Source organism: Endozoicomonas sp. G2_2, from assembly GCF_017744135.1.
GTDB lineage: Bacteria > Pseudomonadota > Gammaproteobacteria > Nevskiales > Salinisphaeraceae > Salinisphaera.
Genome location: NZ_JAGHQU010000002.1, coordinates 345234 through 402904, shown reverse-complemented (window position 1 = coordinate 402904; position 57671 = coordinate 345234). Strand labels below are relative to the sequence as shown.

At 63.7% G+C, this 57671-nt stretch carries 49 protein-coding genes, 3 tRNA genes and 1 pseudogene (2 of these 53 cut by a window edge); 35 read left to right on the top strand and 18 right to left on the bottom strand.

Annotated features, from left to right (window positions below; genetic code table 11):
• The 3 genes from plsX to clpA form a co-directional block, all read left to right on the top strand.
• On the top strand, positions 1-687 hold the 3' portion of the coding sequence (gene plsX / locus J7355_RS04045; protein WP_209060119.1) for a phosphate acyltransferase PlsX. Its footprint begins 324 nt before the window's first position; 687 of the gene's 1011 nt are visible here — the last part of the coding sequence; its start codon lies off the left edge, out of view; it ends in the stop codon at positions 685-687.
• A 172-nt stretch (positions 688-859) separates the two neighbouring features.
• Entirely contained in the window at positions 860-1192 is a 333-nt protein-coding gene (gene clpS / locus J7355_RS04040; protein WP_209060117.1) for an ATP-dependent Clp protease adapter ClpS, read from the top strand.
• A 58-nt stretch (positions 1193-1250) separates the two neighbouring features.
• The gene (gene clpA / locus J7355_RS04035; RefSeq protein ID WP_209060115.1) at positions 1251-3509 is read left to right on the top strand and encodes an ATP-dependent Clp protease ATP-binding subunit ClpA; all 2259 of its coding nucleotides are present in this window, start codon (positions 1251-1253) and stop codon (positions 3507-3509) included.
• Positions 3510-3581: 72 nt separating this feature from the next.
• Here the strand turns inward: clpA and pilB are convergent, their stop codons facing one another.
• Positions 3582-5309 (bottom strand): type IV-A pilus assembly ATPase PilB, encoded by a 1728-nt coding sequence (pilB, locus tag J7355_RS04030; protein ID WP_209060114.1) that lies wholly within the window; start codon positions 5307-5309, stop codon positions 3582-3584.
• A gap of 179 nt (positions 5310-5488) precedes the next feature.
• On the opposite strand from pilB, the gene J7355_RS04025 reads away from it, so the two are divergent.
• Complete coding sequence (locus J7355_RS04025) at positions 5489-5932, top strand: hemerythrin domain-containing protein (protein ID WP_209060113.1); 444 nt, start codon at positions 5489-5491, stop codon at positions 5930-5932.
• A gap of 165 nt (positions 5933-6097) precedes the next feature.
• Here J7355_RS04025 and J7355_RS04020 read toward each other — a convergent pair.
• Positions 6098-6174, bottom strand: a tRNA-Pro gene (locus J7355_RS04020).
• A gap of 2 nt (positions 6175-6176) precedes the next feature.
• Positions 6177-7145, bottom strand: coding sequence for a polyprenyl synthetase family protein (locus J7355_RS04015; protein ID WP_209060110.1), 969 nt, complete (start codon positions 7143-7145; stop codon positions 6177-6179).
• Positions 7146-7308: 163 nt separating this feature from the next.
• On the opposite strand from J7355_RS04015, the gene rplU reads away from it, so the two are divergent.
• The 4 genes from rplU (at position 7309) to proB (ending at position 10255) form a co-directional block, all read left to right on the top strand.
• A complete protein-coding gene (rplU, locus tag J7355_RS04010) occupies positions 7309-7623 on the top strand; it encodes a 50S ribosomal protein L21 (RefSeq protein ID WP_209060109.1) in 315 nt (104 codons plus the stop codon).
• A gap of 52 nt (positions 7624-7675) precedes the next feature.
• Complete coding sequence (gene rpmA / locus J7355_RS04005) at positions 7676-7936, top strand: 50S ribosomal protein L27 (protein WP_209060107.1); 261 nt, start codon at positions 7676-7678, stop codon at positions 7934-7936.
• A 113-nt stretch (positions 7937-8049) separates the two neighbouring features.
• Entirely contained in the window at positions 8050-9132 is a 1083-nt protein-coding gene (gene cgtA / locus J7355_RS04000) for an Obg family GTPase CgtA (RefSeq protein WP_209060106.1), read from the top strand.
• Entirely contained in the window at positions 9116-10255 is a 1140-nt protein-coding gene (gene proB / locus J7355_RS03995) for a glutamate 5-kinase (protein ID WP_209060105.1), read from the top strand. Before cgtA ends, proB begins: the two co-directional genes overlap by 17 nt.
• A gap of 91 nt (positions 10256-10346) precedes the next feature.
• On the opposite strand, the gene rpsT is transcribed toward proB, so the two are convergent.
• A complete protein-coding gene (gene rpsT, locus J7355_RS03990; protein ID WP_209060104.1) occupies positions 10347-10616 on the bottom strand; it encodes a 30S ribosomal protein S20 in 270 nt (89 codons plus the stop codon).
• A 276-nt stretch (positions 10617-10892) separates the two neighbouring features.
• Between rpsT and murJ the strand changes: the two genes are divergently transcribed.
• From murJ to J7355_RS03970, 4 genes are all read left to right on the top strand, one after another.
• Positions 10893-12461 carry a murein biosynthesis integral membrane protein MurJ gene (gene murJ, locus J7355_RS03985; RefSeq protein ID WP_209060103.1) on the top strand — a complete coding sequence of 523 codons (1569 nt, stop codon included), beginning with the start codon at positions 10893-10895 and terminating at the stop codon, positions 12459-12461.
• Complete coding sequence (locus J7355_RS03980; protein WP_209060102.1) at positions 12461-13399, top strand: bifunctional riboflavin kinase/FAD synthetase; 939 nt, start codon at positions 12461-12463, stop codon at positions 13397-13399. The genes murJ and J7355_RS03980 overlap by 1 nt, the downstream gene beginning before the upstream one ends.
• On the top strand, positions 13396-13905 hold the full coding sequence (gene lspA, locus J7355_RS03975) for a signal peptidase II (RefSeq protein ID WP_209060101.1): 510 nt from the start codon (positions 13396-13398) through the stop codon (positions 13903-13905). The genes J7355_RS03980 and lspA overlap by 4 nt, the downstream gene beginning before the upstream one ends.
• Positions 13906-13977: 72 nt before the next feature.
• Entirely contained in the window at positions 13978-15129 is a 1152-nt protein-coding gene (locus tag J7355_RS03970) for an FAD-dependent oxidoreductase (RefSeq protein ID WP_209060099.1), read from the top strand.
• Here J7355_RS03970 and J7355_RS17645 read toward each other — a convergent pair.
• The 8 genes from J7355_RS17645 to J7355_RS03930 form a co-directional block, all read right to left on the bottom strand.
• Complete coding sequence (locus J7355_RS17645; RefSeq protein WP_280637554.1) at positions 15077-15472, bottom strand: type IV pilin protein; 396 nt, start codon at positions 15470-15472, stop codon at positions 15077-15079. The two genes, J7355_RS03970 and J7355_RS17645, sit on opposite strands and share 53 nt — an antisense overlap.
• Before the next feature lie 2 nt (positions 15473-15474).
• On the bottom strand, positions 15475-19386 hold the full coding sequence (locus J7355_RS03960) for a PilC/PilY family type IV pilus protein (protein ID WP_209060097.1): 3912 nt from the start codon (positions 19384-19386) through the stop codon (positions 15475-15477).
• Positions 19386-19997, bottom strand: a complete 612-nt coding sequence (locus tag J7355_RS03955; RefSeq protein ID WP_209060096.1) for a PilX N-terminal domain-containing pilus assembly protein — start codon at positions 19995-19997, stop codon at positions 19386-19388. The genes J7355_RS03960 and J7355_RS03955 overlap by 1 nt, the downstream gene beginning before the upstream one ends.
• Entirely contained in the window at positions 19994-20779 is a 786-nt protein-coding gene (locus J7355_RS03950; RefSeq protein WP_209060094.1) for a PilW family protein, read from the bottom strand. Before J7355_RS03950 ends, J7355_RS03955 begins: the two co-directional genes overlap by 4 nt.
• Positions 20776-21339: a type IV pilus modification protein PilV gene (gene pilV, locus J7355_RS03945; protein ID WP_209060092.1), complete on the bottom strand. Its 564-nt coding sequence runs from the start codon at positions 21337-21339 to the stop codon at positions 20776-20778. The genes J7355_RS03950 and pilV overlap by 4 nt, the downstream gene beginning before the upstream one ends.
• Positions 21326-21904 carry a GspH/FimT family pseudopilin gene (locus J7355_RS03940; RefSeq protein WP_209060090.1) on the bottom strand — a complete coding sequence of 193 codons (579 nt, stop codon included), beginning with the start codon at positions 21902-21904 and terminating at the stop codon, positions 21326-21328. The genes pilV and J7355_RS03940 overlap by 14 nt, the downstream gene beginning before the upstream one ends.
• A gap of 101 nt (positions 21905-22005) precedes the next feature.
• Positions 22006-22081, bottom strand: a tRNA-Thr gene (locus tag J7355_RS03935).
• Between the two features lie 219 nt (positions 22082-22300).
• Positions 22301-24085: an amidase family protein gene (locus J7355_RS03930; protein ID WP_209060088.1), complete on the bottom strand. Its 1785-nt coding sequence runs from the start codon at positions 24083-24085 to the stop codon at positions 22301-22303.
• A gap of 220 nt (positions 24086-24305) precedes the next feature.
• On the opposite strand from J7355_RS03930, the gene J7355_RS03925 reads away from it, so the two are divergent.
• From J7355_RS03925 to J7355_RS03915, 3 genes are all read left to right on the top strand, one after another.
• A tRNA-Ser gene (locus J7355_RS03925) sits at positions 24306-24395 on the top strand.
• 84 nt (positions 24396-24479) lie between these two features.
• The gene (locus tag J7355_RS03920; RefSeq protein ID WP_209060086.1) at positions 24480-25499 is read left to right on the top strand and encodes a class I fructose-bisphosphate aldolase; all 1020 of its coding nucleotides are present in this window, start codon (positions 24480-24482) and stop codon (positions 25497-25499) included.
• Positions 25500-25594: 95 nt separating this feature from the next.
• Positions 25595-27421: a patatin-like phospholipase family protein gene (locus J7355_RS03915; protein WP_209060085.1), complete on the top strand. Its 1827-nt coding sequence runs from the start codon at positions 25595-25597 to the stop codon at positions 27419-27421.
• A 30-nt stretch (positions 27422-27451) separates the two neighbouring features.
• On the opposite strand, the gene dapE is transcribed toward J7355_RS03915, so the two are convergent.
• From dapE to map, 6 genes are all read right to left on the bottom strand, one after another.
• Complete coding sequence (dapE, locus tag J7355_RS03910) at positions 27452-28588, bottom strand: succinyl-diaminopimelate desuccinylase (protein ID WP_209060177.1); 1137 nt, start codon at positions 28586-28588, stop codon at positions 27452-27454.
• Between the two features lies 1 nt (position 28589).
• The gene (locus J7355_RS03905; protein ID WP_209060083.1) at positions 28590-28940 is read right to left on the bottom strand and encodes a Spx/MgsR family RNA polymerase-binding regulatory protein; all 351 of its coding nucleotides are present in this window, start codon (positions 28938-28940) and stop codon (positions 28590-28592) included.
• An 11-nt stretch (positions 28941-28951) separates the two neighbouring features.
• A complete protein-coding gene (gene dapD / locus J7355_RS03900) occupies positions 28952-29773 on the bottom strand; it encodes a 2,3,4,5-tetrahydropyridine-2,6-dicarboxylate N-succinyltransferase (protein WP_209060081.1) in 822 nt (273 codons plus the stop codon).
• A gap of 178 nt (positions 29774-29951) precedes the next feature.
• Entirely contained in the window at positions 29952-31157 is a 1206-nt protein-coding gene (dapC, locus tag J7355_RS03895; protein ID WP_209060079.1) for a succinyldiaminopimelate transaminase, read from the bottom strand.
• Entirely contained in the window at positions 31154-33826 is a 2673-nt protein-coding gene (gene glnD / locus J7355_RS03890) for a [protein-PII] uridylyltransferase (RefSeq protein WP_209060077.1), read from the bottom strand. Before glnD ends, dapC begins: the two co-directional genes overlap by 4 nt.
• On the bottom strand, positions 33827-34591 hold the full coding sequence (gene map / locus J7355_RS03885; protein WP_209060076.1) for a type I methionyl aminopeptidase: 765 nt from the start codon (positions 34589-34591) through the stop codon (positions 33827-33829).
• Between the two features lie 259 nt (positions 34592-34850).
• On the opposite strand from map, the pseudogene rpsB reads away from it, so the two are divergent.
• The 20 genes and pseudogenes from rpsB to eno all read left to right on the top strand — a co-directional run.
• Positions 34851-35591: pseudogene (gene rpsB / locus J7355_RS03880) on the top strand (30S ribosomal protein S2); the annotation flags it as partial.
• Positions 35592-35831: 240 nt separating this feature from the next.
• Entirely contained in the window at positions 35832-36716 is an 885-nt protein-coding gene (tsf, locus tag J7355_RS03875) for a translation elongation factor Ts (RefSeq protein ID WP_209060176.1), read from the top strand.
• A gap of 127 nt (positions 36717-36843) precedes the next feature.
• Positions 36844-37590: a UMP kinase gene (pyrH, locus tag J7355_RS03870; RefSeq protein WP_209060074.1), complete on the top strand. Its 747-nt coding sequence runs from the start codon at positions 36844-36846 to the stop codon at positions 37588-37590.
• The gene (gene frr / locus J7355_RS03865) at positions 37587-38144 is read left to right on the top strand and encodes a ribosome recycling factor (protein WP_209060073.1); all 558 of its coding nucleotides are present in this window, start codon (positions 37587-37589) and stop codon (positions 38142-38144) included. The genes pyrH and frr overlap by 4 nt, the downstream gene beginning before the upstream one ends.
• A gap of 35 nt (positions 38145-38179) precedes the next feature.
• The gene (gene uppS / locus J7355_RS03860; protein ID WP_209060072.1) at positions 38180-38902 is read left to right on the top strand and encodes a polyprenyl diphosphate synthase; all 723 of its coding nucleotides are present in this window, start codon (positions 38180-38182) and stop codon (positions 38900-38902) included.
• A gap of 5 nt (positions 38903-38907) precedes the next feature.
• On the top strand, positions 38908-39738 hold the full coding sequence (locus J7355_RS03855) for a phosphatidate cytidylyltransferase (protein ID WP_209060071.1): 831 nt from the start codon (positions 38908-38910) through the stop codon (positions 39736-39738).
• A 150-nt stretch (positions 39739-39888) separates the two neighbouring features.
• Positions 39889-41250 (top strand): RIP metalloprotease RseP, encoded by a 1362-nt coding sequence (gene rseP / locus J7355_RS03850; protein WP_209060069.1) that lies wholly within the window; start codon positions 39889-39891, stop codon positions 41248-41250.
• Between the two features lie 13 nt (positions 41251-41263).
• Entirely contained in the window at positions 41264-43642 is a 2379-nt protein-coding gene (gene bamA / locus J7355_RS03845) for an outer membrane protein assembly factor BamA (protein WP_209060067.1), read from the top strand.
• Between the two features lie 37 nt (positions 43643-43679).
• Positions 43680-44234 carry an OmpH family outer membrane protein gene (locus J7355_RS03840; protein WP_209060065.1) on the top strand — a complete coding sequence of 185 codons (555 nt, stop codon included), beginning with the start codon at positions 43680-43682 and terminating at the stop codon, positions 44232-44234.
• A gap of 4 nt (positions 44235-44238) precedes the next feature.
• Entirely contained in the window at positions 44239-45285 is a 1047-nt protein-coding gene (gene lpxD / locus J7355_RS03835) for a UDP-3-O-(3-hydroxymyristoyl)glucosamine N-acyltransferase (protein WP_209060063.1), read from the top strand.
• A complete protein-coding gene (fabZ, locus tag J7355_RS03830) occupies positions 45286-45756 on the top strand; it encodes a 3-hydroxyacyl-ACP dehydratase FabZ (RefSeq protein ID WP_209060062.1) in 471 nt (156 codons plus the stop codon).
• Complete coding sequence (lpxA, locus tag J7355_RS03825; protein WP_209060060.1) at positions 45746-46519, top strand: acyl-ACP--UDP-N-acetylglucosamine O-acyltransferase; 774 nt, start codon at positions 45746-45748, stop codon at positions 46517-46519. The genes fabZ and lpxA overlap by 11 nt, the downstream gene beginning before the upstream one ends.
• A 17-nt stretch (positions 46520-46536) precedes the next feature.
• A complete protein-coding gene (gene lpxB / locus J7355_RS03820) occupies positions 46537-47697 on the top strand; it encodes a lipid-A-disaccharide synthase (protein ID WP_209060058.1) in 1161 nt (386 codons plus the stop codon).
• Positions 47694-48326 carry a ribonuclease HII gene (rnhB, locus tag J7355_RS03815; RefSeq protein WP_209060057.1) on the top strand — a complete coding sequence of 211 codons (633 nt, stop codon included), beginning with the start codon at positions 47694-47696 and terminating at the stop codon, positions 48324-48326. Before lpxB ends, rnhB begins: the two co-directional genes overlap by 4 nt.
• 184 nt (positions 48327-48510) lie before the next feature.
• A complete protein-coding gene (gene dnaE, locus J7355_RS03810; protein ID WP_209060056.1) occupies positions 48511-52011 on the top strand; it encodes a DNA polymerase III subunit alpha in 3501 nt (1166 codons plus the stop codon).
• Positions 52012-52041: 30 nt separating this feature from the next.
• Positions 52042-53013, top strand: a complete 972-nt coding sequence (locus tag J7355_RS03805; RefSeq protein ID WP_209060055.1) for an acetyl-CoA carboxylase carboxyltransferase subunit alpha — start codon at positions 52042-52044, stop codon at positions 53011-53013.
• Entirely contained in the window at positions 53010-54332 is a 1323-nt protein-coding gene (gene tilS / locus J7355_RS03800) for a tRNA lysidine(34) synthetase TilS (RefSeq protein WP_209060054.1), read from the top strand. The genes J7355_RS03805 and tilS overlap by 4 nt, the downstream gene beginning before the upstream one ends.
• Before the next feature lie 36 nt (positions 54333-54368).
• Entirely contained in the window at positions 54369-56030 is a 1662-nt protein-coding gene (locus J7355_RS03795; protein ID WP_247739739.1) for a CTP synthase, read from the top strand.
• Entirely contained in the window at positions 56027-56869 is an 843-nt protein-coding gene (gene kdsA, locus J7355_RS03790; protein WP_209060053.1) for a 3-deoxy-8-phosphooctulonate synthase, read from the top strand. The genes J7355_RS03795 and kdsA overlap by 4 nt, the downstream gene beginning before the upstream one ends.
• Before the next feature lie 25 nt (positions 56870-56894).
• On the top strand, positions 56895-57671 hold the 5' portion of the coding sequence (eno, locus tag J7355_RS03785) for a phosphopyruvate hydratase (RefSeq protein ID WP_209060052.1). It continues 507 nt past the right edge of the window; only the first 777 of its 1284 coding nucleotides appear in the window; the start codon lies at positions 56895-56897; the stop codon falls past the right edge of the window.

Below are 57671 nucleotides of genomic sequence, written 5' to 3'. Positions count from 1 at the left end.
GCGCTGATGGCCACGGCGCGATTCGTGCTCAAGACGCTGGCGGGCATCGACAGACCGGCGATCGTGTCGCCGATCCCCTCGCGACGTGGCCATACGCTCATGCTTGACCTCGGCGCGAACGCCGAGTCGACCCCGGAGCAGCTGTTTCAGTTCGCGGTGATGGGCGCGGTCGTCGCCGAAGCCGTCCACGGTGTGGAGAGTCCGCGCGTCGGGCTGCTGAATATCGGCGCGGAAGAGATGAAGGGCAATGTCCAGATCCAGCAGGCGGGCAGGCTCATCGGCGACAGCGAACTCAATTACATCGGGTTCGTCGAGGGTGACGATATCTACATTGGCGATGTCGACGTCGTGGTCTGTGACGGGTTTGTCGGCAACGTCGCGCTAAAGACGAGTGAAGGACTCGGCAAGCTCATCGCCCAGTTCCTGCGGGAAGAATTCTCGCGCAACGCGCTGACACGCACCGCGGCGTTTTTCGCGATGCCGGTACTGCGGGCGTTCCGCCGCCGGGTGGATCCGCGCCAGTACAACGGGGCGACCTTCATCGGGTTGCAGGGCACCGTGATCAAGTCGCACGGCGATGCCGATGCCGTTGCGTTCGCCAGCGCGATCGATGTCGCGCGCATGGAGGTCGAGCAGCAGGTGCCGGAGCGTATTCGCACGCTGCTCGCTCACAGCCTCGGCGAATAGCCGCCGAAGGGCGCATCTCGCAGCCTTTCCTCGTGTCGCCCGACGGTGGCGCAACCGATTGCTCCCAATCGATTGATTTGGCGCCCCCGTATCCTTATATCCTGCGTATAGAAAACGGGGTGCGATCGTGGTTTGGCCGATTCTGCGGCCACCGCAATCCAAGGTAGGCGTCATGAGTCAGTCCGACAAACCGAAACCGACCGTGGAGGACGAGGGCGAAGCCGTCGTCGAAACCAGTCGTCCGAAGACCAAGCAGCCACCGCTGTACAAGGTGATCATGCATAACGACGACTTCACGCCGATGGAGTTCGTGGTGGAAGTGCTGATGACCTACTTCTCCCTGAACCGCGAGCAATCGGTACAAGTCATGCTTACTGTTCATACGCGGGGCAAGGCGGTCGCGGGCACCTTTACCGCCCAGATCGCGGAGACGAAAGTGGCCATGGTCAACGATCACGCGCGCGCCCATCAGCACCCGCTGTTGTGTACTATGGAAAAAGCCTGATTCCGACCGATAAAGGGATCATCAGGCCTCAATCGAACGTCAAGTTCGGGGACGCAAAATGCTGAGCCAGGAACTTCAAACCGCCCTCGATGCCGCCTTCATGGTGGCGCGGCGGCAGCATCACGAGATGCTCACCGTCGAGCACTTGCTTATGTCACTGCTGGACAACCCTGCGGTGGTCGAGGTGCTCGAATCGGTCAATGCCGATATTCCCCGTCTCGAACGCGAGCTCAAAAGCTATATCGATACGCATGTGCCGGTCGTCCCGGCAGGCGAAGACCACGAGGTTCAGCCCACGCTGGGGTTTCAGCGCGTGCTGCAGCGCGCGGTCTATCACGTGCAGTCGTCGGGCAAGAAGGAGGTCACCGCGGTCAACGTGCTGATCGCCATCTTCTCCGAACAGGAGTCCCACGCCGTGTACTTGCTCGGCGAACAGGATGTGACGCGCCTGGATGTGGTCAATTTCGTGTCGCACGGCGTGTCGAAGTCGGAATCCGACAGTCCGGAAGTCGGTCCGACGACCGAAAAGACCAGCGAAGAAGGCGAGTCGAGCAAGTCGCCGCTCGAACAGTACGCGACCAATCTCAACCGCAAGGCCGCCGAGGGCGACGTGGATCCGCTCATCGGGCGCGATCACGAGATCGAGCGGGTCATTCAGACGCTCTGCCGGCGCCGCAAGAACAACCCGCTGCTCGTGGGCGAGGCGGGGGTCGGCAAGACGGCGATCGCCGAAGGCCTGGCGCGCATGATCGTCGACAGTGAAGTCCCCGACGTGCTCAGCCATAGCGTGATCTATGCGCTCGATCTCGGGGCGCTGATCGCCGGTACGAAATATCGCGGCGATTTCGAAAAGCGCCTCAAGGGCGTGCTCGCCGAGCTCGGCAAGCAGGACGGCGCTGTACTGTTTATCGACGAGATTCACACCATCATTGGCGCCGGCGCGGCCTCGGGCGGCGTGATGGACGCCTCGAACCTGCTCAAGCCCAAGCTGGCCTCCGGCGAGCTGCGGTGCATGGGTGCGACGACCTATCAGGAATTCCGCGGCGTGTTCGAGAAGGATCGTGCACTGGCGCGGCGGTTCCAAAAGATCGACGTACCCGAGCCGAGCGTCGCCGATACCGTGCAGATCCTGCGCGGGCTAAAGGACCGCTTCGAGAGCCATCACCAGGTCCGCTACACTCAGCCGGCACTCGAAGCCGCGGCAGAACTGTCGGCACGTCACATCAACGATCGCCACCTGCCGGACAAGGCCATCGACGTGATCGACGAGGCCGGCGCACGCCTGCGCCTGCGTCCTTCCGGAAAGCGCCGCAAGACGGTCCAGGTTCGTGATATCGAGGACATGGTCTCGCGTATCGCGCGGATTCCGTCCAAGACCGTTTCGCGTGACGACCGCGATGTGCTCAAGACGCTCGAGCGCGATCTCAAGCTGGTCATCTTCGGTCAGGACGAGGCCGTCACGTCACTCGCGAGCGCGATCAAGATGTCGCGTTCCGGGCTGGATAATCGCGACAAGCCAATCGGCTCCTTCCTGTTCGCCGGCCCGACCGGTGTTGGCAAAACCGAGGTTACGCGTCAACTGGCGTTGCATCTCGGGGTCGAGCTGATCCGTTTCGATATGTCCGAGTACATGGAGCGGCATACCGTCTCGCGTCTGATCGGTGCGCCGCCCGGCTATGTCGGTTACGACCAGGGCGGGCTGCTCACCGAGGCGGTGACCAAACAGCCGCATTCGGTGGTGCTGCTCGACGAGATCGAGAAGGCGCATCCGGATATCTTCAATCTGCTGCTGCAGGTCATGGACCACGGCAAGCTCACCGACAACAACGGTCGCGAAGCCGATTTCCGCAATGTGATCCTGGTGATGACGACCAACGCCGGGGCGGAAGCCATGGCCAGCCGTGGTATCGGTTTCAATCCGAGCGACAGCAGTTCCGATGGCATGGAGGCCATCCGGCGCGGCTTCACGCCTGAATTCCGCAACCGTCTGGATTCGATCATCCAGTTCGAGCCGTTGCAGGGCGAGGTCATCGAGCGCGTCGTCGACAAGTTCGTGCTCCAGCTCGAGGCCCAGCTCGAAGCCCGTGGCGTCGAGCTTGTGGTCGAGTCGGAAGCCCGCGCGTGGCTTGCCGAGCGTGGCTACGATGTGAAGATGGGTGCGCGGCCGATGGCCCGCGTGATCCAGGACCACATCAAGAAGCCGCTCGCCGAAGAGCTGCTGTTCGGCCGCCTGGCCAACGGCGGGCAAGTGGTGGTGCGCGTCAGCGACAACGAAATCGAGCTCGACGTTTCGCCGCGCGAAACCGCGGAAGCCTGACGCAGGCCGCGACAAGCAGCTTGAAATACGGGCCCGGCGACTGTTCGCCGGGCCTTTTTCATGGGCGGTGCGTTAGTCGACGGTGACGCGATTGACCTCGGCGAGGCTGAGTACGCCGGCGCGCATCTTTTCCAACCCGGCCTCGCGCAGGTCGATCACGCCTTCGCTTTCGGCCTGTTTTTCAATGTCCGCGGCATTGCCGCCTTCCATGATGATCTGGCCGATGGCGTCGGTCACCGGCATGACCTGGTAGATGCCGACGCGGCCCTTGTAGCCGTTGGTGCAGTTGTCGCAGCCGTCGGCATTGGCTTCGAACAACTCCAGGCTATCCAGCTCGTCCTCGCGAAAGCCTTCCGCGATCAGCTCTTCGCGCGGAATCTGCGCCGGCTGCTTGCAGTTCGAGCAGAGCCGGCGTGCCAGACGCTGCGCAATGATCAAGGAGATCGAGGCCGCGATGTTATAGGCCGGCACCCCCATGTTCACCAGGCGTGTCAGCGTCTGAGGCGCGTCGTTCGTGTGCAGGGTCGACAGCACCATATGGCCTGTCTGCGCGGCCTTGATGGCGATTTCCGCGGTTTCCAGATCACGAATCTCGCCGACCATGATGACGTCCGGGTCCTGGCGCAGAAACGCGCGCAGACAGCTCGCGAACGTTAGGCCAACCTTCGGATGCACGTTGACCTGGTTGATGCCGGGGAGGTTGATTTCCGCGGGATCCTCCGCCGTGGAAATATTGCGGTCGCTGGTGTTGAGCATGTTGAGCGCGGTGTAGAGCGAAACCGTCTTACCGCTGCCGGTGGGCCCGGTGACCAGCACCATGCCGTAGGGGCGATGAATGGTCTGCTCGAACAGTTCGCGCTGATCCGGCTCGTAGCCCAACGCCTCGATACCCAGCTGCGCGCTGGTGGGGTCGAGAATACGCAGCACGATCTTCTCGCCGTGCAGGGTGGGGCAGGTCGAGACACGAAAATCGATGGCCCGATTCTTGTTCAAATTGAGCTTGATGCGCCCGTCCTGCGGCACGCGTCTTTCCGCCAGATCGAGGCGCGCCATCACCTTCAGTCGCGCGGACAGGCGCATCCCCAGCGCGGCCGGCGGGGAGGCGACCTCGCGCAGCACGCCGTCCTGGCGCAGGCGGATCCGGTATTTCTTTTCGTAGGGCTCGAAATGGATATCCGACGCGCCCTTGTTGATGGCGTCCAGCATGACCTTATTGACGAAGCGCACGACTGGCGCATCGTCGGAGTCGATACGGCTGCCGTCAGCGGCGTCGGCTTCGCCCGGCGCATCGACGGTGAGATTGTCGAGGGATACGTCGTCGAGCCCGGCCATGGCGCTGTCGATGGCGCTGAAGGCACCGTCGATCGCCTTGGCCAGCTTGTCCTGTTCGACCAGAATCGGCTCGATGTTCAGGCCAGTGCTGAACTTGAACTCGTCGAGTGCCTGCAGATTGGTCGGATCGGCGACCGCCACGAAGAGGTTGCGCCCGCGCTGGTACAGCGGCAGCACGCCGTGCTTGCGGATGAGCGCCTCGGATACGAGTTTGACCGGCGCCTGGGTCAGATCGACCGCACGCAAGTCCAGCAGCGGCATCGAGAATTCTTCGCACGCGGCCTTCGCCAGAACCGCGGCGGAGAGCACGCCGCGCGCCACGACCCGCGCAACGAACGATTCGTCCTCGCGATGGGCCTCGGCCTGGATCTCGAGTGCCTTGTCGGCCTCGATAAGACCATCCTCGACCAATTGCCGAGCGAGGCCGCCCAGTGCAGGCGTCGCGACCTTCTGTTTATTCGTGGCCATGTCGGGTTCCCGTGGCTGTTGCGCAAAGCAGCATCAGTCGCTGCGCGCCGTGCGTAACTCGCTTACCACTCTTGTATCGACCGAATCGGTGATTACGCGATGTTACGGATTCTATGGCGTTTGGGCTAAAGGTACCATCGATTACGTCGAAACCCCCGCAATATCAGAGGGAAACCACCATGAAGACGATCTTCGAGGCATTGCGCGAAAGCCACGACAAGCAGCGGCGCCTGCTTGACGGGTTGACCGATACGCATGGCGACAGCAGCAAGCGGGAAGGCCTGTTCGCTGCGCTGAAAGCGGAATTGGTGCATCACGCCAACGCCGAAGAGCGGCATTTCTATGTGCCGCTCATGGAATACGATCGAACCCAGGAAAAGGCACGTCATAGCGTGGCCGAGCATCACGAGATCGACGAGCTCATCGAAACACTAGAGGAAACCGACTACAGCTCGCCGAGTTGGCTCACGTCGGCAAAGAAACTGCAGCACCTGGTCACTCATCATCTCGATGAAGAAGAGCAGGAGGTGTTCCAGGTTGCCGGCAAGGTGCTCACGGACTCTGAAAAAACCGACCTGGCCGACAGCTACGACGCCATGATGGCGGAGCAGGCGGGCAGCTGATTCGCCTCGGGCGAGTCGGTTTGAGCCGGGCCGGGCGCCCGGCTTTTTCGTGCGTGACTGCTGCGACAGAGCGCCACGTCCACAATCCGCGCGCGAGACAACGAGCGCCTCGTTAGGTGCGTGTCGGCGGGACTATTTAATAGGTCGGGAATAAAGACGACTAGATGGTCGGGGTAGCAGGATTTGAACCTACGACCTCCACCTCCCGAAGATGGCGCTCTACCAAGCTGAGCTATACCCCGATCTAGTGTCGGCGCTGGGCCGAGAACTCGGCCAGCTCGACGAGCCCTGCCTTGGCGGCAGAGTCGTCGAAAGCGTCGAGTGCGGCGATGGCCTTTTGGGCCTCCTCCTCGGCGCGGCGGCAAGTGTATTCCATCGCCTGGGTGGATTCAATCGCTTTTAGGATCGAATCGAGTGCATCGAGGTCCGCTTCGCGTACCGCGGTGCGAATGGCCGCGGCCTCATCGCCTTCAAGACAGGCCAAGGCACGGATCAGCGGCAGGGTGGCCTTGCCTTCCGAGAGGTCGTCACCGAGGTTCTTGCCATAGTTGCCGTCGCCGCGGCCGTAGTCCAGCGCGTCGTCGATGACCTGGAACGCGATGCCCAGATGCCGTCCATAGTCGGCCATGGCCTGCTGCTGGCGCGCATCGCAGCCGCCCAGTTGGGCCGCCAGCCGACAGCCGGCGGAAAACAGGCTCGCCGTCTTTCGATCCACGACCTCCAGATAATCCGCTTCGGCAAGGTCTGGATCATGCGCGTGCATCAGCTGCAGCACTTCACCTTCGGCGATGCGGTTGGTGGCATCGGCGAGTACCCGCATGACATCGAAGGAGTCCAGCTCGACCATCATCTGAAACGCGCGCGAATAGAGAAAATCTCCGGTCAGAACGCTCGCGTCGTTGCCCCATACGGTATTGGCCGTCTGCTGGCCGCGACGCATGGTGGACTCGTCGACGACATCGTCATGGAGCAGAGTCGCGGTATGAATGAACTCGATAATTGCCGCGAGCAGATGATGCTGGGCGCTGGCGCCCCCGCTGGCCTGGGCGGCGAGCAGCACCAAAGCCGGCCGCAAGCGTTTGCCGCCACTACTTATTATGTATTCGCCCAGGGTGTTGATGAGTATGACATCGGAATTCAGGCGCGCGCGGATGAGCGCGTCGACTGCACGCATGTCGTCATCGACCGGCTTCAGTAGCGGCTGGATACTCATGAGGTGTGGACCGGGAAAACAGCGGCAAACTTAGGCGCGTGGACTATTGCTGTCAAGAATGCGGATCATGCCATTCGATCGTTGACCGCAGATGCCGCGCAACGTATCATTCGCGCTCTTTAAACGGGCACGAGCCCTTGTTTTCACGCGATGTGGAGTGGTCATGCACGCGGTTATACGCACCGGCGGTAAGCAGTACAGAGTGGCAGAAGGCGATATTCTGCGCGTCGAGAAGCTGGATGTGGAAGCCGGCAGCACTATCGATCTCGATGATGTGCTTCTGATCTCGGACGGCGACAATGTTCAGGTCGGCACCCCCGTGCTGGAAGGCAAGGCGGTCTCCGCTGAAGTCATGACGCACGCTCGCGCCGACAAGATTCAGGTGATCAAGTTCAAGCGGCGCAAGAAGTATCGTCGCAACTACGGTCATCGCCAGCACTACACCCAGCTCAAGATCAAGTCGATCCCGGGCGCCTGAAGCGCCGACGACTCGATAGCACGGCTGAAATTCAGGTTAGAGGAAAGCACTCATGGCACATAAAAAGGCAGGCGGCAGTACTCGCAACGGTCGCGATTCCGAATCGAAACGCCTTGGCGTCAAGAAGTTCGGCGGCCAGAAGGTGAAAGCCGGCAACATCATCGTGCGCCAGCGTGGCAACACCTTCCATGCAGGCAGTAACGTCGGCACCGGGCGCGACTACACGCTCTATGCCAGCGCCGATGGCGTGGTGAGCTTTGCGGTGAAGGGCCCGCGCAATCGCAAGTACGTGTCGATCGACGCGGTCGAATAGCGAGTCGCGCGCATGCCGCGAAAAAGGCCTCGCCGAGCGCGGGGCTTTTTTTTGTCTGTAACAATAGCGCGAAGCAATCGCTGGCTCGGCGCGGCGGCTGAGAAGGAAAGGGCATGAAATTCGTTGATGAAGCCAATCTTCGGGTCGAGGCGGGTGACGGCGGTCACGGGAGCCTGAGTTTCCGGCGGGAAAAATACGTGCCGCATGGCGGCCCCGACGGCGGTGACGGCGGTGACGGCGGCTCGGTCTATCTGCTTGCGGATCACAATCTCAATACCTTGTACGACTACCGCGTCAGCCGTGTCTTCAAGGCCGAGCGCGGCGGCAACGGCGCCGGCAAGAATCGCACGGGTTCGAAAGGCGAGGACCGCTATCTCCCCGTGCCGATCGGCACGCTCTGCTACGCGCGTGAGACCGGCGAGCTGATCGGCGACCTCACGCACGAAGGCGATACACTGCGCGTGGCGCAGGGTGGTTTTCACGGGCTCGGCAACGCGCGATTCAAGTCGAGCACGAATCAGGCGCCGCGCAAGACCACCGACGGCACGCCAGGCGAGATTCGCGAGCTGCGCCTCGAGCTCAAGCTGCTGGCCGACGTCGGCCTGGTCGGCATGCCAAACGCCGGCAAGTCCACGTTGCTGGCCGGCGTGTCCGGCGCCCGTCCGCGGATCGCGGACTACCCGTTCACCACGCTCAACCCGCAGGTCGGCGTGGTCAGCGTCGGCGCGCTACGCAGTTTCACGCTCGTCGATCTGCCGGGCCTCATCGAGGGCGCGGCCGAGGGTGTGGGGCTGGGTCACCGCTTCCTGCGCCATATCCAGCGCACGCGCCTGCTGTTTCACGTGGTCGATCTGCTGGATTTCGACAGCGGTGACGTGGTGGAAAACGTGCGCATGATTGCCGACGAGCTGGTGCGTTTCAGCCCACAACTCGGCGAACGGCCGCGCTGGCTGGTGTTGAACAAGACCGAGCTGCTCGACGCCGAAGAGGTTGCATCGCTGCGCGACCAGATCGTCAACGCACTGGAATGGACCGGACCGGTGTATACGGTATCGGCCATCAAACCCGATACGCTCAAGCCGCTGCTGAGCGACGCGATGGACCACCTCGACGCCGCGCGCGAGCGCGAACAGGCCGAAGGCAAAAACGCGCAGGCGCCAGTGTTTGAAGACGAGGACGATGATTTCGACGCGTGAGGATCTGCCCCGCGCACGCCGCTGGGTGGTCAAGATCGGCAGTGCGCTGCTCACCGCGGACGGGCGCGGACTCGATCGCGACCGTCTTGCCGGCTGGGCCGGCCAGATAGCGGCACTGCATGCGGCCGGCTGTCAGGTCGTGCTCGTATCGTCGGGTGCCGTGGCTGAAGGGCTCGTGCGTCTGGGCTGGCGGGAGCGGCCGGCGAGTCTGAGCGCGGTACAGGCCGCCGCCTCGGTCGGCCAGGCAGGGCTTGTCGAAGCCTATAGTCGCTGCTTCGAATTGCACGGCCTGCGCACGGCACAGGTGCTGCTCACCCACGACGACGTGTCGGACCGGCGCCGTTACCTGAATGCGCGCAGCACGCTGATGACCCTGCTGGACATGAACGTCATTCCCATCGTGAACGAAAACGATGCGATCGCCACCGACGAGATACGCGTGGGCGACAATGACACCATGGCCGCACTCACGGTGAATCTGCTCGACGCCGACGGCCTCATCATCCTCACCGATCAGGCCGGGGTCTACGACGCCGATCCGCGTCGGGTGCCGGGTGCCCGGCGCATCGAGCAGTGCGAAGCGCGCGACCCGGATCTGCTCTCGGCCGCGGCGGGTACCGGCGGTGCACTCGGGCGTGGCGGCATGCGTACCAAGGTGCTCGCGGCGCGCCAGGCCGCAGATTCGGGCGCGGCGACGGTTATTGCCGACGGGCTGGCGCCGGACGTCCTCGCGCGGATTACGCAGGGTGAGTCGATCGGTACGCTGCTGACCGCCGGGCAGGGCGCGCGCCGCGCCGCACGCAAGAACTGGATCGCAGGCCAACGCAGGGTTCGTGGCGCGGTACGTATCGACGCCGGCGCGGTGCGCGTGTTGCGTACCGCGGGACGTAGTCTGCTGCCGATCGGTATTACCGGTGTCGAGGGAGATTTTCGTCGCGGCGATCTGGTCGCCTGCCTGAGCCCTGACGGAGACGAGATCGCACAGGGCCTGGCGAACTACGATGCGCGCGAGATCCGGCAGCTGGTGGGGGAGCCGAGTGAGCGTATCGAGACCGTTCTGGGTTATGGCGGCGAGCCGGAGTTCATTCACCGGAACAATCTGGTGGTTTCCCGCGGCGGGTGACTGCGCCCGCCGTCAAACGCTGCAGACACAAAAAAGCCCGCAAGAAGCGGGCTTTTTCGTTTGCCGGCGAAGCCGGCTGAGACTCAATGGATCAGGCGCTGGCGAGCGACTTGATCTGCGCATTCAGGCGCGACTTGTGGCGTGCGGCCTTGTTGCGGTGAATCTGGCCCTTGCCGGCCATCCGGTCGATGACGGGCACAGCGGCGTCAAAAGCCGCGCGGGCGTCGGCTTCGCTGCCGGCCGCGATCGCTTTCTGCACTTTCTTGATGTGCGTGCGCACGAGCGAGCGCTGCGCGATATTGCGTTCACGACGGGTAACGGCCTGTGAGGCGCGCTTGCGGGCTTGCGGAGAGTTCGCCACTGAGCGGCTCCTGAAATTCGATGAATGAAAAGGTCTGCAGGCGCGCGATTATTGTGATTTGTACGGCGTTTGTCAACTCTGCGGACATGTAAAAACGCCGGTGCGCTGCGTAATCGGCTTAATTCAGGACGCGGCAGTTGTCCGGGGTCATTCGCCGCGCTGCCGGGCGAGCCATTGGGTGGTGCAGAACGTATGCTACGCCCGCGGCCGCGGCTTTCGGGCGATGCCGCAATCCGGCTATAGTGCGCCGCATTTCGCGCGTTTCACGGGGTATGCATGGCGGCATCGCTGGCGAGATCAACGAGCACGGTCGGCGTGATGACGTTGCTGTCGCGCGTGCTCGGGTTCCTGCGCGACGTGATTCTCGCCGTGATTTTCGGTGCCGGCGCCGGCATGGACGCCTTTCTCGTTGCGTTCAAAATCCCGAACTTCATGCGGCGCCTGTTTGCGGAAGGCGCGTTCGCGCAATCGTTCGTGCCGGTGCTCTCGGCGACCAAGAGTCGCGACAGCGAAAACGATGTCAAGCATCTGATCGATGTCGTGGCCGGCACCCTGGGCATCATTCTGATCGGCATTACCGTCGTCGGCGTGCTCGCCGCGCCTTTGCTGATCTATCTGTTCGCCCCGGGGTTCGCTAATCAGCCGGATCAGTTCGAGCTCGCGGTCGACCTATTGCGGCTTACGTTTCCCTATCTGCTGTTCATCTCGTTGACCGCGTTTGCCGGCGGCATACTCAACACTTATGGCCGCTTCAGCGTACCGGCCTTTACGCCGGTGCTGCTGAACGTATGCATGATCGGTGCGGCGTTGCTGCTCGCCCCGTATTTTCCGCGTCCGGAAATGGCGCTTGCGGTCGGTGTATTGATCGCCGGGCTCGTCCAGCTCGGTTTTCAGTTGCCGTTTCTCGTACAGCTGGATCGTTTGCCGCGACCGCGCTGGGGCTGGTCGGAACCCCAGGTCCGGCGGATTCTGGCGCTCATGCTGCCGATTCTGTTCGGGTCGTCCGTGGCGCAGCTCAACCTGTTGCTGGATACGATCATCGCGTCGCTGCTCGCCGCCGGGAGCGTGAGCTGGTTGTACTACGCAGATCGGTTGATGGAATTTCCGCTGGGGGTGTTCTCGATCGCCATCGCGACGGTCATTCTGCCCAGTCTGTCGGCCCGGCATGCGAGCAAATCGGCGCGCGAATTTTCGGAGACGCTGGACTGGGCGCTGCGCCTGCTCGCCGTGATCGGTCTGCCCGCCATGGTGGGCTTGTTCGTGATGGCCGGCCCACTGGTGACCACGCTCTTCAACTACCGCTCTTTCGACGGCCACGATGCGCTGATGAGCCAGTATGCGCTCATGGCTTATGCTCTGGGTTTCATGGGATTTTCCTTGGTCAAGGTGCTCGTCACCGGTTTCTTCTCGCGCGAAGACTCGCGCACGCCCGTGCGTTGCGGCGTGATCTCGCTGGTCTGCGCGATGGCGATGAATCTCACCTTCGTCGGCCTGTTTACATGGATGGACTGGCCGGCGCCCCATACCGGGCTGGCGCTGGCAACGTCCCTCGGGGCGTTCGTGAATGCGGGCTTTCTCTATCGCTACCTGCGGCGTGACGGCGTCTACAGCCCCGGCGCGGCCTGGCGTCGTCTGATCCCGCAGGTCGTGGTGGCTTGTGCGGTTATGGGCGTGGTCCTGTGGTTCGGCGCGGCGCAGCTGGATATCTGGATCGCGCGGGGCGCGCTGGCGCGTGTTCAGTGGTTGATGACCTGGCTTGTGGTGGGCGTGGTCGTCTATTTTGCCGTGCTCGCGGCTTTGGGCGTGCGTCCGCGACAGTTCCTCAGTCACGAGACGGTCAAGTAATGCGTATCGTGCGTCGCGTTGAGCACATGGCGCCGCTGTCTGGCGGCTGTGCGTTGACCATCGGCAATTTCGACGGCCTGCATCGTGGCCATCAGGCGATCATCGCCCAGCTTCGCGAGCGCGCGGGGGAACTGGGGCTGCCCTGCGCCCTGATGAGCTTCGAGCCGATGCCGCTGGAGTTTTTCAACCCGCAGGCGGCGCCTGCGCGGTTGTCGTCCCGACGCGAGAAGATGCGCGCTGCGCGCGCGCTCGGCATCGACATCTTCGTCTGGGCACGCTTCGATGCGCGCTTTGCGTCATTGTCGCCCGAGGCGTTCCTCACGCAGCTGATCGAAGCGCGATTGAATGCCCGATATGTGCTGGTCGGCGAGGACTTTCGTTTCGGCAAGGCACGCGCCGGGGATATCGACACACTGCGTGAATTCGCCGCGTCACGGGGGATCGAAGTCGCGCCGCTGCCCGACGTCCATGTCGACGGGCAGCGGGTGAGTTCCACCCGCGTGCGACAAGCGCTCGAGACCGGTAAGCCGGAGGTGGCCGCGCGCTTGCTCGGTCAGTCCTATCGGGTGAGCGGGCGCGTCGTCACGGGGGAGCGCCTGGGCCGGACGCTGGGTTTTCCCACCGCCAATATTCGCCTCGCCCGAAAGCCGGCGCCGCGGTATGGCGTCTACGCGGTGTGGGCATATCTCGCCGATGGCCAGCGACGCGCGGCCGCTGCGAGTTTTGGCGTGCGCCCCACGGTGAATGGTCGAGAGCCGCTGCTCGAGGTCTTCATTCTCGATTACGACGGCGATTTATACGGCCAGCGCATTGACGTATCCTTCGAAGTGTTCCTCCGCGCGGAGGAGCGCTATGACTCGCTCGAAGCGCTAACCGACCAGATGCACCGCGATGTCGATGCGGTACGTCGACACCTGCAAGAGCCATCCGCCTCATGACCTCATCTTCCGACAAGAGCGCCGCCCACGACGAGCGCGGCTTTCAACTGCAGAACGCGCACTGGCTCTGGTTATCGGCGATCGTCATCGCGGCGGACCAGATCACCAAGCAACTGGTGGTCAACCAGCTGGAACTGTTCGACCGAATCCATCTGTTCGACTGGCTGAACCTCACGCTCATGCACAATACGGGCGCGGCGTTCAGTATCTTCGCCGGCGCCACACCGTGGTTCTTCGTGGCATTGAGCGTACTGGTGTCGATCGGGATTCTGGTCTGGATGCGCAGACATCCCCACGGTGAACGGCTGGTGGCTTCCTCGCTGGCGCTGATACTGGGTGGCGCGCTCGGCAATGCGATCGATCGCGCGACCCGCGGATACGTTATCGACTTCGTCGATTTCCATATCCATGGCTGGCACTATCCGGCCTTCAACGTGGCCGATAGCGCGATCGTGCTCGGCGCGATCCTGCTGGGCCTGGACATGCTTCGGCCGCGCCGCGGCTGAACGGCGCAAAGCACGCGGTTTGCCGGCCGCCGGACCAGCCTCGAACCGTTTCCGCCACGTTCGCGGGCGATCGTGAGTTCGAACCGCGACGTTGTTATCGCCGGGGGCGGGCTCGTCGGTCTCGCCACGGCCTGGTATCTGGTGGAGGCGGGCTACGGTGTGACGCTGCTCGACGCCGGCCACGTCGGCCGTGAAGCGTCGTGGGCAGGCGGGGGCATCCTGTTCCCGATCTATCCCTGGAAATACTCGCCTGCGGTGCAGGCGCTGGCCCAGCGTGGCCGGGCCCTGTATCCGGCGTTCACGGCCGACGTCGATGCCTGTTCCGGACTGGACAGCGAAAATAGACAAACCGGCCTATGCGTGCTTGATACCTCCGAAATGGCGCCAGGAAACGCCTGGGCAGACGATCACGGCGAGCCGACCCGGATGCTGACCGGCAGGGCGTTGCGGGAGCGATTCCCGGGCGTAACGGCCGAACAGGGTCTGTGGTTCCCGCGGGCTGCTCAGGTTCGCAACCCGCGGTTATGCCAGTCTCTGTACCGAGCGCTAGGGCGTCGAGGCGCGCGAATTATCACTCAATGCGCGGTCACGGGCATACGGACCGAGAAGGGCGTCTTCGCCGGGTTCGAGACTGCGCGCGGGACAGTGCCGGCGTCACGGGGCGTGGTTTCCGCCGGCGCCTGGAGTAGCCGGTTGTTAGGCAGCCTCGCGCCACAGGCCGTGTTTCCCGTACGGGGTCAGATGCTGCTGTTGCGCGGCGAGCCGGGGCGGCTTTCGAGCGTGCTATTGCAGGGCGGGCGATACGTCATCCCGAGAGCGGACGGTCGCATATTGGTCGGTAGCACACTCGAGTTCGACGGCTATGACAAGCATACCGACGTTGAAACGGCCCGGTCGCTTCATGCGAGCGCAGCGACCATGTGCGCGGGCCTGGCACAGCTGCCGGTTGAAAGACACTGGAGCGGGCTACGTCCGGCGACGCACGACGAGCAGCCGCTGATCGGCCAGGTGCCCGGTGTGCCGGGGCTTTTTATCAACAGCGGTCAGTATCTCAACGGCGTACTCTGCGCGCCATCGAGCGCCGAGCTGCTGCGTGACCTGATCGTCCGGGAACGACCCGTTGCGGCCAGGGCGTTCGACCCTGCGCGCATACTGCAAACAACGCCTGTCACTACCAGCAGTCAGCCTGATCCGCGGTTTTTTTGCCCGTGTTGTCTAATTTGAAGGTTCCGCACGGGTCATTCGCCTGATCGCCCAGCGGTGCTGCTTCCAACTCGAAGCCCGGCGGGTCGTCTTCCGTTGTCGCACTGATTTCGTAGAAGCCCTCGTCGGTCGTCGTGCGCAGACCGAGCTCGTTTTCAAGATCGCTCGTATAGCGGTAGCTCGACGTATAGAAGCGCTCCTGACGATTCGCGGCCTGCAGCAGCAGACTCTTGGCGTCTGCCCGTCGCGCTTCGCGTACGTAGTTCACGTAACTGGGGTAGGCGATGGCCGCGAGAATACCCACGATCGCCACCGCGATCATGAGTTCGATCAGCGTGAAGCCGCCGTGTCTGGACATGTTCATGGTTAGCGCCTGATTTCCCGCCAGGTCCGTCGGCCATCCTCGCGGCCACCGGAGTAGAGATCGATCTGTTCACGCGAGTTGTCGGAATTGCCGAGTACGACGGTATCGCCGAGCTGGGACGTGTCATTCAGATAGAGCGCGGCACCCGGTGCGCCGCCCTTGACCGCCACGCCGGACGCAACGGCGACGCTACCATCCGGCAGCGTGATGGTGTCGCCCGGTGCGGTGTACTGACGATCTCCGTTGAGGTCGAAAGCCGCAAAACGTGTGCGGCCGCCCGTGCTCGCCTGGACGGTCATGAAAAACCCGGAGCCCTCGGTCGTGCAGGCCTGTACATCAGGCACGGTCGTGCTGAAGCTGACCGTCTCGCCCTGGAGCGCGGGGTTGCTCACGATCAGCTCACCGGTACCGGCCGGCAGGTCGAGCACCCAGCCGCGCCTGCCACGGTCGTTCGAGCTGTCGCTCTGTTGATAGACGACCGGATTGTCGGTGACGAAACGATAAGTCGCATCGCCGCTGTCAACGGTCTGTGAGAGCACGTCCTGGCGAGCCAGGTCCGATCGCGTGAGGTTGCCGGTGCGCGACGGATCCCACTCATTGCCGGGCGCAAAGTTGAACGTCCCGACATCCCAGACGCCGTAGACGCTGTTTCTTACGTCGGTGTTGAGAACCGCGTCACCGTTCTCGAGATACTTGCCCGTTCCGAAATAGACCATAACGCCGAAATCATTACCGAAGGCGTGCAGGCCGACCTGCGGCTGGGTCGTGATCGGCTGTACGTTGCCGTTGCGATCCCGGGCCGTGAACAGCTTGCGCACGCTCCAGTCCGACGGATTCTTCGATGTGAGATCGAAGCGCCAGACGTTGCCGTAGAGATCGCCCGCGTATGCGTAATCGGTGATGAAGTCACGATCGACATCGACCGGAAACGGCTCGCTCAATCCGTTCTTGTAGCCATTGCCCGGTGGGGTTTCCCCGGTTTCGATCGGCCCGTTGGTCATCAGCTGCCCGGACTGGATATCGAGCAGGAAAAGCGAGGGCGTGCCGCTATCGCTGTTGTAGCCGTTGCCGGCCATCGCGGCCCATTTGCCGTTGTGCAGCCGCACGATCGACGGTTGGCCGAAGGTACGGCCGAGTTTCGGATGCGAGTATTCCCAGAGCATCAGATTCGATGGCTGGTTCTCGGCGCTGGAAAAGCGCGACGGATTGGTGATATCGAGCGCATACAACGAGCGCCCACCATTACCAAGCCCGCCTACGAGCACCGTATGCCAGGCGTTGTTGAACACGACATCACCTGCGACGGGCGTGCCGTCCACATAGTATTCGTGGCGGTAGTCGGTTTCGGTGAGCTCGTCCAGTTTCTCGAATACGCCGCCGGGTATGAACGCGAATTGTTCCGTGCCGTCGTTCGCGGCAAAGCCATGCAGCATGCCGTCGTTGGCGCCGACATAGACCATCGGTCGCCGCGATGCGTTGGCCTGTGCGAACGCACGTGAATTACCGGCTTCACTATACGGCGCGGCGTTGTTCTCCGGAAAGCCGGCAGCCTGCGCGCCGAGGTGCAGGTCGCGCCACACCTTCGGGTAGCGCAGACGATCCGGGGCGCCGACATAAAGCGGTGAGGAGTGCACGATATCGCCCAGTACGGTCTGGCCCCGGCTGCGCAGATAGCCGCCGTTGGAGTTTTCCAGACTGCGGTTGCCCCGAATGTAATTGATCTGATCGGCGGTAAGCGGGTCGCCCAGCAACGCGGTCAGGCCGCCGAGTAGACTTTGAAGAATGTTTGGCCGAAACGCATGGGGCGTGTAGCTGATATCGCTTCCGCTGCCACTTGGCACGGAGGCGACGATACGTCGATTGTTGGCGATCGATGCGTTGCTGTCCGAGCCGTCGACCAGCTTCTCGGCCGCCGACCACGACGGCGTCGTGCTGATTCGGCCGTTGTTCACGGTGTAGGCCGAGAGATCGCCTTCCCAGCTGCCGCCGGTAAAACTTGCCTGGAAGATGATCGTGTCGGAGGACACGCTGCGAGAATTCGCAGAAACGGCGCTCTCCGAACCCGACGCGTTGAGTATCTCTTCGAGCGCCGTGGAGAAGGCGCTCGCGATTTCCTGCGGCGTGTTCGCATTGAGCAGCGTGCCCCGGCTGTTGATCGTCGCATGCCAGAGATCGTCGATCTCCGTGATGCCGAACGAGCGATCGTTAAGGTCGAGCAAGGACCAGTCCGGCGGGTTGCGGTAGGGATCGTTATTCTGGGCGGCGTACTGACTCGTATTGCCGAAGATCAGGCCACGCTGTCCGAGCGTAACGCCGAACGTGACCATGTGCAGATCGTCTTCGCAATCCAGCCAGGGATCCGGCGGATCGTCGTCACAGCCCAGCGGCGTGGGGACACGGTTGCGCTCGATATCGCGCCGGTTCTCGTTCGGCAACTTGCCGAGATTTTCGTAATACTTCATCGCCACGTCGGCGATCGTGTTGGAATAATTGTCGCCGAAGGGCTCGCCGAATGTTCGCCGGGCCCGGCTGCCTTGGTCGGCGTTGCCGATGCCGTTCACGGAGTCCGTGTTGTAACCGTCGGTGAACAGCAACGCGAAATTTTGCTGACAGGATGACGTGATGATGTTTGGATTGGTTTCGAGCTGCTCGCCCAGAAATTTCAGCGCCTGGCGGTTCGGCGTGCCGCGTGCTACCGAAAAGTCGATGCCGAAGATCTGATCGTAGAATGTCTGTCGCTGATTGTCGTCGTCCAGATCGCGCATGGTCAGCGCCGTCGGGTTGTTGATCGTGCAGCTGCCCACACGCGCGCCGTTGATCTCGTCGAACGCCGCGGCGATACCGCCGCGCGTGGCCAGATGGCGCTTGCGATAGTAGGTGAACCAGTTGGCGAAGTTCTGTATCGCGGTGTTGTACTTCGCGACAGTGGTGAAGTTATCCCGCTTTATCTCGTAACCGTAGAGCGCTTCGCCGTTCGGGCCGCGTCCGGGAATCCGGTTGGCCGAGGGGCTCCAGCCGAAACTGGCGGGCAGGTCCGTACTCTGTCTGAGATAGAAAGTGGCAGGATAGTACGAGATACCTATATCGCGTTCTTGATTTATATCATAATCATTATCGGCTTGGTAAAATCCGGCCGGCAAGTTGGGTTCTTGAACAGTTTGAAAGAAATACAAGAATCGATCACAGCTTCGGTTTCTAATTTCGCTCGCTGATGGGCTATAGCTTGAAAACAAGCGGCGACATATATAATTTTCTCCGCCTGGCACTCCATTCGGATGATAGTAGCGGGTGCCTTCTGGGATAGTCATCCCAGGGCGAAAAGTGAAGGTTTCCCCGTTTGCGGTCGACTCGCGTTGGGCGGTGAGATCGAGCGTCGCGGACCGGACCTGCGGGTCGTAATACGCGTTCGACGGCGTGGCGTCGGACTCGCCGATCCACGGATCGTAGGTCACGGCAGGATTGAAGTAGGCGCTGTTGAAATCCGAGGAGCGCGCGAAGCCAAGGCCGGGCACAGGCGGTACTGCGCCGTAATTCGAATAGATGCGTCGATCCCGGCTGTTGCAGTTGGTTCCGTTGGTGCTGCAGTTGTTGTAGCCGTTGGGGAATAAATAGGCATACGACAGGTTGCCGCTTTGTGCGTAATTGCCGTTCTGCCAGGCCGATCGACTGGAATCGATCCAGTGCAGCAGCCCGCTTTCGGTGGGGAACAAGGTCTCGAAGTCCATGGAACCCGAGTTATCGACCGCCACCATGATGTTCGGCTTGACGTTGCCACCGGAAAACAGCGGGCGGTCCGACAGGTTGAGATCCCTCGCGGATGCCGGCGCGAACGCGCTCGCGAGAAAGAGCGCGGCAGCGAACGCAACCAACCCACGCTTTCTGGAGCCCATGGCGGCATGCGATGGCGTGTTCATCAGTAATTCTTCTCGTAGATGCTTTGTGTGACCGCGATCGCGGCCGGGTTCTGACCGTGGGCCCGCGCGGTGATCCGGTAGTACACGCCGCCGTCGCCCACGGCCGCACGGTCCGGGTCGAGATCGGCGCCGTTGAACTGGTACTGCATGGCTTCGACAAAGAACTTGACCGGTCTGTCACCGACGTCGAAGCCGGAGTCCGTGTCGATCGCAACGGCAGAGTTGCCCCAAATCGTTTCGGCCAGAAAGGCATCGGCAGCAGGTCTGGCGCCACCGTCGCTCGAGGGGAGCATGCTGTTTTCGATACATACACGAAGCGCGCTGCCAGTTCCCGCGCCGTCGCCGCCCCCTGTGGGCGCGCAATCGTAGAAAGCGGGGAGCGTATCGAAGGCGGGGGAGCGCAGAATGGTTTCCCCTTCGCGCAGTGCGGCATCCGCAGCCTGCCGGGCGCGCGACTTTTCACGCTGGTTCGATGCCATGCGCTCCTGCAGCGTCGAGGAATTCATCGCCGACAGCGTGAGCATGGTGATGATCACCAGAAAGATCAGGCTCGTCACGAGCACGAACCCGCGCGACCGCGCATGCGAAAAATGAGGGGGATAACGGTTCATTGCAGTGTATTCCTCAGCGCGATGGTCTGGTCGAGGAACAGGCGGCCGGCCCGGTCGGCGGGCATGTCGCCGGTGTCGGAGCCGTCGCTGAAGACATAGTCGGGTTGCTGGGCGACCGGTAGCAGGTTTTCCTCGTCGAGCGTGCGTAACAGCAACTGGATGCGCACGCTCACGACCTGCGCGGCCTGGGCCGCCGTAAGATCACTCACGTAGCGATCCGCGCTGTTGTCGTCGTCGGTATCGAGGCCGTATCGCACCTCGAAACGGTCGACGCCTTCGACCAACTGTGCCGTACTCGGATTCTTGTCATCAGTAACGTAGCGACACATCAGCGTGCGAGATTGTTCTACGAAGAGTGATACGTAAGTTGTTTCCGGACTTCCTGGTGATCCTATTGACGCCCCCCTGCAATTATGAACGCTCCCCTCTCCTTGGAAACGGATATACAACGTATCGCTTTGCCCTTGGGTATTACTCTGGCTGCTAACGACCGCACCCGGTCGGAAGTCCGCGCCGAGCGTGTCGTTCGCCCTAAATACTTGTTCCAGGTCGCCGGTCAGATCCGTACGGAAACCGGCATGCGCGACGACGTTTTCGAGCATGAAACTCGCCAGCCGCGCGTTCTCCTGCAGATGGCCGCGGCCACGCTGGGCATCGAACGCTTCGCGGTTGGCGAGCAGGATCTGAAGTACGCCGGCCAGCAGCAGCAGCCCGACGACCATGGCGACCATCAGTTCCACGAGGCTGAAGCCGCGCTCGCGGCGATAATCGGGCGTATTCACGGTCGCACCACGGTGATGAAGCATTGATTAAATTCGAGCTCCTCGCGGTCACAGTTGTGAAGTGAATCCGTACCGTTTGATGCGCCATTGGCGGCCGGCGCCTCCCGTTCGTTCCACGCGATCGTGATGGCATAGGCGCGGCAGGGATCGGCTGACGTCTCGCCCGGCGTTTCGCAAGCGACGTATCCCTGGGCGCGGAACATCTGATGCAGGGACTGGCCCCACTCCCATGCATCGCGTTCGGCCATGTCTTCGGGGGAGCAGCCGCTGCCACAATCACCGGGCACCGACGATCCCTCCGGGTCGTAGGGCGACACGATATCCTCGTAATGCCCGTCGCCGGCGCCGGCCGGGTTGGCGCGGATGCGGTCGGCGATATCGTCGGCGCCGATGCTCGCGAGGCTACGGGCTTCCGAATTCTGGGTATTCACCAGCGACACGGTCTGCAGGCCGAGCAGGCCGAGTAGACCGATCGAGATCACGACCAGGGCCACCAGGGCTTCCAGCAGCGTGAAACCGTGCTCAAGCATCGCACCCTCGTCCGAATCAAGTCGCGTCACAATCATTCTCCCGGGCCGTCTTCACTCGTCCGGTGACAGCGATCGTTATCTTGATTTGCCCGTTAGTGCTGTCAGGTCGGGCGCAGAAGGTTCGTGCCGAATTGTGGGCAAAGCCGTTGGCGTCGAAAACAATCGATTCGCCAATGCGGGACAGGGATGTAAGCGTGAACCCCTCGGTGTCGAGCTGCTGTGTCCGCAGGCGCTGACCCGAGTTCGGCGTGACGTTGCTCTGCGTGGGATCGTTCGGGGTGTAGACGATCCAGCCTTGGGTCCAGTCGCCGCTCTGTGTGCACCGGGTGCCGTCACTGCTGGCGCAGATGTATACATCCTGACCGCGGGTCGCGGCCTCGCTGCGGGCGTAATGAAGATCACCGACCAGGTCGTTAACGCGCGCGGTTACGCTGTTGCGCTCGACGACGCTGCGATAGGACGGTATGGCGATGCCGATCAGGATCGCGGCCACTGCCATCGTCACGATCAGCTCCAGCAGCGAGAAGCCGGTCTGGCGCCCAAGCCCGTTAGCAGAACTGAATGACGTGTAGCCCATACCGTGAAGTATCGGCATGTTCTGTCGTTCTGCCAGCCACGTACCGATTAGCGAGCCGTGCGGGCCGACGAGCGGTGCAGCGACAGATAATGCGGACGAGAATGCAGGCTGTGGGGGGATGGTGCCGGGGAGAGGAATCGAACCTCCGACCTACTAATTACGAATCAGTTGCTCTACCGACTGAGCTACCCCGGCCCGTCGGCAAGGCGCGGATTATATGAGCATCTACAGAAGAGGACAAGGAGCAGCGACCGAAAGGGCGACCCTCAGCAGGGACAAATTGTGTCGTTGGAGGGTCCGCATTGCCAAGCTGAGGTTGCCGATCCGGCTGTTCTAGCTATCGCAGGCTGCAGATCGACATCGTGAAAGCGGCCGGCAACTCGGGCCGGCCGCTTTTATCTCGGGCGATGCCGGTCAATCGTCGTTCGCGGCCAGCTCGGGCGTGAACGTCGGCGCCGCACGCGGATGGAACGTCTCCTGGTAGCTATAGGCGAGACGGATGAGCGTGGGCTCATCGAATTCGCGCGCGAGCATTTCCATGCCGACCGGCAGAGCCGGCTCGGCGTCCGTGTCGTCGTCGCCCTCCGGCACAACCATTCCCGCGGGCATCGACAGGGCCGGGAAGCCGGAGAAGGGGCTCAGGCGGTTGTTGCTGCCGGTGCTCGGTGAACTGCCAAGATCCGGGGCGAGGCTGAGCACCGAGGGATAGAGTAAAACGTCGTAGGGCGCACCCAGCGCATTCGCACTCATGTCGTCGCCGTCGCGATTGTCAAGGATGCGCATCAGACCGTTGCGCACGATGTCAGGGCGTTCTTCGATATTGCGTTCGTACTGGGTGCGATAGCCGACGGCCTCCTCGCTCATGTCGTCGGTGTTCTCGATGGCCATGCCGATCGCGCCGTAGAAAGCGAACGTGCCGGTGTTGCGTTCCTCGTATTCAGCGCTCGCGGCCACCGCGTCGAAGCTGCGCAGGTGGCCGTCCAGGTTCGATGGCCAGCTCATCAGGTACGCGGTGAGGTCGCGACGGAACTCGAAGCGGGAATTGCTCGCGAAGTCCGTCAGATCGTCGATCGATACATTGCGCTCGGCCAGATCCGCTTCGGTGAGAATATCCACCGTCGCGCCCGCGGATCGCATGTCGTCGATCGCCTGCATGAGCTGGGCCTGAACCTGTGCGTTCTCGCCGGTGCCGTCGCCGAACAGCGGCATGATCGCGGCGATGCGTGCGCCGTCGAGGCCGTTGCCGTCGAGATAATCGGTATAGGTGGCCGGCACGTTTGTGATCGCGGCATAGGATTCGGCGTTTGCTATTGGCGCCGCGTCGTAGGCAAACGCTTCGCGCTGATTCGCGTACGGCCCGTCGTCAAAGCCGACCATGGCGTCCAGCATGAGCGCGCAGTCTTCGACGGTGCGGCACATCGGGCCGCCCGTGTCCTGGGAGGCGGCCAGCGGCACGATGCCGTCCTGGCTGACCAGGCGCAGGCTCGGACGGATGCCGACAAGCCCTTCGAGGCTCGAAGGCACACGAATCGAGCCGCCGGTGTCGCTGCCCGTGCCCGTCATCGCAAAGCTAGCAGCGATGGCCGCACCCGTACCTGACGAGGAACCGCCCGGGCCCTTGGTGGGGTCGTAGGCGTTCTTTACCTGGCCTTCGACCGAGCTGCTGCCCCGAAAGCCGAACGCGAACTCATCCAGGTTCGCCTTGCCCAGAATAATGCCGCCGGCCTGTACGATACCGGCCACGGAGAAGGCATCGTCGGTCGGGCGGTTGTACTGCAACGCCGTGCCGCCGGCGGTGGTGGTGACTTCGGCCGTGTCGAAGTTGTCCTTGAGCAGTACCGGAACACAGTGCAGAGGGCCGCTCGGGCCACTGACGGCGTAGTTCATGTCGAGGGTGCGGGCACGGTCGAGTGCACGCGGATTGACGTTGATGACGCTTTTCAATGCAGGTCCGGTGTCGTCATACGCCTCGATGCGCTCGATATAGCCCTGAACCAGCGCTTCGCAGGTGAGCGTGCCGGCCTGCATGGCCGCCTGTGCCTGGGCGATCGTACCCTCTACGAACGCAAACATCGCGGGTTCGCTCGGCGTGGACGGCGCACCGTTGTCCGTTACGACGTCGTCGCCATCCGAGTCGCTGTCGCAACCGGCGAGTAGTGCCGCGAGCAGCACAAGTGGCAGAAATAGCCTCGATTTCATGATGTCCCCAATTTGAGAATAGAAACCCGGCCCGGCCAGGGGTGGGTGTGGAAGGGCGAACAGCGCCGGCCTGCGCCAGGGCAGTGCACGTCGTGCCGGCACTGCACGCCCGGTCACGAGAAAGCAAAAGCGGTGCCAATGCATGCGGCATGCAGAAACCGGGCAGGGCTTGCGCGGCAAGGCCCGGGTCTTCGACAATGCGCTCGCTCGAACGCACTGCGGAGAGGTGGCAGAGCGGTTGAATGCACCGGTCTTGAAAACCGGCAGGGGTTCACGCCCCTCGTGGGTTCGAATCCCACCCTCTCCGCCACTATTCGGCGTCGCACGAACGTGGTTCTCCATCGCTCGCCATTACGGTAAAATCCCGCGAAATTGGCCCATGAAGGACTCGCGCATGCACGAACAAGCACTCATCGATACCGCCAAGGCACTCGTCAGCGACGGCAAGGGCATCCTTGCTGCGGACGAATCGACGGGGACCATCAAGAAGCGTCTCGACAGCATCGACGTCGAGTCGACCGAGCAGACCCGCCAGGCTTATCGCAACCTGCTGTTCACGACCCAAGGCGCGGAAGATTTCATCAGCGGCGTGATTCTTTTCGAGGAGACGCTGTTTCAGAAGGCCGATGACGGTACGCCCTTCTCGAAGCTGCTCGCCGACAAGGGCGTGATTCCCGGAATCAAGGTCGACAAGGGCGCGAAGCCGTTGGCCGGCAGCTCGGAAGAGAAGGTCACCGAAGGGCTCGACGGGCTGCGCGAGCGTCTCGCCGACTACGCACAGGCGGGCGCACGCTTTGCCAAGTGGCGCGGCGTGATCGACATCACCGACGAGCGCCCGACCGACTACTGCGTCCACGTCAACGCCCATGCGCTCGCGCGTTATGCCGCGCTGTGCCAGGAGGCCGGCATCGTGCCGATCGTCGAGCCGGAAGTCTTGATGGACGGCGCGAACTCGATCGAGCGCTGTGAAGAGGTCACGGACCGCGTGCTCGATGCCGTGTTCACCGAACTGAAGAAGCAGAATGTCATGCTCGAAGGCATGCTCCTCAAGCCGAACATGGTGATCTCGGGCAAGCAGTGCCCGCAGCAGGCCGGCGTCGAGCAGGTTGCAGAAGCCACGCTGCGTTGTCTCAATCGCCGCGTGCCGTCGGCCGTGCCGGGCATCGTGTTCCTGTCCGGCGGCCAGAGCGACGAACTGGCCACCGCACATCTCGACGCGATGAACCGCATGGGCCCGCAGCCGTGGAAACTGTCGTTCTCCTACGGGCGCGCCTTGCAGGCCCCGGCGCTGGATGCGTGGCGCGGCAAGCCTGAGAATGTCGAGGCCGCCCAGCAGGCGTACCTCAAGCGGGCCCGCAACAACGGTGCGGCCGCACGCGGTGAGTACAGCGCCGACATGGAGAAAGCGGCCTGAACGACACCGCAACGTTCATCGCTCAGGAAAAAGCCCGGTTCGCCCGGGCTTTTTCATGTGCGGGCATTATGTCGAGCGCGCCGTAGAATGGTGTCATGGATATAGTCGCTGCCCTGAAGTCGAGCACACTCTTTCGCGAGCTCGACCGACGCGCGCTGCGTGCGATCGCGGCGAACGCCGAGTGGATCGAGCGGGGCGGTGGTCAGTATCTCTTTCGGGTTGGCGAGGAGAGCGACGCGCTTTATCTGGTGGCATCCGGACGCATACGCGTGGTGCGCCCCGAGGCGGATCGAACGCCGCTGTTGATCGGCGAGATCGGTGCCGGCGACACGGTCGGTGAAATCACCATCATCACCGCCGAACCCCATTCCTCTGATGCCTATGCGCTGCGCGACACCGCGTTGATCCGCATATCGCGCGAGGTGTTCGAAACACTCGTCGTGCGCCATCCGACCGCCATGCTTCGGGTGACGCGAATGATCGTCGACCGTCTGCGTGCGGCGCGCCCGGCACCGCATCGCGAAAGCGTGCGCAGTGCGCGCACATACGCCGTTGTACCGGCGCATCCGGGCATCGACGTGAGGGCGTTCGCGCAGAGCCTGTCCCGCGAATTCGGTGTCGCGGGCGCCACGCTGCGGCTGGACGCGCAACGCGTCGAGCAGGCGATGGGGGCGGACGCGGCGGCGGTCGATTTCGGCATCGGTGAACGCAACCGGGCACTGGCGGGCTGGCTCACGCAGCTCGAGGATCGCTACCGCTATATCGTCTATGAGGCCAACCCCGAGCCGGATGCCTGGACACGTCGCTGCCTGCGCCAGGCGGACCGGATACTGCTGATCGCGCAAGGCGATCAGCGCCCGTTCGCGTCACGCAATCTCGCCTGGATCCGGGAACAGGGGCTGCGCGCCCCGCAGGAGATGGTCGTACTCGCCCCCGAAAGCGGCGGCTATTCCGCACGTGCCTGGCGTGATTGCGCAGGTGCGGTAGCGCATCACCGGGTCGATATGGGGCTGCCCCAGCCACAAATGGCCCGGTTGGCCCGCATGGCATCGGGCCGCGCCGTATGTCTGGTGCTGGGCGGCGGTGGCGCGCGCGGCTTCGCGCATATCGGCCTGATCCGCGCGATGCAGGAAAAAGGCATTCCCATCGACGCTGTCGGCGGCACGAGCATGGGCGCCATGGTGGCTGCGATGGTGGCAATGGGCCTCGACGCCCAGCAGATGCTGGCACGCATGCGCGAGACGTTCGTGACCGGCAAGTTTCTCAACGACTATTCGCTGTCCCGCATCTCGCTGATCAGCGCAGAGAAGTTCCGGCGGCAGCTTAAGGTGGTGTTCGGCGAACGGCATATCGAAGACCTCGCGCTGCCGTTCTATTGCCTGAGTACCAATCTCACCCGTGGCATTCCGGTGGTGCACGATCAAGGGGAACTGGCGACCTGGGTTGGTGCGAGCATGGCCGTGCCGGGCATCGCGCCGCCGATGGTGCATCGCGGCGAGCTGCTTGTCGACGGCGGGTTGCTCAATGCGATCCCGTTCGACGTGATGGCGGAAATGGGGCGCGGTCAGATCATCGTGTCCGATGTCAGTCGCGAGCCCAACCTGCGGGTCGAAATGGCCGACGACGCCGAAACCACGTCATTGCTGTCGCTCGGTTCGAGCGCGCGGCATCTGAACATGTTCAAGATTCTGTTTCATACCGCGACCCTCACCAGCGAACGCGAAAGCCGCGATATCGGTGCGCGTGCCGATCTGGTGCTTCAGATGCCGGTTGGCGATGTCAGCATGTTCGACTGGGATGAACTCGACGATATCGTCTATCGCGCGTATCACCATGCAGACCAAAAGCTCGACGAATGGCAGTCGAACCGTATCGACGCGTTCAAGGCACGCGTGGTGGCGAATCGGGTCAACCGGGGTTAGTCCATCGCCTGTGACGCGTGGCGTGCTTGATCAGCCAAGCAGTGCCGCCGCGATGTCTTCATAGATCGCCGACAGTCGGGCCACATCGCCCGCCTGGATCCGTTCGTCGGCCTGATGGATGGTGTCGTTGAGCGGGCCGAGCTCGATGACTTCAGCGCCGGTCGGCGCAATGAAACGGCCGTCCGAAGTGCCGCCGGCGGTCGAGAGCGTGGTGTCGATACCGGTACGCGCCTGAATGGCCTGCCGGGTGGCCTCGATCAGCGGGCCGCTGCGGGTGATGAAGGGGGCGCCCGACAGCCGCCACTCGATCTCGCCCGGTACGATGTCGAAGGCCTCGCAACGGCGCTCGACGTGGGCGCGGATCGTTTCTTCGCTCTGCGCGGGATTGAACCGCCAGTTGAAGCGCGCCTCGGCAACACCCGGGATCACGTTTTCGGCACCGGTTCCGGCCTCGATGTTGGAGACCTGAAACGAGGTCGGTGGGAAGAACTCGTCGCCGTCGTCCCAGTGATGAGCTGTGAGATCGGAGAGCAGGGCGACCAGGCGATGCAGCGCGTTGTCGGCCTTGTGCGGGTAGGCGACGTGGCCCTGGCGCCCCTGTACGCGCGCGTAGCCGTTGAGACTGCCGCGCCGGCCGTTCTTGACCGTATCGCCCAGTTGCGCACTGCTGGAGGGTTCGCCGACCAGGCAATAGTCGATCGCGATATTGCGTGCCGCGAGCCAGTCCATGACGGCGCGTGTGCCGTCGACCGCCGGGCCTTCTTCGTCGCTGGTCAGCAGGAACGCAAGCCGCCCGGCGTGATCCGGGTGCGCCGCGCGAAACCGCTCCGCCGCGCAGACCATGGCCGCCACGCTCGACTTCATGTCCGAGGCGCCGCGGCCATTGAGCCAGCCGTCATCGTCGACATGCGCGCTGAAGGGGGGATGCGTCCAGTCCCGTACAGGCCCCGGTGGCACGACATCCGTATGCCCGGCGAAACACAGCAACGGACCGCTTTCACCGGCCACCGCCCAGAGATTGTCGACCTCGCCGAAGCGCAGGTGCTCGACGGCAAACCCGGCCGCTTCGAGGCGGGCGCCGATCAACGCCTGGCAGCCGGCATCGGCTGGCGTGACCGATTCACGCGTAATGAGTGCCCGTGCCAATGCGAGCGCGTCGTCGCCCATGTCAGTCGGCGCCGGCAAGCGCGGCCTCGTAGCGATTGGCGGAGAAGCCGGCGAGCGTTTGTGTCGGCGTTTCGAGAATCGGACGCTTGATCAGCGTGGGATGCGCGACGAGTACCGGCACCGGCTCGCGTTCCGTGCGTGTGCGCTCCTGTTCGTCGAAATCACGCCATGTCTTGCTGCGCTTGTTGATCAGTGCCGCGTCACCGAGCGCATCCCGCCATTTTTCGAGGCGCTCGGGTGTCACGCCGTGCTCGCGCAGATCGACCCAGTCATGCGCGATGCCGGCAGTGCTCAGCCATTGGCGCGCCTTGCGGCAGCTGTCGCAGTTGGGGATGCCGTAGAGCGTGATCATGACGTGTCCGTTCAGGCGCTGCGCAGCAGCTCGTTGATGCCGACCTTGGACCGCGTGCTCTCGTCGACCTTCTTGACGATGATCGCGGCGGTAATGCTGTAGCGTCCGTTGTCGCGCGGCAGGCTGCCGGCGACGACGACCGAACCGGCCGGCACTTCGCCGTGCAGGATCTGATCGGTTTCGCGGTCGTAGATCGGGGTCGAGGCGCCAATGAACACGCCCATGGAGATCACCGAGCCGCGGCCCACGCGCACGCCTTCCACGATCTCGGAGCGCGCGCCGATGAAGCAGTTGTCTTCAACGATCGTCGGCGCCGCCTGCAGCGGCTCGAGTACGCCGCCCAGTCCGGCACCACCGGACAGATGCACGTTCTCGCCGACCTGGGCACAGGAGCCGACAGTGGCCCAGGTGTCGATCATGGTGCCGCTGCCGACATAGGCGCCGATATTCACATAGCTCGGCATGATCACGGCATTCGGCGCGATATGCGCACCGCGGCGGACCATGGCCGGCGGCACGATACGTGCGCCCTGGCGCTTGAAATCATCCGCGTCGAAATGGGCATACTTGGCCGGCACCTTGTCGAAATAGCGGGTATGCGCGCCGTCGATGGGCTCGTTGTCGCGCAGCCGGAACGACAGCAGCACGGCCTTCTTGAGCCATTCGTTGACGACCCAGCCATCGCTTGTCGGCTCGGCGACCCGTGCCTCGCCGGAATCGAGCAGGTCGAGCGCACTCTGAACCGCGTCACGCACGCTCTCGTCGGCGCTGTCCGGGGAAATGTCGGCGCGGTTTTCGAATGCGTCTTCGATGATCTGCTGCGTGTCAGCCATGACTGTGCTCCCTTGCGAACCGTGGTTCGCGCGTGAATCCGGATGTGTTTTCGGCCGCGGAGTTTAACCCAGGGCCTGTCGTTATTTCATGCCGCGCCGCGCGGCGACGAGGCGCCACTTCGGAAACAGCCGCCGACAACGCCCCGCGTTTGGGTGCCGAGGGGTGCGGCAATCGCGCCTATGCGGCGACCGTCGCGCAGACACGGGCGAGGCGTTGCACGGCTTCCACACAATCATGGGTCTGGGCAACCAGCGACAGACGCAGGCGATTTTCGCCCGGGTTGACGCCGCCCACCGCGCGGGCGAGATAACGTCCCGGCACCACCTTCAGATTTTCGTCGCGTAACGCCGCCACGGTCAGGGACTCGTCGCTGGCGTCGAATCGCGGCCAGAGATAGAACGAGCCCTGGGGGCGGGTGACTTCGCACAGCGACTCGATCAGCGGCATCACTGCATCGTACTTCTCGCGATAGCGCGCGCGATTTTCCCGCACATGATCCTCGTCGCGCCAGGCCGCGATGCTCGCTGCCTGCACATGATTGCCCAGCGTTGCGCCGTGATAGGTGCGATAGCGTAGAAACTCTTGCAGCACACGGCCGTCGCCGGCGACAAACCCCGAGCGCAAGCCCGGCAGGTTCGACCGCTTGGACAGGCTGTGAAAAACGATACAGCGCTCGAAGTCGGCGCGCCCCTGAGTGTGCGCGACATCCAGGAGACCCGGCGGCGGGGCGGATTCGTCGGCATAGATTTCGCTGTAGCACTCGTCGGATGCGATCACGAAGTCGTGCTTATCCGCGAGCGCGAGCGCGCGCTGCAGGTAATCGCGGTCGGCGACTGCGCCGGTGGGGTTGCCGGGCGAGCATAGATACAACAACTGGACGCGATCCCAGTCATGCGGCGCGAGGGCGTCCAGATCTGCCAGAAAACCGGTTTCCGGCTGGCAGGGCAGATACAGCGGCTCGGCGCCTGCGAGCAGTGCAGCGCCTTCGTAGATCTGGTAACCGGGATTGGGCATGGCCACGGCAGCCCCCGGCTTGTGCGAATCCACTACCGCCTGAGCGAACGAGAACAATGCTTCTCGTGTACCCGCCGCCGGCAGGATATGTCTTTTATCGTCAATCGCCTGGCGATCGATGTTGAAGCGAAGGGTGAGCCATTCGGCGATCGCGGCGCGCAGCGCTTCGCTGCCTTTCGTGGGCGGGTAGTGGGCAACGCCGCCAAGTTCGGCAGCCAGCGCTTCACAGGCCACTCGGGCTGGCGGATGCTGGGGTTCGCCGATCGCCAGGGAGATCGGATCGCGATCGGGGTTGGCGCGAATCTCGCGCAGCAGCGTCGCCAGCCGCTCGAAAGGATAAGGCTGGAGCGCGTCGAGTCGTGGATTCATGGGCCGTTCTTGTCGAGTTCCGTGGTCAACGCTTCACGTATGCGTGAGCGCATGTCGCGGTCGCGAATGGGTTCGTGCTCGCGGTCGGTGATGAAGAACACGTCCTCGGCCCGTTCGCCGATGGTCGCGATCTTTGCGGTCTCCAGCAGAATGCCGAATCGATAGAACATGTCACCGATAATGGACAGCAGGCCTGGCCGATCGGCGGTCACGACTTCCATGACCGTGCAGGCCCGCTCGGTGGCTTCGCTGAAATAGATCTGCGTGGGCACATTGAAGTAGCGACTGCGCCGCGAGGCCCGACGGGTGACGTCGATGCTCTCGACCGCGGGGTCTGCGATCGCCGCCCGTACCGTGTCTTCGATCTCGCGCCGGCGGAATGCATCCGTGATCGGCTGGCCGCCGCTTTCGCAGATCACGTAGGTGTCGAGCGTGTAGTCGTCGCTCGTGGTGTTGATACGGGCGTCGAGAATCGACAGGCCGAGCTGCGCGAGCACGCCGGTGGCCACGCCGAACAGATAGTTGCGGTCCCGGCTGTAGACGAACAGCGTGCTGCCCTGGTCCGTGATCTCTGCGAGCGTGACCAGCGGGCCGTCTCCGTCGTGGGTGACGATCGCGCGGGTCTGACGCGCGATCTCTTCCGGGCTGTGACGCAGGAAGTAGTCCGGCTCGAAACGCGCCCAGACCACCTTGAACAGCGGCGTGTTCACGCGCGTTCGCGTGAGCATGGCCGCCGCGGCACTGCGCGTCTCGGCAATCAGCTCGGCCTCGTTGAGCGGGTCGTCGAGGCCGCGCTCGAGCGCTCGACGCGTGCTGGTGTACAGGTCCACCAGCAGGCTTTCCTTCCACGAATTCCACAAATTCGGGTTGGTGGCGCGGATATCGCAGACCGTGAGCAAGAACAATCGATCCAGACGCTCGCGACTGCCGACTTCACGTGCGAACTCATTAACCACCTGTACGTCGTTGATATCACGGCGTTGCGCGGTCATCGACATCAGCAGGTGCTGGCGAACCAGCCAGCACACGAGGTCGGTGTCGTCCGACGAGATGCCGTGATCCCGGCAGAACTCCAGTGCGTCCTTCGCCCCGAGCTCTGAATGATCGCCACCACGGCCCTTGGCGATATCGTGCATCAATCCGGCGATATAGAGAATCTGCGGCTTGTTGAGCGACTGCATGAGCTCGCTCGCAAAGGGCAGTTCGTGCCGGAACCGAGGGAGCACCAGGCGTCGCAGATTGCGAATCACGAACAGCGTGTGTTCGTCGACCGTGAGCGTATGGAACAGGTCGTACTGCATGCGCCCGATGATCTTGCGGAAATTCGGTAGATAACGGCCGAGAATTCCGTACCGGTTCATGCGCCGCAGCGCTCGGGTGACGCCGCTGCGCTGGCGCAGAATCTCGGTAAAAAGTCGGCGGCAATGGATTGATGAACGGAAGTTCTTGTCGATCAGGTGTCGATCGCGACGCATGAGGCGCAGCGTATGCGCGCGAATGCCGGTCAGGCGTGGGCGCGTCTGCATGAGATAGAAGATCTCGAGCAGCGCGCTCGGTGTGTTCACGAACACATCGTCGCCCGTGACCTCGATGAAGCCGTGACGCGACTGAAAGCGCTCATTGATGGCGCGCGGTCGTTCGCTTTCCCCGTAGTGGAGAATGGCTTCCGAGAACAGTTGAAGCAGAATGTCGTTAAGAGCCGTCAATGCCTTGATATTGCGATAATATCGCTGCATGAACTGCTCAACCGCCAGGCTGTTCTGCTCGTCTTCGTAGCCGAGCATCTGGGCAACCTGGATCTGGTGATCGAACAGCAGCCGGTCTTCGGCGCGATCAGTCAGGGTATGCAGGGCAAAACGCACCCGCCATAGAAATGCCTGGCCGCGCTTGAGCTCGGTGAACTCGCGATCGCTGAGAAACCCGTAGTCGACGAGGCCGTCCAGCGTGTGGGCGGCGAACTGGCGCTTGGCGACCCAGGCGATGGTCTGGATATCGCGCAGTCCGCCCGGCGACTCCTTCGTGTTCGGCTCGAGCTTGTAGGCCGTCTCGTCATAACGGGCATGGCGTGCCTGCTGCTCATCGACCTTCGCCTTGAAGAATGCCGCGGACGACCAGATGTGCTCGACAGAGGTCGCGGCGCGCATGGCCGCAAACAGCGCCGCATCGCCGGCGAGCGCGCGCGACTCCATCAGATTGGTCATGATCGTGATGTCATCGCTGGCCAGTTGCGCGCACTCGGCCGGCGAACGCACGCTGTGACCGACTTCGAGCCCAATATCCCATAGATGGGTCAGAAAGCGCTCGAGCGCCGGGCCGACGGCATCGAGCGTGCCATCGCGGTAGAGAATCAGCAGGTCGATATCGGAATGCGGCAACAGTTCGCCGCGGCCGTAGCCGCCGACGGCCACCAGGCAGGCGTCGTTCGTGTCGACGAGCCCGTCCCAGGCATTGATCAGGATGGCGTCGACCAGCGCGCTGCGAGCGCCCACCAGGGCATCGACGTGGGCACCGTCGCGAAAGCTTTCCTCGATGCGCGCGCGCCCCTCGTTGAGCTTGTCGCGTGCCGCCTGTATCGATGACGGGTCGATACCGGCGACACTGTCGAGGAACGCGCGCCAGTCGCGTGGGCCGGTTCGGCTGCGCGGCCGGTCGGCAGGGCGACTAGCCACTCAGGAGGCCAGCTGGCTGGGCGTGAGGATCTCGGCGCCATCCTCGGTAACGAGAATGGTGTGTTCCCACTGCGCCGACAGCGAATGATCCTTGGTGACCACGGTCCAGCCATCCGGCAGCACCTTCACATGGCGCTTGCCCGCGTTGACCATCGGCTCGATCGTGAATGTCATTCCGGCTTCCAGACGCAGCCCGGTGCCGGCCTTGCCGTAGTGAAGAACCTGCGGCTCCTCATGAAAGCCCAGCCCGATACCATGGCCGCAATACTCGCGTACCACGGAGGCGCGACGCGACTCGACGAATGCCTGGATGGCGGCGCCGATATCACCCAGCGTTGCCCCGGGGCGCACGACGTCGATGCCCTTGTAGAGCGCGGCTTCCGCGATGTCCGACAGACGACGGGCCTTGATCGAGGGTTCACCCGCGAAATACATGCGAGAGCTGTCGCCGTGATAGCCGTCCTTGATGAGCGTGATGTCGATATTGACCGCGTCGCCTTTCTTGAGCGCCTTCTCTCCGGGGATGCCGTGGCAGACCACATGATTCACCGAGGTGCAGATCGACTTGGGAAAACCGTGGTAATTGAGCGGCGCCGGTGTCGTGCCGAGCTCGTCGACCATGAAGTCGTGGCAGCGGGTGTTGAGTTCGTCGGTGGTCACGCCGGGCGTTACATAGGGCGTGATCATGTCCAGGACCTGCGCGGCGAGCCGTCCGGCCTCGCGCATCTTGTCCTGTTCTTCGGGCGTCTTGATGGTCACGCTCATGCGTCGTTCGTCCTTGCGAGTCCGGGAAAATGTCGGTTTGAAAATCGGCCGGTGCTGGCCTGGCGAGGGCCGCTATGGTATAAACCGCTCGCGTTCGCGGCAATGCGCCGCGATCAACGCGACGTAAACGGTCGATTTTCGACCGAATTCGATATCGAAAATCCGCACGTGTATCGACACATGAAACGGGGTGCCAGCCTGCGGGACGCAGGCCGGTTGTTTCATGGGATGCGCGTAAGCCACAACCCGGAGACAATCCATGAGTCAGATCAGCATGCGCCAGTTGCTCGAGGCGGGGGTTCATTTCGGCCACCGCACCCGTTACTGGAATCCCAAGATGGCCCCTTATATCTTCGGCCATCGCAACAAGATTCATATCATCAACCTCGAAGAGACCCTGCCGCTCTTCAAGGATGCCTACAACTATATCAGTCGCCTGTCCGCCAACGGCGGCAACATCATGTTTGTGGGCACCAAGCGCGCGGCGCGCGAGGCGGTGGGCAAGCAGGCCCGTCGTGCCGGCATGCCGTTCGTGAACCACCGTTGGCTGGGCGGCATGCTCACCAACTTCAAGACGGTCAAGAACTCCATCCAGCGTCTGCACGATCTCGAGCAGATGATCGAGGACGGCTCCATCCGCAAGCTCAACAAGCGCGAAGCTCTCGATCTGTATCGCGAGCGCGACAAGCTCGAGCGCGGTATCGGCGGTATCAAGGAAATGACCAGCCTGCCCGACGCGCTGTTCGTGATCGACGTCGGCTTCGAGAAGATCGCTGTCGACGAAGCGCGCAAGCTGGGCATTCCGGTCGTGGCCGTGGTCGACACCAACTGCTCGCCGGACAACATCGACGTGGTCATTCCGGGCAATGACGACGCGATTCGTGCGATCCGCATCTACACCGAGATGGTCGCCGACGCCGTGCTTGCCGGTCGTGGCAGCAAGGGCGAATTCACCGGCCAGGACGACGAGATGATCGAGCTCCAGGAGCAGGGCGCTTCCCACGAGCCCGGAAAGCCGGCTCAGAACGAAGCCGCGAGCGAAGCGACCCAGAATTCCGTGATCCAGGAATCGCAGGGCGAGTCCGAGCCGACCGCGACCGCGTCGCTGGGCGATGTGGCCGCCGTGCCGTCGGAGAACCCGGAAGACGCCGACGCGAAGCCGTCGGACAAGTAATTCCAGCCGCGCCGGCCCGGTATCGTTCGGGCCGGCGTGGCCGTTACCTCATTTTGCGGAGAACGAATCATGGCTATTAGTGCTGCTCTGGTTAAAGAGCTGCGGGAACGCACCGGCGCCGGCATGATGGAGTGCAAGAAGGCACTCACGGCGACCGACGGCGACATCGATGCCGCGGCCGACAACATGCGTCGTGAAGGCCTGGCCAAGGCCGACAAGAAGGCCGGCCGTGTCGCGGCCGAAGGTCGCGTGGCGACGGCCCTGTCCAGCGATCGCAGCGTTGCGATCCTGCTCGAAGTGAACTGCGAAACCGATTTCGTCGGCAAGAACGACGATTTCGTCGGCTTCGCGGAAATGGCGGCGCAGGCCGCGCTCGACAACGGCCCGGCCGATGTCGATGCGCTGGCCGAAATCGAGATCGACGGCGAAAGCCTGGACGCCAAGCGCCGTGCGCTGGTCGCCACGCTGGGCGAGAACATCACCATCCGTCGTTTCCGTCGCATCGAAGCCGGCGAAGGCAGGCTGGACGTCTACATGCACGGTTCGCGCATCGGCAGCGCCGTTGCCGTGGCCGGTGGCGAGGACGCGCTGGCGCGCGATCTGGCCATGCATGTGGCCGCGACCGCGCCGGCGCATCTGTCGGCCGACGATGTGCCGCAGGAGCGTCGGGACGCCGAAAAAGAGCTGCTCATGGCGCAGGCGCGTGACAGCGGCAAGCCGGAGGAGATCATCGAGAAGATGGTCGAAGGCCGGCTGCGCAAGTTCCTGGGCGAAATCACGCTCATGGGGCAGCCTTTCGTCAAGGACCCGGACATGACGGTGGAAAAGCTCTGCAAGCAGCAGAACGCGACCATCATCGACTATGCCCGTATCGAAGTCGGCGAGGGCATCGAGAAGAAACAGGAAGACTTCGCTGCCGAGGTCAAGGCGCAAGCCGAAAAAACAGCCTGAGGGCAACACGGCCGGCTGCTCAGGCAGCCGGCTTTTTTTTGGCCTGCCGGTATGATGCCGACAGGCAGCTGAGTTATCTTCGCCGGCCAGGAGCCGCCTTCATGTCGTTGCACGTTCGCGCCACTCGATGACCAAGTCCAAGCCCACCTATAAACGCATACTGCTGAAGCTCAGCGGCGAAGCCCTCATGGGCCAGGCCGACTACGGCATCTCCGCCGACGTCGTGGAACGGCTCGCCGCGGAGATCAAGGAACTGATCGAATCCGGTGTGCAGGTCGCACTGGTGGTGGGCGGCGGCAATATCTTCCGTGGCGTCGGCCTCGCTGGCCGCGGCATGGACCGCGTGACCGGCGACCAGATGGGCATGCTCGCCACGGTGATCAATGCGCTCGGATTGCAGGACGCCATCGAGCACGCCGGCATGACGGCCCGGGTGATGTCCGCCATTCGCATCAATCAGGTCTGCGAGGACTACATTCGCCGCCGCGCGATCCGCCACCTGGAAAAAAGCCGCGTGGTGATCTTTGCCGCAGGTACGGGCAATCCGTTTTTCACCACGGATTCCGCGGCCAGCTTGCGGGCGATCGAGATCAATGCCGATCTCATGCTCAAGGCCACGAAGGTCGACGGCATCTACAGCGCGGATCCGATGCGCGACAGCAGTGCGAAACGCTATACGCACCTTACCTACGACGAAGTCATTGACCAGCGGCTGACCGTCATGGATACGACCGCAATCGTGCTCTGCCGCGACAACGGCATGCCGCTGCGGGTGTTCGACATCAACCGCGCGGGCGATCTCAAGCGGATCGTCTCTGGCGAGGATGACGTCGGCACGCTGGTCGACAACGATACGACGAGAGCAAACGGATGATTGACGAGATTTACAGCGACGCGCAGCAGCGCATGGACAAGACCATCAGCGTCATGCGCGAGAACTTCAGCAAGATTCGCACCGGCCGGGCGAGCACCAGCCTGCTCGATCATGTGACCGTGGACTACTACGGCGCAGAGGTGCCGCTCAATCAGGCGGCCAACGTCGCGCTCGAGGATGCGCGCACGATCACCATTCAGCCGTGGGAAAAGACCATGGTTCAGCCGATCGAGAAGGCGATCATGACCGCCGATCTCGGCCTGAATCCCTCGACCGCTGGTCAGGTGATCCGCGTGGTTCTGCCGCCGCTTACCGAGGACCGCCGCAAGGATCTGGTGAAGGTGATCCGCGCCGAAGCCGAGGATGGCCGCGTGGCGGTGCGCAACATTCGGCGTGACGCGAACTCCACGCTCAAGGAGCTGGTCAACGAAAAGGAGATCAGTGCCGACGATCAGCACGGTGGCGAAACGCGTATCCAGCAGCTCACCGACAAGCATATCGACCGTATCGACAGCCTGCTCGAAGAAAAGGAGCAGGAGATCATGACGGTCTGAACACAGACCGCGAACGAGTGACAGGCGCTTCGCGTATGAGTGTTCCCGAACACGTCGCCATCATCATGGACGGCAACGGCCGCTGGGCCAGCCAGCGCGGCATGCCGCGCGCGGCCGGGCACCGGTCGGGTGCGCGTGCTGCGCGCGATATTGTCGAAACGGCTCGAGAAATAGGCCTTAAAACGCTGACGTTGTTCGCATTTTCCAGCGAGAACTGGCAACGCCCGCGAGCCGAGGTCCGGCTATTGCTCGATCTGTTCCGGCGAACCATCCGCCGCGAGATCGGCTCGCTGCACGACAACGGCGTGCGCCTGAGCTTCATCGGCGAGCGTTCGCATTTTTCGGATGCGCTGCAGCGCGAGATGGCGCAGGCTGAAGAGCGCACCCGCGACAACGCAGCACTCAACCTCGTGATCGCGATCGATTACGGCGGGCGGTGGGATATCGTCCAGGCGACATGCCGCATCGCCCGGGCGTGCGCGGCGGGCGAGATCGCGCCGGACGATATCGATGAATCCTGTTTCGGCGAGCACATGTCGCTGTCGGCGCTTGGCGCGCCCGATCTGTTCATCCGCACGGGCGGCGAGCGCCGCGTGAGCAACTTCCTGCTCTGGGATCTGGCGTACAGCGAACTGTATTTTTCCGACGAACTCTGGCCCGACTTCGACAAGGCCAGCCTGAGCGAGGCGGTCGACTGGTTCGCCCACCGCCAGCGGCGCTTCGGGCGTCTGCCGCAGGCTGCGGCACCCGGCGGCTGACTCCCATGCTCTCGACCCGTATCGCCACCGCCCTGGCGGTCGTGCCACTGGCCGTTCTCGGCATGCTGTTTCTGCCGACCGCGGTAATTACGCTCGTGTTCGCCCTGCTCATGCTGCTTGGTGCATGGGAATGGGGCGGCTTGATGCGTCTGACGGATACCGGCCGCATTGTGCTCACGCTGGCCGTGGCACTGCTCATCTTCTTGTTCGCGCTGGTGCGTACGCAGCTCTGGCTCGTGGCCGCCGACAATCTGCTCGTCGGCGCGGCCTGCCTGTGGTGGCTGGTCGCGATCTACTGGATCGCGCGCTTTCCCCGCGGCTGGGCCGAGACCATGGGGCGCACGGCGGTCGGCGTCGCGGTCGGGCTGATCGTGCTGGTTGCCCCGGTCGCAGCGGTAACCTATCTGCACCAGAGCGACCAGGGGCCGCTGCTGCTGCTCACGTTCTTCTTCCTGGTTTGGGCCGCGGATACGGGTGCCTACTTCGCCGGGCGCATGCTGGGCCGGCACAAGCTCGCGCCTGCGGTCAGCCCCGGCAAGACGCGCGAGGGCGCGGTTGGCGGCTTCGTGGCCGCGATGCTGTTCGCCGGGGCGGGCGCATGGCTGCTGGGCTACAGCGGTGATCGCCTGATCGCATTCATGTTTCTTGGCGGTTGGGTGGCGATTATTTCGGTCGTCGGTGATCTGAGCATCAGCATGTTCAAACGTCATGCCGGGATCAAGGACAGCGGCACGCTCTTTCCGGGGCACGGCGGCGTGCTGGATCGCCTGGACAGTGTGCTCGCCGCCGCACCGTGGTTCGTTGCCGGCTTGCACTGGTTGCCGTCCGCGGTCTAGCCAAAGCGTTGGCATCGCGCCTGGCACCGATCACGTAGTATTGCGGTCACACATCGCCGCGATCGGCGGCTTGCGGATCGCCCACCATTTTCTGCGGTCTACAACGCCGATACCGTTTGCGCCAACCCCGCGTCTGGAGAGCAGTAGTCCATGTCCGACTGGCTGATGTCAGTGCCCGCGTTCATCGTCTCGATCGGCCTGCTGGTGGCGATTCACGAGTACGGCCACTTCTGGGTCGCGCGGCGCCTCGGCGTGAAAGTGCTTCGCTATTCGATTGGCTTCGGTCGACGTGTGTGGGGCTTCACGGGCCGGCAGAGCGGCATCGAATACTGGCTGTCGGCGATTCCCCTGGGCGGCTACGTGAAGATGCTCGACGAGCGCGAAGGCGAAGTGGCCGAAGCCGACAAGCCGTACGCCTTCAATCGCCAGCACCCGTGGCGGCGCATCGCCATCGTGGCGGCGGGGCCGGGGGTGAATTTTCTTTTTGCCATCGTGGCCTACTGGCTCGTGTTCATGATTGGCGTGGCCGGCATCAAACCCATGATCGCCAGTGCGCCCGACGGCACGTTGGCAAACGCGGCCGGATTGCGTGCCGGCGATGAGATCGTGGCGATCGACGACCGCGCGATCGGCGACTGGCAGGATCTGCGGCTGACACTGATCGAGCGCGGCCTCGACGGTCAGGCGGTGGATCTTTCCGTGCGCGGAGACGATGGCATGGCGCGCGACGTGTCGCTCGACCTGCGTGGTGTGCCGGCCGATCCCGAAAAACTTTTCGACCGCCTCGGTCTGGCGCCGTATCAGCCGCCGGCAACGCCTTTGATTGCCCGTGTGGTGCCGGGCTCGGCAGCCGAAGCCGCGCAGCTTCAGGCCGGCGATGAGGTGCTCGCCGTCAATGGCGAAAGCGTCGACTCGCCGCAAGGCCTGGTCGATCGGATCAAGGCACAGCCGGGCGAACGCGTCACGCTGGCCATCGCGCGCGACGGTCGTCGGCAGGAAGTGCCTGTAACCCTGGCGGCAGCCGAGAACGAGGCCGGCGAGCCCGTCGGTCGCCTCGGCGCGCAGATCGGCGTCGACGGTGAAGCATGGGAAGCGATGCGCACGACGCGCCAGCTGGGCCCGCTGGCCGCGGTACCGGCCGCCGTGTCCAAGACCTGGGAAGTGTCCGCGCTGACGGTGCGCCTGATGGCACGCATGGTCACCGGTGACGTGTCCTGGCGCAACGTGAGTGGTCCGATCCAGATCGCCAACTACGCCGGACAGACCGCGAGCATCGGCGTCGAGGCGTTTGTCGGCTTCCTGGCCCTGGTCAGCGTGAGCCTTGCGGTACTCAACCTTCTGCCCATTCCGGTGTTAGACGGGGGGCATCTTCTGTATTATTCGATCGAATGGATAAGGGGCCGGCCTCTCTCGGAGGCCGTTCAGGTCGCCGGACAGCAGATGGGCATGGTCGCACTGCTGATGTTGATGACCCTGGCTTTTTACAACGATATCCTGCGCTTGCTCGGGTAGCGGAGCTTTATATATGCCTGTATTTCTGATGCGCGCGTTCGCCGTGCTCCTGTGTCTTTTTGCCGTGAGCGCGTGGGCTCAGAATCAGTCCGTACCGAGTCAGTCCAGCCAGTCCGGCTACAACTTCCAGGTGTCGGATGTGCGGGTCGTGGGTGTGCAGCGCCTCGAAGCCGGCACCGTGCTGACCTATCTGCCGCTTTCGGTCGGGGATCGGCTCACCGAAGCCCGAGCGCAGCAATCCATTCGCGCGCTCTATGAAACCGGGCTGTTCGAGAACGTCACGCTCGAGCGCGAAGGCAACACGCTTGTCGTCGACGTGACCGAGCGTCCCGAGATCGCGCGCTTCACCATCGAGGGCAACAAGAACATCGGTGGCGACCAGCTCAAGGAAGCGCTGGCCGATCAGGGCCTGGCACAGGGCGAGCTCTATAAGCGGTCGCTCGTCGACCAGCTCGAGCAGGAACTGCGCCGGCAGTACTACGCCAACGGCTACTACAGCGTGGCGATCGATACCGAGGTCGAGGATCTGGGCAACAACCGGGTCGCCATCGACATCACGGTCAAGGAGGGCGAGGTCGCCTCCATCAAGGACATCAACATCATCGGCAACGAGAACTTCACCGATGAGGAGTTGCAGGATGTCTTCGAACTGCAGGCCAGCTCGCCGGCCTACACGCGGCCGCTGACGTTCTGGCGCAGCCGCGACCGCTACTCGCGAGAAAAGCTGCTCGGCGATCTCGAATCGCTGAACTCCTTCTACCAGAACCGCGGCTATATCCGTTTCAACGTGTCCTCGATTCAGGTGTCGCTGTCGCCGGACAAGCGCAACATCTTCCTCACGATCAATGTCGACGAGGGCGACCAGTACACGATCAACGACTACGAGTTCGCCGGCGACATGATCGTGCCGCAGACCAGCCTGCAGCGACTCGTGACCGTGGAGGGTGGCCAGATCTTCTCGCGCAGCGACGTCGACGCCTCGGCGGACGCGATCAGCTCCGGCCTGGCCGATTTCGGCTATGCGTTTGCCGACGTGGACCCGCTCACCAGGGTCGATGAAGAGAGCAAGACCGTCGATCTCACCTTCTTCATCGATCCCGGCAAGCGTGCCTACGTGCGCCAGATCACGTTCAACGGCAACGAAAAGACCAACGACGAAACGCTGCGTCGCGAGATGCGCCAGTTCGAAGGCGCGCCATTCTCGCGTCGCGGCGTCGAGCGCTCGCGCACCCGTCTCGCCCGTCTGCCCTATATCCAGGATGTGCAGGTCAACACCGACAAGGTGGCCGGCAGCGAAGATCTCGTCGATGTCGACTATGACGTCAGCGAGCGCGCCGCCGGTACGTTGCAGTTCGGCGTGGGCTTTTCGGACGCGCAGGGCTTTCTCGTCAACGGCAGCGTGTCGCACAGCAACTTCCGCGGTACCGGCAACCGCGTGAGCCTGCGTGCCGAGACCAACGACTACGCCAAGAGCGTCGGCGCGAGCTGGACCGACCCGTACTTCACCGACGAGGGCGTGTCGCGCACGATTTCGGCGTTCTATCGCAACACCGACCAGCTTATTCGCATCGGTTCGGGCTTCGATTTGAACTCGGTCGGCGGCGCGGTTACGTTCGGCCTGCCGATCACCGAGTACTCGCAGCTGCGCGCCGGTCTCGGCGTCGAACGCAACGAGATCAATTCCGCGGTCAATCGTGATGGCGAAGACAGGCTGTCGGACGAACTGCGTGAGTTCATCGACGAAAACGGCAGGGAAGCCACCACTTACGAACTGCAGACCGGCTGGCAGCGCGATACGCGCAACCGCACCTTCTTCGCGACACGCGGTTCGAACACCGAATTCGAATTCAATATCAAGGGGCCGGGCTCGGACCTCGAGTACTACGACAGCAGCATCGAGCACGAGCGCTATTTCCGTATCGGCTCGTGGGTGCCCGGCCTGTCCGACAAGGTCGTGCTGTCCATGGATGGCCGCGTCGCACAGACCGATGTCTGGGGCGAGGGCGAGGACGTACCGCCGTACGACAACTTCTTTGCCGGCGGCGCGCGCTCGGTGCGCGGCTTCTCCAACGGTGGCCTCGGCCCGCGCGACTCGTTCGATAACCCCTACGGTGGCCAGTTCCTGACCACGCTGCAGAGCGAGCTGGTCATCCCGACGTTCCTCGAGTCCGACAACAAGTCGACACGTCTTACCGCGTTCTACGACATCGGTAACGTCTATGAGGACGCGAGCGCCTTCGAAGCGTCGGAACTGCGCAAGTCGGCGGGTGTCGCCTTCTACTGGTTCACGCCGTTCTTCGGTCTGCTGCGTGTGAGTTATGCCGCTTACGTCGACGGCGAGGAAGACGACGAGGTCGACCGCTTCCAGTTCTCCTTCGGTGTCGGGCTATAGGCGGTCGCCGGTACGACAGACGATCAAGCGAGGTCGCATGACTTACCTACCGCTCAAACGCGCATTCGTGGTCGTCCTGCTCGGCCTGGCCGGCCCGGCGGCAATGGCCCAGGAAGCCGCGGACGCTACGGCCGGCCAGGGCGAGGCCGCGCCACAAGCGTTGCGGATCGGCGTGGTGGACGTGGCCCGTGTGGTGAGTGAGTCGCCGCAGGCCGCCCGTGCCAAGACGAGCATGGCCAGCCAGTTTGCCAAGCGCAAGAACGAGCTCGAGGCACAGTCCAATGCGCTGCGCCAGGACATGGATCGTTTGTCCCAGGATGGCTCTGTGATGAGCGAGGGTGATCGCGAAAGCCTGCAGAGCGACATTCGCGACCGCCAGCGCGAACTGCAGATGCAGCGCAGCAAATACAACGACGACGTCAGCGACGCCGAACAGAAGGAATTCGACCAGATGCGCGCCGACATTCTCGAGGTCATCGATCAGTACGCCGACGATAACGGCTATGACCTGATTTTGGGCGACGGCGTGCTTTATACCAGCGATGCCGTGGACGTCACCGACGAGATTCTTGCCGAATTGAAGGGCGGCTAGCCGCATGGTGTCGCAGCCCGAGGCCGCGCTCACGCTGGCCGCGCTGGCCGAACGTTTCGACCTCGAGTGCCCGCGTGGCACGGGCGACACCCCGATATCGGGTGTCTGCGCGCTCACGCCGGGCCGTGCCGGCTGCATTGCGTTTGCCGAAGGTGCGGCCAACAGCCAAGCGCTTGCCGAGAGTGCGGCGGCGGCCGTGATCGTGCCCGAATCGCTCGTCGATGCGAGCGCGCTGCCCGTGCTTGTGGCCGATCAACCCCGGCTGGCCTTTGCGCGCATCGCAGCGCTTTTCGAGCGCGATCGCCCGCGGCCGGGCATTCACCCGGCCAGCGTGGTCGAGTCATCCGCCGATGTGCACGCCGAGGCGCATATCGGCCCCCATGCGGTCATCGGCGCGGGCAGCACTGTCGAAGCCGGGGTGGTCATCGGTGCGAACACGGTGGTGGGCGCCGGTTGCCGTATCGGCGCGCAATCCACGATCGCGAGCAACTGCAGCATTGGCGACAATGTGCGGCTCGGCGAGCGTGTGAGCGTCGAGCCGAACGCCGTGATCGGTGCGCGTGGCTTCGGGCTCGTGCACAACGGCGGCGGCTGGGAGGCGATTCCACAGATGGGGGGTGTCGAGATCGGCGACGACGTCGAGATCGGTGCCGGCACCACCATCGACCGCGGCGCGCTCGAAGACACCCGAATCGCGCCGGGCGTGAAGATCGACAACCAGGTGCATATCGGACACAACTGCGCGATCGGTGCGCATACCGTGATCGCAGGCTGTACCGGGATCGCCGGTTCCTGCACGATCGGCGCGAACTGCATGATCGGTGGCGGTGTCGGTATCGGCGATCATGTGAGCATCACCGATGGCGTGATCATCACGGCGGCCAGCCAGGTTCCGAAGAACATAGAAGACAGCGGGGTATACTCGTCAACCTTTCGCGCCATGCCGGCAGGGACATGGCGCAAGCGTCTGGCGCTGTTCCGTCAGCTCGACCGGATCGAGCAACGGCTTCGGCGCGTCGAGCGGGATGCCCCCTCCAGTGGAGATCAGTGAATGAGCGAGCAAGACGACATCCGGGCCATCATGCGCATGGTGCCGCACCGGTTCCCCTTCCTGCTGGTGGACCGCGTGCTCGAATGCGAACCCGGCCAGTCGATCACCGCAATCAAGAACGTCACCATCAACGAGCCGTTCTTCCCCGGGCATTTTCCGGGCCATCCGGTGATGCCGGGTGTGTTGATTCTGGAAGCGCTCGCGCAGGCCGGGCTCATCCTGGGCATGCGCACGGTGAACTCGGCGGATGGCACCATCGTGTATTTCGCCGGCATCGACAAGGCGCGCTTCAAGCGCCAGGTCGTGCCGGGCGATCAGCTGCTGCTGAAGATTGTGATCGGTTCGGCCAAGAAGCGGATCTGGCGCTTCGATGCCGAGGCCTGGGTCGGTGATGAACTCGCCTGTCGCGCCCAGTTGATGGCGATTCCCGCGAAGCCGGACGAGCAGCCGGAGGCCGCAGATGCCAATTGATCCCAGCGCCCAGGTCCACCCCGAAGCGCAGATCGCAGACGATGTCGATATCGGCCCGTTCAGCGTCATCGGGCCGCACGTAAAGATCGGCGCCGGTTCGCGGATCGGTCCGCACGTGGTCATTTCAGGCCACACGACGATCGGGCACGAGAACAACGTCTTCCAGTTCGTTTCGCTCGGTGCGGAACCGCAGCATCGCGTATACGCCGGCGAACCGACGCGGCTGACGATCGGCGACCGCAACACCTTCCGCGAATACTGCAGCGTGCACCGCGGCACCACGATCGATCAGAGCGAAACGATCATCGGCGACGACAATCTGCTGATGGCCTATACCCACGTCGCGCACGATTGTGTGCTCGGTAACGGCATCACCATGGCCAACGGCGCAAGCCTGGCCGGCCATGTCCGTATCGGGGATTACTGCATCCTCGCCGGTTTTGCGCTGGTCTATCAGTTCCGGCGCGTCGGGACGATGGCGTTCCTCGCGTACTGCAGCGGCGTACAGCAGGACGTACCGGCATTCGTGCGCTCGGCCGGGGCACCCGCGGTGCCGCACGGCATCAATTCGGTCGGCATGCGTCGTCGCGGCTACAGCGAAGAAGAGGTCGCCGCGGCCAAGCGCGCTTACCGCACCATCTACCGATCCAAACTGCGCCTGGAACAGGCCCGCGATGCGTTGCGGGAACCGGCCCAGTCGAGCGCCTCGGTGCAGCTGATGCTGGAGTCGCTGGAGCAGGCCGAACGCGGCATCATTCGCTAGCGCACGGACGCGCCGGCATGGCCACCGACGCGCCCCTGTTCGTGATCGTCGCCGGCGAGCAGTCCGGCGACGCGCTTGGTGCCGGACTGATGCGCGCGCTGCGCCAGCACTACCCGGCGGCGCGCTTCGAAGGCGTTACCGGCCCGCTCATGCGCGCCGAGGGCTGCACGTCGCTGGCGGATATCGAACAGTTGTCGCTGTTCGGCGTCAGCGAGGTGGTGGGCGAGATTCCGCGTCTGCTCAGGCTGCGCCGGCAGCTGTTCAACCATGTGCGCGGTCGCGATGTCGCGGCGTTCATCGGTATCGATGCGCCGGCCTTCAATACGGCCTTGGAGATGCGCCTGCGGCGGTGCGGTGTGACCACCGTGCACTACGTCTGTCCGACCGCATGGGCGTGGCGGCAGGGGCGCACCCGGAGTATTCGCAAGGCGGTCGATCTGCTGCTCGCGATCTTTCCTTTCGAAGAGGCGTTCTTCCGTCGTTTCGATATTCCGGTGACCTTCGTGGGCCACCCGCTGGCGAACGAATTGCCGCTACACCCCGACAGCGCGGCCGCGAGAACCGCGCTGGCGCTGCCCGCGAACGACGCGCTCGTGGGACTGCTGCCGGGCAGTCGGGGCGCCGAGGTTCGCCGCCTCGGCCCATTGTTCATCGAGACCGCGCGCTGGCTGCAGCGACGCCGGCCGGGCCTGCGCTTCGTTGCGCCCATGGCGAATCCGCGGATGCGTGCCCTGTTCGAAGCGCAGCTTCGTGACGCCGGTAATGATCTGGATATCACGCTGATCGACGGACGTTCGCGCGAAGCGATGCGCGCGGTCGACGTGCTGCTGCTCGCATCCGGCACCGCCACGCTCGAGGCACTGCTGGCGAAGACGCCGATGGTGGTCGCCTATATGCTCTCGCAGACGAATTACGCCATTGCTCGCGGCCTCGACCTGATCAAGATCGAGCATGTGAGCATGCCCAACCTGCTGGCGGGACGGGCCCTGGTACCCGAGTTTCTGCAGACCGATGCGCGCGCGGAGATGATCGGCCCCTGGGTGTTCCGGCTGTTGCAGTCCTCGACCGCACGCCAGCAGCAGACCGATGCCTTCGATTCGATCCACGAACAGCTTGCCCTCGATGCGGACCGGCGCGCGGCGCGGGCCGTCGCCGACCTGGTGGCGGCGCGACGATGAGCGCTCGCGCTCGCCGAACCACGCGTTTTGCCTGTCCGCTCGTTGCCGGTGTCGACGAGGTCGGGCGCGGGCCGCTGGCCGGGCCGGTCGTGGCGGCTGCAGTCATCCTGGCGCCGCGGCCGTTGCCGCGCGGGCTGACGGATTCCAAGGCGCTCAGCGCAGTCGATCGTGAGCGCCTGGATGAAAAGATCCGCGCACGCGCGCTTGCTTATGCGATCGCCGAGGCGTCGCCGGAAGAAATCGACCGCCTCAACATTCTCCAGGCCAGCCTGCTCGCGATGCAGCGGGCGGTCGCCGCGCTGCATTTGACGCCAGCGGCCGCCTGGGTCGACGGCAATCAGGCGCCGCCACTCGCGCGCCCGCTACGCACCGTGATCGGCGGCGACGGCCATGTGCCGGCCATCAGCGCGGCGTCGATCATCGCCAAGGTCGCGCGTGATCGGCAGATGGTCGCCTATGACGACGTCTATCCCGGCTACGGCTTTGCGCAACACAAGGGCTACGGCACGGCAACGCACCGCGCCGCGATCGAGGCGCAGGGCGTCACGCCCATTCATCGGCGCAGTTTTGCGCCGGTCGCGCGGGCCGCGGGCGCCCGTCAGATGAATTTCGACGGTCTCATGATCTGACCGCCGCTGGCGTGGCGGGCTTTCGCGGGGCACAGGCCGCGCGGCGTAAACCCGGCCCGCGCCAATGCTCGTTAGAATGACCGGGCCGGCTAACAACCGCCCGCCGCTGCCTGCGCAATCGGCGAACGCGGCTGTTGTTGTCCGACTCGATCGACCCACTCGCGACCCCGACCGACCACAATCTATGCCTGCTGAATTCGTTCATCTTCGTGTGCATACCGAGTATTCGCTGTCCGACGGCATCGTGCGGATCAAGCCGCTGCTGTCCCAGACGCGCGATGCGGGCATGCCGGCCGTGGCCATCACGGACAACGTCAATCTGTTCGGCATGGTCAAGTTCTACAAGGCCGCGCTCGGTGCCGGCGTCAAGCCGATCGTGGGCGTGGATTTCCATATCGACGAAGGGCCCCAGGAAACACCGTCGCGGCTGACCCTGATCGCCCAGCATCGTGACGGTTATCGCCATCTCTGCGAATTGCTCACACGCGCCTATCTGCATGGCCAGAACCGAGGGCAGGTGCTCTGCCGGCGTGAATGGGTCGAGGAAAAGGCCGAGGGGCTGATCGCGCTCTCGGGCGGGATGGTCGGCGACACCGGCGCCGCGCTCATGGCCGGCAAGCCCGAACTGGCCGATGCGCAGGCCGCACGCTGGCAGCAGGTATTCGGCGATCGCTATTATCTCGAAGTCACGCGCTGTGACCGACAGGGCGAGGCCGCTTGGCTGTCCGAGACCGTGGCGCTCGCGCTGCGGCACGATATCCCGCTGGTCGCGACCAACGACGTGCGTTTCCCACACGCCGACGACTTCGAAGCCCACGAGGCGCGTGTCGCTATTCACGGCGGCTATACGCTCGCCGATCCGCGTCGGCCCAAGCACTACACGCCAGCCCAGTATCTGAAGACGCCGCAGGAGATGGTCGAGCTATTCTCGGACCTGCCGGAGGCGGTCGAGAACACGGTGGAGATCGCACAGCGCTGCAATCTGCAGCTCACGCTCGGCGAGAACGTGCTGCCGAATTTCCCGGTGCCGCCCGAGCACGACGCCGCCTCCTTCCTGCGCGCCGAATCCGAGCGCGGGCTTGCCGAGCGCCTGGCCGATCTGTTCCCGGACGCGGACAGACGCGCCAAGGAGCAGCCTGTCTATGACAAGCGTCTAGATCACGAACTCGACGTGATCAAGACCATGGGTTTTCCCGGCTACTTCCTGATCGTGGCGGACTTCATTCGCTGGGCGCGCGAGAACGGCGTGCCGGTCGGGCCCGGCCGTGGTTCGGGCGCCGGTTCGCTGGTGGCCTACGCGTTGGGCATCACCGACCTCGACCCGCTGGAATACGACCTGCTGTTCGAGCGCTTTCTCAACCCCGAACGTGTATCCATGCCCGACTTCGATGTCGACTTCTGCATGGACGGGCGCGACCGCGTCATCGAATACGTGGCCGAAGCCTACGGCAAGGAAAAGGTCAGTCAGATCATCACCTACGGCACCATGGCCGCGCGCGCCGTGGTGCGCGACGTGGGGCGTGTGCTCGGCCACCCCTACGGCCTGGTCGATCGCATTGCAAAGCAGGTGCCGTTCGCACCGGACATGACGCTCACGCGTGCGCTGGAGGAGTCCGAGGAGCTGCGCCAGTCCAAGGAAGACGAGGAGATCGGTTATCTGCTCGATCTGGCGCTGGCGCTCGAAGGCCTGTCCCGCAACCCCGGCAAGCATGCCGGCGGCGTGGTCATCGCACCGGACGACCTGATCGAGTTCACGCCGCTCTATTGCGAGGCGGGCGGCAACAACCGCGTCACGCAATTCGACAAGGACGATGTCGAGGCGGTCGGCCTGGTCAAGTTCGACTTTCTCGGCCTGCGCACGCTCACCATCATCGACCGTGCCGTGCGCGTGGCCAACGAGCGCCTGGCGCGCCAGGACAAGGCGCCGATCGACGTGCGCTCGATCGGCATGACCGACAAGGGCACTTTCGATCTGCTCAAGGCCGGCGATACCACCGCGGTTTTCCAGGTGGAATCCTCGGGCATGCGGCGGCTGATCAAGCGGCTCAAGCCGGACGCCTTCGAGGACATCATCGCGCTCGTCGCGCTTTATCGCCCGGGCCCGCTGGAGTCGGGCATGGTCGAGGACTTCATCGACCGCAAGCACGGCCGCGCGAAGGTGGTTTACCCGCACAATAGCCTGGCAGAGGTGCTGGAGCCGACCTACGGCGTCATTCTGTATCAGGAGCAGGTGATGCAGATTGCGCAGGTGCTGGCCGGCTATTCGCTGGGCAGTGCCGACCTGCTGCGCCGCGCGATGGGCAAGAAAAAGCCCGAGGAGATGGCCAAGCAGCGTGACGGCTTCATCAAGGGTGCGGTCGAGAACAATATCGAAGAAAACACCGCCGCCTACATCTTCGACCTGGTCGAGAAATTCGCCGGCTACGGCTTCAACAAGTCGCATTCGGCGGCCTATGCACTGCTTACCTACCAGACCGCCTGGCTGAAGGTGCATTACCCGGCCGATTTCATGTCGGCCGTGCTTTCGGCGGACATGGATCACACCGACAAGGTCGTGATCATGATCGACGAATGCCACCGCATGGATATCGAGGTGGCGCCGCCAGACGTGAACAACTCCGAATACGATTTCTCGGTCGTCGACGACAAGACCATCCGCTACGGCCTGGGCGCGATCAAGGGCCTCGGCAAGGGTGCGATCGACTCGGTGATCGTCGAGCGCCGCGACAACGGGGCCTACGCCAACCTCTACGATTTCTGCCGGCGTATCGATACCTCCAAGGCCAATCGCCGCGCGCTGGAGGCGTTGATCAACGCCGGCGCGCTGGATGCGCTCGGGCCGAATCGCGCCAGCCTCATGCAGGGCCTGACCCGCGCGCTTGCCGCGGCCGAACAGGACCGCAGTGCGGCGAGTGCGGGCCAGAACGACATGTTCGGCCTGGCGGAGGACGCCGCCGACAACATGGGCCCGCCGCTCGAAGAACGCCCGGAATGGCCGGAGGACGAACGCCTCAAGGCCGAGCGCGACACGCTGGGTCTATATCTGACCGGCCATCCGATCAAGGCCTGGGAAGACGAACTCGCGCTGATGACCAACGGCAAGATCGCTGATCAGATTGCGGCCATGCCGCGCCCGGAAGAGGGCGGGCGCGGCCGGCGCGGCAACAAGCGCAGCGCGATCGTGGCCGGGCTGGTGGTCGAGGTGCGGCGCATGAAGAAAGGCAAGCGCATCATCGTGGTGCTCGACGACGGCAGCGGTCGTATCGAATGCCCGCTGTTCGAGGAAAAGGCGGCCGAATACGGACATCTACTGGCCGCGGACAAGCTGGTCATCGTCGAAGGCAATCTGCAATACGACGATTTCACCGACGGTTTCCGGCTGAATGCGAACACGGTGATGGATATCGGCGAGGCGCGGGCGCGCTACGCCAGCCGCGTGCTGCTCAAGCTGCAGGCGCCGACGGTACCCGATATCGAGGCGCTCGCCGGCTGTGTGGATCGGCATCGCACCGAAGCCGGCTGCGACGTCGTGCTGCGCTATGCCAACGATCGGGCGCGGGCGGTATTCACGCTTGGCGAGACGCGGGTGCGCATCTGCGACGAATTGCTTGCCGATCTAAGGCATCTCGTGGGTGCGGATCAGGTGCAAGTACGTTATCGTCGCGGACAGACCCCCGTTCAATAAACCGCACCGCGGAAAGACACAGCAATCACGATGGCGCAGAAAAACCTCGACTATCTCGATTTCGAACAGCCGATCGCCGAGCTGCAGGAAAAGATCGAGGAGCTGCGCTTTGTCGCGGACGGCAGCGAGGTCAATCTCAACGAAGAGATCACCAAGCTCGAGGGCAAGCGCCGCAGCCTCACCGAGCAGATCTTCGGCAAGCTGTCGACGTGGCAGGTTGCCCAGATGGCGCGCCATCCGCTGCGCCCCTACACGGAAGACTATATCAACGGCATGTTCACGGATTTCGTGGAACTGCACGGTGATCGTGCCTATGCCGATGATCGCGCCATCATCGGCGGCACTGCACGCCTGGGCGGCCAGTCGGTGATGGTGATCGGTCACCAGAAGGGCCGCGACACCAAGGAAAAGATCCATCGCAATTTCGGCATGCCGCGCCCCGAGGGCTATCGCAAGGCGCTGCGCCTGATGAAGCTTGCCGAGCGTTTCAACATGCCGGTGCTGACGTTCATCGACACGCCCGGCGCCTATCCCGGCATCGGCGCCGAGGAACGCAACCAATCGGAGGCGATCGCGCGCAATCTGTTCGAGATGGCGCGCCTGCGCGTGCCGATCCTGTGCACGGTCGTAGGCGAAGGCGGTTCCGGCGGCGCGCTGGCGGTCGGCGTCGGCGATCATCTGATGATGCTCCAGTACAGCATCTACTCGGTGATCTCGCCGGAAGGCTGTGCCTCGATTCTGTGGAAATCCGCCGAGCGGGCCGAAGACGCGGCCGAAGCCATGAAGGTCGGTTCCGAGGATCTGCATCGTCTGAAGCTAGTCGACGAAGTGCTCGAGGAACCGCTGGGCGGCGCCCACCGCGATCCCAAGCAGCTGATGGAGCAGATGCGCGAGCGCCTGCTCTCCAACATGTCGCGGCTCAAGCACATGAGCGTCGACGAACTGCTTGAGACGCGTTACAAGCGCTGGATGGCGTTCGGAGACTTCAAGCTCGTGGGGTGAACGACCGGTTCGCGGCGCTGGCCGACGCTCTGGCCGCGCCGCCGGATGGCACCGCGGGCCTGGCGGTCGGGTTCAGCGGCGGTCTGGACTCCACGGCCTTGCTCCATGCGCTCGCGGCCCGTGCGCCTGCGATCCCGCTGCGCGGTGTTCATGTCTGTCACCACCTGCAGCCCGAAGCGGAGGCCTGGGCCGCGCATTGTCGTGCGGTTTGTCAGGCTTGGGACATTGCTTTCACTCGTCTCGACGTGCGTGTCGACGGCCGCGGGGGCGGCATGGAGGGCGCGGCACGCGAGGCGCGCTATGAGGCGATCGCCGGCGCGCTGGCGGCCGGTGAAACCTTTGTCACGGCGCATCACCGCGACGACCAGGCCGAAACCTTCCTGCTCCAGGCGTTACGCGGTAGCGGGCCCGACGGCTTGGCGTCCATGCCATCGACGGCGGCGTTTGCGGAGCGCGTACACTGGCGGCCATGGCTGGATATTGCGCGGTCGGATATCCGGGCCTATGCGGCGCGCCACGAGCTGGACTGGATCGAGGACCCGAGCAATCACGATCCGCATGTCGCGCGCAGTTTCATTCGCAGCGAAGTGCTGCCCCTGATCGAAACACGCTGGCCTGCCGCCGCGGCAACGCTGTCGCGCGCGGCCACCTATACGCAGGAGGCACGCGAAGCGATCGAGGCGCTGGCAACCGCCGATTTCGATCGCGTCCGCGATCGCGCGGGGACCTTGTCCTGCGAGGCGCTCAAGGCGCTGTCGTTTGCCCGGCGCAAGCAGGCGGTAAGACATTGGCTCACGCGCGCTGGGCGCGACACGCCGGACCATCGCCAGCTTGCGCAAATCCTGCGCCTGACTGATGCGAGCCTGACTGCCAGCCCCTGCGTGCGGTTCGCCCAGACCGACGTGCGGCTTTTCGATGGCCGGCTTCATGCGATGCCGGCGCTGGACACGGTACCTGAAGTCGATGCGATCGCCTGGACCGGCCGTAACACCCTGCATCTGCCGAACGAATGCGGCTCGCTGGTCTTGGAGTCTGGCGGCGCGGCGATGCCGACGCTCACGGTGGCGTTTCGTCGCGGCGGCGAGCGTCTGCGCCAGGCCGGCGGGACCCATCGGCGCCTCAAGGACGTTCTGCGCGAAGCCCGGGTCGCGCCCTGGGTACGTGAGCGCATGCCCTTGATCCATCTGAACGGCGAACTGATCGTCGTGCCGGGCATCTGGCGCCATCCGCGGATGGCACAGGTATCGGAGCACGCGATCGGCACGGTCGTCTGGCGTCATCGCCTGATGGACGGTACGCTGCGCGTTGTCCGCGCGTAGGCTTTCGGCTAGCATGCGCGCTGTTATTCCCCCGGCATGAGTCTTGGATCGCGCATGGCAGGCGACGCGGCGGGTACCCGCTATATTTTCGTGACCGGCGGGGTGGTGTCCTCGCTCGGTAAAGGCATCGCGGCTGCATCCCTGGGTGCATTGCTTGAAGCGCGAGGCCAGAGTGTTTCGGTCATCAAGCTCGATCCGTATCTGAACGTCGATGCGGGCACCATGAGCCCGTTCCAACATGGCGAGGTCTATGTGACCCGCGACGGCGCGGAGACCGACCTCGACCTCGGCCACTACGAGCGCTTTCTCAAGACGCGCACGTCCAAGCTGTCGAACTTCACCACCGGGCAGATCTACAACAACGTCATCAACAAGGAGCGCCGCGGCGACTACCTGGGTGGCACCGTGCAGGTCATCCCGCATATCACCGACGAGATCAAGCGCTGCATCCTCGAAGGCGGGGAAGGCGCGGATATCTGCCTCGTCGAAATCGGCGGCACGGTCGGCGATATCGAATCGCTGCCGTTTCTCGAGGCGATCCGCCAGTTCGCGGTCGAACTCGGCCACGATCGAGTGCTGTTCATGCATCTCACGCTGGTGCCCTATATCGCCTCCAGCGGCGAGATGAAGACAAAGCCGACCCAGCACTCCGCCAAGGAGCTTCGTTCGATCGGCATCCAGCCGGATATCCTGCTGTGTCGCGTGGACCGGCCGCTGCCGGAGAACGAGCGCCGCAAGATCGCGCTGTTCACCAACGTGTCCGAGCGCGCGGTAATCGCCTGTATCGACGTGGACGACATCTACAAGATGCCGGGCCTGCTGCAGGCGCAGTCGCTGGATGCGCTGGTGCTTAAGCATTTCGACATCACCGCGCCCAATGCCGATCTGTCGAACTGGTCCGCGCTGGTCGAGGCGCGTCGTACCCAGGATGTGACCGTAAAGGTGGCGATGGTCGGCAAGTATGTCGATCTGGCCGACGCCTACAAATCGGTCAATGAAGCGCTTTCCCATGCCGGGCTGCATACCGGCACCCGCGTGGATATCCACTACGTGGATTCGGAAACGGTCGAGCGCGATGACGGCGCCTGCCTCGAAGGCATGGATGCCATTCTCGTGCCCGGCGGCTTCGGCGAGCGCGGCATCGAAGGCAAGATCGCGGCCGCGCGTTATGCCCGCACGCATGACATCCCGTATTTCGGCATCTGCCTGGGCATGCAGGTGGCCTGTATCGATTTCGCGCGCGATATCGCGGGGCTGGGCGGCGCGCACAGCACGGAGTTCGTGGCCGAGCCCGAACATCCGGTGATCGCACTGGTCACGGAGTGGCACGACCTGAGTGGCGACGTGCAGCGACGCGACGCGCAGGTGGATCTTGGCGGCACCATGCGGCTGGGTGAACAGCGCTGCGATCTCGTCGAGGGCACGCTCGCGGCCAACTGCTACAACGCGAGCGAGGTCTTCGAGCGCCATCGTCATCGCTACGAGTTCAACAATCTCTATCGCGACACGCTCGGTGATAAAGGCTTGGTGTTCTCCGGTGTATCCGCCGAGGACAATCTCGTCGAAATCATTGAGCTGCCGGACCATCCCTGGTTTCTGGGCTGCCAGTTCCACCCCGAGTTCACGTCGACGCCGCGTAACGGCCATCCGTTGTTCATCGGGTTCATCGCTGCGGCCCGCAAGCGCCGTACCCAATGAACCTCTGTGGTTTCGAGGTCGGGATCGACCGGCCGCTGTTTCTGATCGCCGGCCCGGATAGCCTGGAATCGCCGGCGCTCGTGATGGACGTCGCCGGCCATATGGCCGAGCTATGCGCGGAACTCGGCATCGGCTACATCTTCAAGGGCTCGTTCGACAAGGCCAATCGCAGCTCGGGCGACAGCTATCGCGGCCCCGGAATCGACGCGGGCCTGGACATGCTGGCAAGCGTCAAGCGCGAGATCGGCGTGCCGGTCACCACCGATGTGCATGTCGAAAGTCAGATCGCGCCGGTGGCGGAAGTGGTCGATCTGCTGCAGACGCCGGCTTTTCTGTGTCGGCAGACCGATTTCATCCAGGCGGTCGCCGCCAGCGGCACGCCGGTCAATATCAAGAAAGGCCAGTTTCTCTCGCCCGGCGAGATGAACGGCGTCGTCGCCAAGGCGCGCGCGGCCGGCGGCGAGCAAATCATGGTCTGCGAGCGCGGCTATGCGTTCGGCTACAACAATCTCGTCGCCGACATGCGTAGCCTGGCGATCATGCGTGACACCGGCTGCCCGGTGGTCTTTGATGCCACCCATTCGGTGCAGCTGCCCGGCGGGCAGGGCACGCGCTCGGGCGGCGCGCGTGAACAGATTCCGGTATTGTCGCGGGCTGCCGTCGCGGCCGGCGTGTCGGGTCTGTTCATGGAGACCCATCCGGACCCCGACAACGCGCTCTGCGACGGGCCGAATTCATGGCCGCTGGCGCATATGCGCGAGTTGCTGGAGACGCTGGTCGAACTCGACGCAGTGATCAAACGCCGCGGCACCATCGAGTCGACGTTCGTACAACCGTAAAACGAAACGCCAAAGCAGTATTTCTATGTCGAAGATCAAGCAAATTCGTGGGTACCAGGTCATCGATTCGCGCGGCAACCCGACCGTGGCCGCGCGCGTGACGCTGGAATCCGGCGCGGTCGGTGTCGCCATGGTGCCTTCGGGCGCATCCACCGGGAGCCTGGAGGCCGTGGAACTGCGTGATGGCGACGCCGATCGCTTTCTCGGCAAGGGCGTGACCCGTGCCGTCGCCAGCGTCAACGGCGAGATCGCCAAGAAGCTCAAGGGATTCGAGGCCGACGATCAGGCCGGCCTCGACAAGACGTTGATCGAGCTCGACGGCACCGAGAACAAGGGCCGTCTGGGCGCCAACGCGCTGCTGGGCGTATCGCTGGCAACGGCGCACGCGGCGGCGAACGACAGCCGCAAGGGGCTGTACGACTTTCTCGGCCACGACGACGCCGTCAATCTGCCGGTCCCGATGATGAACGTCATCAACGGCGGCGCCCATGCCGACAACAACGTCGACATGCAGGAGTTCATGATCGTGCCGGCCGGCATGAGCACCTTCGCGGACGCCATGCGCTGCGGCGCCGAGATATTTCAGCATCTCAAGAAGCTGCTGGGCGAACGCGGCCTGGCCACGGCGGTGGGCGACGAGGGGGGCTTCGCGCCGAACCTGCCGTCCAACGCCTCGGCGCTGGATACCCTGGTCGAAGCGATCGAGCGGGCGGGCTACAAGCCGGGCGAAAACGTCTGGCTGGGGCTCGACGCGGCCAGTACCGAGTTCTATGAAGACGGCCGCTACAAGCTGGCCTCCGAG

What these genes read in the sequence shown, in the direction of transcription:
- lspA (WP_209060101.1), top strand. Translation starts at nt 13,396, where the DNA reads ATGACCTCATCTTCCGACAAGAGCGCCGCCCACGACGAGCGCGGCTTT.
- J7355_RS03980 (WP_209060102.1), top strand. Translation starts at nt 12,461, where the DNA reads ATGCGTATCGTGCGTCGCGTTGAGCACATGGCGCCGCTGTCTGGCGGC.
- J7355_RS04025 (WP_209060113.1), top strand. Translation starts at nt 5,489, where the DNA reads ATGAAGACGATCTTCGAGGCATTGCGCGAAAGCCACGACAAGCAGCGG.
- J7355_RS03940 (WP_209060090.1), bottom strand. Translation starts at nt 21,904, where the DNA reads ATGCCGATACTTCACGGTATGGGCTACACGTCATTCAGTTCTGCTAAC.
- clpS (WP_209060117.1), top strand. Translation starts at nt 860, where the DNA reads ATGAGTCAGTCCGACAAACCGAAACCGACCGTGGAGGACGAGGGCGAA.
- dapC (WP_209060079.1), bottom strand. Translation starts at nt 31,157, where the DNA reads ATGAATCCACGACTCGACGCGCTCCAGCCTTATCCTTTCGAGCGGCTG.
- J7355_RS04015 (WP_209060110.1), bottom strand. Translation starts at nt 7,145, where the DNA reads ATGAGTATCCAGCCGCTACTGAAGCCGGTCGATGACGACATGCGTGCA.
- J7355_RS03920 (WP_209060086.1), top strand. Translation starts at nt 24,480, where the DNA reads ATGCACGAACAAGCACTCATCGATACCGCCAAGGCACTCGTCAGCGAC.
- J7355_RS03955 (WP_209060096.1), bottom strand. Translation starts at nt 19,997, where the DNA reads ATGAACCGTTATCCCCCTCATTTTTCGCATGCGCGGTCGCGCGGGTTC.
- J7355_RS03905 (WP_209060083.1), bottom strand. Translation starts at nt 28,940, where the DNA reads ATGATCACGCTCTACGGCATCCCCAACTGCGACAGCTGCCGCAAGGCG.
- rseP (WP_209060069.1), top strand. Translation starts at nt 39,889, where the DNA reads ATGTCCGACTGGCTGATGTCAGTGCCCGCGTTCATCGTCTCGATCGGC.
- lpxD (WP_209060063.1), top strand. Translation starts at nt 44,239, where the DNA reads ATGGTGTCGCAGCCCGAGGCCGCGCTCACGCTGGCCGCGCTGGCCGAA.
- rplU (WP_209060109.1), top strand. Translation starts at nt 7,309, where the DNA reads ATGCACGCGGTTATACGCACCGGCGGTAAGCAGTACAGAGTGGCAGAA.
- dapE (WP_209060177.1), bottom strand. Translation starts at nt 28,588, where the DNA reads ATGGGCGACGACGCGCTCGCATTGGCACGGGCACTCATTACGCGTGAA.
- J7355_RS03960 (WP_209060097.1), bottom strand. Translation starts at nt 19,386, where the DNA reads ATGAACACGCCATCGCATGCCGCCATGGGCTCCAGAAAGCGTGGGTTG.
- J7355_RS17645 (WP_280637554.1), bottom strand. Translation starts at nt 15,472, where the DNA reads ATGAACATGTCCAGACACGGCGGCTTCACGCTGATCGAACTCATGATC.
- lpxB (WP_209060058.1), top strand. Translation starts at nt 46,537, where the DNA reads ATGGCCACCGACGCGCCCCTGTTCGTGATCGTCGCCGGCGAGCAGTCC.
- rpmA (WP_209060107.1), top strand. Translation starts at nt 7,676, where the DNA reads ATGGCACATAAAAAGGCAGGCGGCAGTACTCGCAACGGTCGCGATTCC.
- frr (WP_209060073.1), top strand. Translation starts at nt 37,587, where the DNA reads ATGATTGACGAGATTTACAGCGACGCGCAGCAGCGCATGGACAAGACC.
- J7355_RS03930 (WP_209060088.1), bottom strand. Translation starts at nt 24,085, where the DNA reads ATGAAATCGAGGCTATTTCTGCCACTTGTGCTGCTCGCGGCACTACTC.
- kdsA (WP_209060053.1), top strand. Translation starts at nt 56,027, where the DNA reads ATGAACCTCTGTGGTTTCGAGGTCGGGATCGACCGGCCGCTGTTTCTG.
- fabZ (WP_209060062.1), top strand. Translation starts at nt 45,286, where the DNA reads ATGAGCGAGCAAGACGACATCCGGGCCATCATGCGCATGGTGCCGCAC.
- J7355_RS03805 (WP_209060055.1), top strand. Translation starts at nt 52,042, where the DNA reads ATGGCGCAGAAAAACCTCGACTATCTCGATTTCGAACAGCCGATCGCC.
- proB (WP_209060105.1), top strand. Translation starts at nt 9,116, where the DNA reads ATGATTTCGACGCGTGAGGATCTGCCCCGCGCACGCCGCTGGGTGGTC.
- rnhB (WP_209060057.1), top strand. Translation starts at nt 47,694, where the DNA reads ATGAGCGCTCGCGCTCGCCGAACCACGCGTTTTGCCTGTCCGCTCGTT.
- bamA (WP_209060067.1), top strand. Translation starts at nt 41,264, where the DNA reads ATGCCTGTATTTCTGATGCGCGCGTTCGCCGTGCTCCTGTGTCTTTTT.
- J7355_RS03855 (WP_209060071.1), top strand. Translation starts at nt 38,908, where the DNA reads ATGCTCTCGACCCGTATCGCCACCGCCCTGGCGGTCGTGCCACTGGCC.
- pyrH (WP_209060074.1), top strand. Translation starts at nt 36,844, where the DNA reads ATGACCAAGTCCAAGCCCACCTATAAACGCATACTGCTGAAGCTCAGC.
- cgtA (WP_209060106.1), top strand. Translation starts at nt 8,050, where the DNA reads ATGAAATTCGTTGATGAAGCCAATCTTCGGGTCGAGGCGGGTGACGGC.
- uppS (WP_209060072.1), top strand. Translation starts at nt 38,180, where the DNA reads ATGAGTGTTCCCGAACACGTCGCCATCATCATGGACGGCAACGGCCGC.
- pilB (WP_209060114.1), bottom strand. Translation starts at nt 5,309, where the DNA reads ATGGCCACGAATAAACAGAAGGTCGCGACGCCTGCACTGGGCGGCCTC.
- lpxA (WP_209060060.1), top strand. Translation starts at nt 45,746, where the DNA reads ATGCCAATTGATCCCAGCGCCCAGGTCCACCCCGAAGCGCAGATCGCA.
- map (WP_209060076.1), bottom strand. Translation starts at nt 34,591, where the DNA reads ATGAGCGTGACCATCAAGACGCCCGAAGAACAGGACAAGATGCGCGAG.
- J7355_RS03795 (WP_247739739.1), top strand. Translation starts at nt 54,369, where the DNA reads ATGAGTCTTGGATCGCGCATGGCAGGCGACGCGGCGGGTACCCGCTAT.
- J7355_RS03840 (WP_209060065.1), top strand. Translation starts at nt 43,680, where the DNA reads ATGACTTACCTACCGCTCAAACGCGCATTCGTGGTCGTCCTGCTCGGC.
- dnaE (WP_209060056.1), top strand. Translation starts at nt 48,511, where the DNA reads ATGCCTGCTGAATTCGTTCATCTTCGTGTGCATACCGAGTATTCGCTG.
- dapD (WP_209060081.1), bottom strand. Translation starts at nt 29,773, where the DNA reads ATGGCTGACACGCAGCAGATCATCGAAGACGCATTCGAAAACCGCGCC.
- clpA (WP_209060115.1), top strand. Translation starts at nt 1,251, where the DNA reads ATGCTGAGCCAGGAACTTCAAACCGCCCTCGATGCCGCCTTCATGGTG.
- J7355_RS03915 (WP_209060085.1), top strand. Translation starts at nt 25,595, where the DNA reads ATGGATATAGTCGCTGCCCTGAAGTCGAGCACACTCTTTCGCGAGCTC.
- murJ (WP_209060103.1), top strand. Translation starts at nt 10,893, where the DNA reads ATGGCGGCATCGCTGGCGAGATCAACGAGCACGGTCGGCGTGATGACG.